The 57671-nt window shown below is 31.8% G+C and carries 40 protein-coding genes (1 of these 40 running past the window's edge); 22 read left to right on the top strand and 18 right to left on the bottom strand.

Annotation, left to right across the window (positions count from 1 at the left end):
• Positions 1-318: 318 nt before the first annotated feature.
• From ACKTTV_RS00565 to ACKTTV_RS00580, 4 genes are all read right to left on the bottom strand, one after another.
• Complete coding sequence (locus ACKTTV_RS00565) at positions 319-825, bottom strand: ferritin (RefSeq protein ID WP_408028853.1); 507 nt, start codon at positions 823-825, stop codon at positions 319-321.
• Between the two features lie 104 nt (positions 826-929).
• A complete protein-coding gene (locus ACKTTV_RS00570; protein ID WP_408028854.1) occupies positions 930-1223 on the bottom strand; it encodes a hypothetical protein in 294 nt (97 codons plus the stop codon).
• 167 nt (positions 1224-1390) lie between these two features.
• Positions 1391-2404 (bottom strand): TlpA family protein disulfide reductase, encoded by a 1014-nt coding sequence (locus tag ACKTTV_RS00575; protein WP_408028855.1) that lies wholly within the window; start codon positions 2402-2404, stop codon positions 1391-1393.
• A gap of 216 nt (positions 2405-2620) precedes the next feature.
• Complete coding sequence (locus ACKTTV_RS00580) at positions 2621-3475, bottom strand: AraC family transcriptional regulator (RefSeq protein ID WP_408028856.1); 855 nt, start codon at positions 3473-3475, stop codon at positions 2621-2623.
• 225 nt (positions 3476-3700) lie between these two features.
• Between ACKTTV_RS00580 and ACKTTV_RS00585 the strand changes: the two genes are divergently transcribed.
• From ACKTTV_RS00585 to ACKTTV_RS00615, 7 genes are all read left to right on the top strand, one after another.
• Positions 3701-4852 (top strand): ABC transporter substrate-binding protein, encoded by a 1152-nt coding sequence (locus tag ACKTTV_RS00585; RefSeq protein WP_408028857.1) that lies wholly within the window; start codon positions 3701-3703, stop codon positions 4850-4852.
• An 81-nt stretch (positions 4853-4933) separates the two neighbouring features.
• Positions 4934-5734 (top strand): carbohydrate ABC transporter permease, encoded by an 801-nt coding sequence (locus tag ACKTTV_RS00590; protein WP_408028858.1) that lies wholly within the window; start codon positions 4934-4936, stop codon positions 5732-5734.
• A gap of 76 nt (positions 5735-5810) precedes the next feature.
• The gene (locus tag ACKTTV_RS00595) at positions 5811-6635 is read left to right on the top strand and encodes a carbohydrate ABC transporter permease (RefSeq protein WP_408028859.1); all 825 of its coding nucleotides are present in this window, start codon (positions 5811-5813) and stop codon (positions 6633-6635) included.
• Between the two features lie 5 nt (positions 6636-6640).
• Positions 6641-7753, top strand: coding sequence for an ABC transporter ATP-binding protein (locus tag ACKTTV_RS00600; protein ID WP_408028860.1), 1113 nt, complete (start codon positions 6641-6643; stop codon positions 7751-7753).
• A 157-nt stretch (positions 7754-7910) separates the two neighbouring features.
• Entirely contained in the window at positions 7911-9950 is a 2040-nt protein-coding gene (locus tag ACKTTV_RS00605) for a glycosyl hydrolase family 95 catalytic domain-containing protein (RefSeq protein WP_408028861.1), read from the top strand.
• Between the two features lie 226 nt (positions 9951-10176).
• The gene (locus ACKTTV_RS00610) at positions 10177-12153 is read left to right on the top strand and encodes a hypothetical protein (RefSeq protein ID WP_408028862.1); all 1977 of its coding nucleotides are present in this window, start codon (positions 10177-10179) and stop codon (positions 12151-12153) included.
• Positions 12154-12158: 5 nt separating this feature from the next.
• Positions 12159-12836, top strand: a complete 678-nt coding sequence (locus ACKTTV_RS00615) for a hypothetical protein (protein WP_408028863.1) — start codon at positions 12159-12161, stop codon at positions 12834-12836.
• Between the two features lie 23 nt (positions 12837-12859).
• On the opposite strand, the gene ACKTTV_RS00620 is transcribed toward ACKTTV_RS00615, so the two are convergent.
• Entirely contained in the window at positions 12860-13267 is a 408-nt protein-coding gene (locus tag ACKTTV_RS00620; protein ID WP_408028864.1) for a VOC family protein, read from the bottom strand.
• A gap of 2 nt (positions 13268-13269) precedes the next feature.
• Positions 13270-14199 (bottom strand): 2-hydroxyacid dehydrogenase, encoded by a 930-nt coding sequence (locus ACKTTV_RS00625; RefSeq protein WP_408028865.1) that lies wholly within the window; start codon positions 14197-14199, stop codon positions 13270-13272.
• Between the two features lie 105 nt (positions 14200-14304).
• On the opposite strand from ACKTTV_RS00625, the gene ACKTTV_RS00630 reads away from it, so the two are divergent.
• Positions 14305-14730, top strand: coding sequence for an Lrp/AsnC family transcriptional regulator (locus ACKTTV_RS00630; RefSeq protein ID WP_408028866.1), 426 nt, complete (start codon positions 14305-14307; stop codon positions 14728-14730).
• 7 nt (positions 14731-14737) lie between these two features.
• Here the strand turns inward: ACKTTV_RS00630 and ACKTTV_RS00635 are convergent, their stop codons facing one another.
• Genes ACKTTV_RS00635 through ACKTTV_RS00650 form a run of 4 tightly spaced genes read right to left on the bottom strand, consistent with a single transcriptional unit; the run spans position 14738 to position 20254 of the window.
• A complete protein-coding gene (locus ACKTTV_RS00635) occupies positions 14738-15916 on the bottom strand; it encodes a PepSY-associated TM helix domain-containing protein (protein WP_408028867.1) in 1179 nt (392 codons plus the stop codon).
• A gap of 3 nt (positions 15917-15919) precedes the next feature.
• The gene (locus ACKTTV_RS00640; protein WP_408028868.1) at positions 15920-16516 is read right to left on the bottom strand and encodes a hypothetical protein; all 597 of its coding nucleotides are present in this window, start codon (positions 16514-16516) and stop codon (positions 15920-15922) included.
• Between the two features lie 58 nt (positions 16517-16574).
• Positions 16575-17867: a DUF4374 domain-containing protein gene (locus ACKTTV_RS00645; RefSeq protein ID WP_408028869.1), complete on the bottom strand. Its 1293-nt coding sequence runs from the start codon at positions 17865-17867 to the stop codon at positions 16575-16577.
• A 14-nt stretch (positions 17868-17881) separates the two neighbouring features.
• The gene (locus tag ACKTTV_RS00650; protein ID WP_408028870.1) at positions 17882-20254 is read right to left on the bottom strand and encodes a TonB-dependent receptor; all 2373 of its coding nucleotides are present in this window, start codon (positions 20252-20254) and stop codon (positions 17882-17884) included.
• A gap of 102 nt (positions 20255-20356) precedes the next feature.
• Here ACKTTV_RS00650 and ACKTTV_RS00655 point away from each other — a divergent pair, with 102 nt between their 5' ends.
• On the top strand, positions 20357-21355 hold the full coding sequence (locus tag ACKTTV_RS00655; RefSeq protein ID WP_408028871.1) for a helix-turn-helix transcriptional regulator: 999 nt from the start codon (positions 20357-20359) through the stop codon (positions 21353-21355).
• A 4-nt stretch (positions 21356-21359) separates the two neighbouring features.
• Here the strand turns inward: ACKTTV_RS00655 and ACKTTV_RS00660 are convergent, their stop codons facing one another.
• Together ACKTTV_RS00660 and ACKTTV_RS00665 are read right to left on the bottom strand one after the other, a co-directional pair.
• The gene (locus ACKTTV_RS00660) at positions 21360-22028 is read right to left on the bottom strand and encodes a LytR/AlgR family response regulator transcription factor (protein ID WP_408028872.1); all 669 of its coding nucleotides are present in this window, start codon (positions 22026-22028) and stop codon (positions 21360-21362) included.
• Positions 22021-23073 carry a sensor histidine kinase gene (locus tag ACKTTV_RS00665; protein ID WP_408028873.1) on the bottom strand — a complete coding sequence of 351 codons (1053 nt, stop codon included), beginning with the start codon at positions 23071-23073 and terminating at the stop codon, positions 22021-22023. Before ACKTTV_RS00665 ends, ACKTTV_RS00660 begins: the two co-directional genes overlap by 8 nt.
• A gap of 194 nt (positions 23074-23267) precedes the next feature.
• On the opposite strand from ACKTTV_RS00665, the gene ACKTTV_RS00670 reads away from it, so the two are divergent.
• The 13 genes from ACKTTV_RS00670 to ACKTTV_RS00730 all read left to right on the top strand — a co-directional run bounded on the left by ACKTTV_RS00670 (position 23268) and on the right by ACKTTV_RS00730 (position 38098).
• The gene (locus tag ACKTTV_RS00670; RefSeq protein WP_408028874.1) at positions 23268-25661 is read left to right on the top strand and encodes a TonB-dependent receptor; all 2394 of its coding nucleotides are present in this window, start codon (positions 23268-23270) and stop codon (positions 25659-25661) included.
• Between the two features lie 33 nt (positions 25662-25694).
• Positions 25695-27023: a hypothetical protein gene (locus ACKTTV_RS00675; RefSeq protein ID WP_408028875.1), complete on the top strand. Its 1329-nt coding sequence runs from the start codon at positions 25695-25697 to the stop codon at positions 27021-27023.
• Between the two features lie 193 nt (positions 27024-27216).
• On the top strand, positions 27217-27597 hold the full coding sequence (locus tag ACKTTV_RS00680) for a hypothetical protein (RefSeq protein ID WP_408028876.1): 381 nt from the start codon (positions 27217-27219) through the stop codon (positions 27595-27597).
• A 196-nt stretch (positions 27598-27793) separates the two neighbouring features.
• On the top strand, positions 27794-28636 hold the full coding sequence (locus ACKTTV_RS00685) for a DJ-1/PfpI family protein (protein ID WP_408028877.1): 843 nt from the start codon (positions 27794-27796) through the stop codon (positions 28634-28636).
• A gap of 172 nt (positions 28637-28808) precedes the next feature.
• Positions 28809-30995, top strand: coding sequence for a tetratricopeptide repeat protein (locus ACKTTV_RS00690; RefSeq protein ID WP_408028878.1), 2187 nt, complete (start codon positions 28809-28811; stop codon positions 30993-30995).
• A 4-nt stretch (positions 30996-30999) separates the two neighbouring features.
• Entirely contained in the window at positions 31000-31734 is a 735-nt protein-coding gene (locus tag ACKTTV_RS00695) for a LytR/AlgR family response regulator transcription factor (protein WP_408028879.1), read from the top strand.
• A 132-nt stretch (positions 31735-31866) separates the two neighbouring features.
• Positions 31867-32436: a hypothetical protein gene (locus tag ACKTTV_RS00700; RefSeq protein ID WP_408028880.1), complete on the top strand. Its 570-nt coding sequence runs from the start codon at positions 31867-31869 to the stop codon at positions 32434-32436.
• A 12-nt stretch (positions 32437-32448) separates the two neighbouring features.
• Positions 32449-33924 carry a T9SS type A sorting domain-containing protein gene (locus ACKTTV_RS00705; RefSeq protein WP_408028881.1) on the top strand — a complete coding sequence of 492 codons (1476 nt, stop codon included), beginning with the start codon at positions 32449-32451 and terminating at the stop codon, positions 33922-33924.
• Between the two features lie 23 nt (positions 33925-33947).
• On the top strand, positions 33948-34334 hold the full coding sequence (locus ACKTTV_RS00710) for a hypothetical protein (protein WP_408028882.1): 387 nt from the start codon (positions 33948-33950) through the stop codon (positions 34332-34334).
• 17 nt (positions 34335-34351) lie between these two features.
• Positions 34352-35293 carry a hypothetical protein gene (locus ACKTTV_RS00715; RefSeq protein WP_408028883.1) on the top strand — a complete coding sequence of 314 codons (942 nt, stop codon included), beginning with the start codon at positions 34352-34354 and terminating at the stop codon, positions 35291-35293.
• Between the two features lie 12 nt (positions 35294-35305).
• Positions 35306-35641 carry a hypothetical protein gene (locus ACKTTV_RS00720; protein WP_408028884.1) on the top strand — a complete coding sequence of 112 codons (336 nt, stop codon included), beginning with the start codon at positions 35306-35308 and terminating at the stop codon, positions 35639-35641.
• Complete coding sequence (locus ACKTTV_RS00725) at positions 35631-36407, top strand: PA3715 family protein (protein WP_408028885.1); 777 nt, start codon at positions 35631-35633, stop codon at positions 36405-36407. The genes ACKTTV_RS00720 and ACKTTV_RS00725 overlap by 11 nt, the downstream gene beginning before the upstream one ends.
• 47 nt (positions 36408-36454) lie before the next feature.
• Positions 36455-38098 carry a PA3715 family protein gene (locus tag ACKTTV_RS00730; RefSeq protein ID WP_408028886.1) on the top strand — a complete coding sequence of 548 codons (1644 nt, stop codon included), beginning with the start codon at positions 36455-36457 and terminating at the stop codon, positions 38096-38098.
• Between the two features lie 267 nt (positions 38099-38365).
• On the opposite strand, the gene ACKTTV_RS00735 is transcribed toward ACKTTV_RS00730, so the two are convergent.
• The 6 genes from ACKTTV_RS00735 to ACKTTV_RS00760 form a co-directional block, all read right to left on the bottom strand.
• Entirely contained in the window at positions 38366-40816 is a 2451-nt protein-coding gene (locus ACKTTV_RS00735) for a hypothetical protein (RefSeq protein ID WP_408028887.1), read from the bottom strand.
• 218 nt (positions 40817-41034) lie between these two features.
• On the bottom strand, positions 41035-41595 hold the full coding sequence (locus tag ACKTTV_RS00740) for a hypothetical protein (protein ID WP_408028888.1): 561 nt from the start codon (positions 41593-41595) through the stop codon (positions 41035-41037).
• 240 nt (positions 41596-41835) lie between these two features.
• Positions 41836-43371 (bottom strand): YifB family Mg chelatase-like AAA ATPase, encoded by a 1536-nt coding sequence (locus tag ACKTTV_RS00745; RefSeq protein WP_408028889.1) that lies wholly within the window; start codon positions 43369-43371, stop codon positions 41836-41838.
• 144 nt (positions 43372-43515) lie between these two features.
• Positions 43516-44406, bottom strand: a complete 891-nt coding sequence (locus tag ACKTTV_RS00750) for a glycosyltransferase family 17 protein (RefSeq protein WP_408028890.1) — start codon at positions 44404-44406, stop codon at positions 43516-43518.
• A gap of 27 nt (positions 44407-44433) precedes the next feature.
• Entirely contained in the window at positions 44434-50676 is a 6243-nt protein-coding gene (locus ACKTTV_RS00755; RefSeq protein ID WP_408028891.1) for an amino acid adenylation domain-containing protein, read from the bottom strand.
• A 47-nt stretch (positions 50677-50723) separates the two neighbouring features.
• Positions 50724-57671, bottom strand: the 3' portion of a protein-coding gene (locus tag ACKTTV_RS00760) for an amino acid adenylation domain-containing protein (protein ID WP_408028892.1). 3699 nt of this gene lie beyond the right edge of the window; only the last 6948 of its 10647 coding nucleotides appear in the window; its start codon lies beyond the right edge, outside the window — the gene reads right to left on this strand; it ends in the stop codon at positions 50724-50726.

Genomic DNA, 57671 nt, shown 5'->3' on the forward strand with positions numbered 1-57671 from the left:
CAATCAAGAAAGACCACACCAAAGTCTGAATGGTGTAGCTCCTAATATTTTTAACCAAAACTGTCAACGAATTAGTTAACCTTTACAACTTCGAGTAAAATTATTGGAAATGAAATGAAGAATAATTTCGTGTCGAGAAGTGTTCTTTATCACTATAAACTGTTCTCGATACATTTCTTACTTCGTTCGAACTTCGTAAAAAACACTCGAACTAACATTAATTTAGGAATCTTGTCGTTTATAAGGGCAAAACAAAAAGCCCCGATACTAAAATCGAGGCTCTTTTTCTGCTAGTTTTTGTTTCTGTATGTAATATTGTTATTCCGTAGGAATTCTTTCGTCAATCATTTTTAAAGGGAAATCTCCCATAAGGTCAATCATATCTAGAATATCTCTCACTTTCTCTTCTTCTTCTGCTTGTTCTGTAACAAACCACTGTAAAAAAACTTCAGAGGTAAAATCTCCAACCTGACGCGCTTTTTTAAATACGTTATGGATAGCTTGAGTAACTTCAATTTCAGCATCTAAAGAAGCCTCGAAAATACCTTTTAAACTATCATATTCATGTGATACTTCAGTAACAGTAGGTGAAAGTGCACTTCCTCCATTATCATTGACAAACTTAAAAATTTTCATCATGTGAGAGCGCTCTTCTTCGGCTTGACTGTAAAAATACTTAGCACTATTTCTTAATTCTCTTTGATCGCACCAAGATGCCATCGCTAAATATTTAGAAGAAGCTCTCTGTTCCATCATAATTTGATGATTTAACAAATCAACAACTTCGACATGTAAAATCATGTCTCTTCTTATTGCGGTTTCCATGTTACTTGTGGTTTTAGATGATTGCACTTCAAAGATACGGATTAAAACGTCCGATATGAGGCGTAGCGCCTAATTTAAAAGTAGTCTTAGTAAAGCCGAAGCCTCTAAACTAAAGGGCTCGGAGCAAATAAGGATTGCACAAGATCACGAAGTTCCAGTAGTTGAGGAACATCCAAAAGTAATAAATGAGCATTATCTGCAACAAAAAGCAAAACAAAGTTATCCTCATTTACCAAAGTTTCCAAAGCTTGAAAAGTTGTATGCTTAAAAATTTTCTTTCTGAAAGCTAATAATTGACAAAAGGTAAGATCAATAGTTTTGTGTTCTAAATGCAACTGATAAGCGTTGCGTTTAGAATACGATAAACGATACTGACGTCTTTGTGTACATACTTCCATGGGTCAAATATATTATTTTTAATTAATCTAAACAAAATAATTAGATGACTTGAAATTCAGATACTCTTAACGCCTTGTTTTTCAAGATGAATGCATAAAAAAAAGCACTTTTTATAAGGTAGAATATACTTATAAAAAGTGCTTTTATAATGTTGTTAAATAGATCTTTAGATGTTTAAAGACTCTAATACTTCAACTAATTTAGCATCCGAAGGTCTTGGAGCTTGCGCATTCACAATATTTCCTTCTGGATCAATTAGAATAAAACGAGGAATTCCGTTGATTTTATAGCTTTTTACAAACTCTGAGTTCCAGTTATTGTCAGCAAATAATTGAGTACCTGCTAATTCTTTATCTGAAACCATGTTCTTCCAAGCATCGTGGTCTTTTGCTTGATCAATTGAAATTCCAACGAACTCAATATTTTTACCATGGAATTTCTCCTCAACTTTCTTTAAGTGAGGAATTTCATTTTTACATGGTTGGCACCAAGTTGCCCAAACATCAATAAATACATACTTACCTTTTAAATCATCTAAAGAAGTAGTTCCTCCTTTGTGGTTTTCATAGTTCACAAATTTAGGTGAAGCTAATCCTTTAGCAAGGTTCTTGTTAATGTATGCAACTTGCTCATAATATCTAGAAATGTAGTTCTTAATTCCTTCAGCACGTTGTTTTTGAGAAGCCACAAAAGTGGTGTCTAAGACTTTTTCAGCAAGTCTTTTTTGGAAAGACTCCTCGTAAGATTTTAACTTAGCGTTGAATTCTTCTTTAGGCAACTTGAAAAGATCATCACTCTTCATAAGCTCTTCTTCAATTAAAGAAGATTTAGCTAAGAAGTTACTTTCATCAGAACCTTTTCCTGTAAATACAACAGTTTCATCAAACTCTTTTGTATCAAGAGTTAAATTAATTTCATTTCCATTTTTAAGAAATGCCATGGTTTGCTCTGTTCCATCGAAAATAACATGAAGACCAGTTTCAACCTTTAGTGTATCACTAAAAGCTCCTGTTTCATCTACTTTTATAACTTTTTTCTTTCCTGTTTTAGGATTGGCAACTACAAGTGAATCTGAATTCTTGTTTGTGATTTTACCTGAAAACGTAACATAGTCTTTAGGCGCTTCTTTACAAGAAACAATAGCTAAACAAGCTACTGCAAAATAAATTAATCGTTTCATTTTGAGTATAATTAACGGTTTTGTGGTGGACTAAAATAATGAATATATATGAATCCTTTCCCTTTTTAACGAATTATCACTTTTGATATTTTACAAAATACTTTTTTAAACATTGTATCATCATATTCATTCGTTTACTCATTTCATTAAAAAAGAATGTTTTATAGCAAGGATGTATCAAGAATGACTATTCAATTAATTTGATTTTGGTATCGATTATCTTACTGTTGAATTTCGATATTCCCTTGGGGTTTTTCCTGTAAAGTTTAAAAATAGCTTATTAAAATGTGCTACACTTTGAAAACCAACATCGAAAGCTATATTGAACACTTTATCTTTTGTGTTAATTAGATTGGCACAGGCAACGCTCATGCGAACATCGTTTAAATAGTTTATAGGGCTTTTTCCGATTTTCTTTTTAAAAAACCTACTAAAAGAAGAGGTGTTCATAGCGGCAATTTCGGCTAAATCTTGTAATTGAATCGCTTGATTGTAATGCTCTTGGATATAGTTGCAAACAAGAGTGATTCTTTGTTCAGTTTTGTTATTAGGTTCCAAGATATAGGTTGAAGAAGCTAAGGTTTCTTTGGAGGTGGCATTTTGCATGGTCTCTAACAATTTTAATAAACTCGTATATTTTTGAAGACCATTTTTCGAACGAAGCTTTTCCAGAAGTTTTAAGAATTGAGGCTCTTTATTAATATCGAAGAAAATTCCTTTTTGAGCTTTTACTAAAAACGAATAAAGTTGTTTGAGCTCTTTTACATTTGATTGGAACAAATTTGTTGGAAACTGAATTACATAAACCTCAATTTTAGTATTACTTTGATTAAATGACTTATCAGTGATCCAACAATGAGGTAGGTTGCTTCCAACTAAAACCAGATCTCCACTTTGAAATCTTTGAATGGAGTCTCCTATAATTCGGTGACCTGTTCCTTGTTTAATAAAACAAATTTCAATTTCTGGATGATAATGCCAATGAACCCCAAATTCATTTTCAATAACCCAAAAATCTTCAATAGAGAATTCAGAAGGAGAGTTTTGTAAGTGCTGGTAATTAAGCCTCATGTTGTAAGAGTAATACATTAATGAAAGTAATGAATCTATGTGATATTGTCAAGTGTTTCGTTTTTAGTGTAATGAAAGGCAAAAAATGAGTTGGTTTTTGCAAAAAAAAGAGAATAAAAGGTAAAATCTATTAATTAGATTTGTTTTATGTCTTTGATTTTTAGGTTTTTAATTTTGTTTGTTTCGGGCGTTATCCTCTTAGGATGCAAACGTAAAGTCGATCGTGTGCGATTTTCCAGTTGGCAATCGAGTCCTACGGAAGAACGCATTGTGAAGGCTTCCTTAGATTCTTTTTCAAAAAAGTATCCAGAAATAGCTTATGATTATCAACCCATTCCTGGAAATTACTCTGAGAAACTACAGTTAATGTTGGGAACAGGCAATGCACCTGATTTGTTTTGGTTGAAAGGAGATACTTCTCCTGCCTACTTTTCATTTAATGTATTACAACCGCTGGACTCTTTTGTAAATCAAACTCCTGAATTTGATACGGATGATTTTTTTCCAGTGTTTAAAGATGCTTTTAAATACAATGGTAAGTACTATGGTTTTGCCAAGGATTTTAATGCCTATGTACTCTTTTATAATAAGGACATGTTTGAAGAAGCAGGAATTATCAGTCCACCGAAAGATTGGAATGAATTGAAAAGCTACGCCAAGAAGTTGACTAAAGACACTAATGGCGACGGTACAATTGATCAATTTGGATTTATAGTTGAAGCTTCGATTGATATAGTCTTACCCTTTATTTTTCAGAATGGAGGAGAGATAATTTCAAAAAAGAATCAAATAAAAATTGATACTCCTGAGTTTATTGAGGCAGTCGATTTTTTTCTCTCTTTTTATAGAGAAGGAATAGCAACGATACCTACGGATGTTGGTGCTGGATGGAATGGTGATGTCTTTGGAAGAAAACAGGTAGCAATGGTTTTTTCAGGTGCTTGGATAATTCCCTATTTGAAAGAGAGCTATCCTGATGTCAATTATGCCGTGGCGGAGTTACCTGTAGGAAAAAATCAAGCAACAGTTGCTTTTACAAACGCCTATGTGATTCCCAAAAATGCAGAATATTTGAATGATTCATGGAAACTGTTACAATATTTAGCCGGAAAAGAAGGAATGAGAATTTGGACAAATTCAAAAATAGCTCTTCCAACTCGAAAAAGTGTAGCTATTGAAAACAACTTTTATAACGATTCTATTTTTAGCGTGTTTTTGAAAAGTGCTGAGTATGCAAAATTATATCAAGTCAATTTAAAAGAACGCTGGTTTGATGATACACAGGCGGCAATGCAAGCATTGTTTTATAAAAAGCAAGAAGTAGAACCAACTTTGAAAAAACTAGCAAAACAATTAGAAAAATATAAACTGAACTAATGCCATTTAAAAAGCCAAAATACAAACAACGCTTTTGGGCGTATACATTTTTAGCATTTCCAATGCTACTTATATCGGTATTTGTTTTTTTTCCCAATACTGTTTGCTTTCGTAGTCAGTTTTTACGATTGGAACTTATTAATTCCTGATAAGCCATTTGTGGGACTGGGAAATTATTTCGAATTGTTTAAAGATGAGGTGTTTGTGAAAGCAGTTAAAAATACCATTTTGTATACGTTGGGAGTTGTCCCAGTTCAAACGTTTTTATCGCTTTTTCTGGCGTTTATTATGAATCAAAAATTAAGAGGACGTGCTTTCTTCAGAACAGCCTTTTATATTCCAGCAATAACATCATCGGTAGTTACTTCAATTATTTTCGTTTGGATTTACTCTAAGCCAGGGTTGTTGAATTATTTGTTAAACGCTATTGGAATTCAATCGAATATTGATTGGTTAACGAATCCATCTACGGTATTACCTGCGATTATGATGTTAAATGTTTGGACGACTTCTGGATATTTTATGGTGTCATTTTTGGCGGGACTGCAGAACATTCCAGCGAGCTTATATGAAGCAGCAAAAATTGATGGCGCAAGTCAGTGGAAACAGTTTTGGAAAATTACAGTTCCTATGGTTCGCCCAGTTACCTATTTTGTGGTTGTAATGAGTTTGATTGGTTGTTTTCAAGTATTCGATCAAATTTTCGTAATGAGTAGTGGTGGTCCTGATAATGCTTCTACAACCATGAGTTATTTCGTATATCAAAACTCTTTTAAATATTTCAGATTTGGATTTGGTGCTGCTTCAGCAGTGGTACTAGCATTATTGATATTTACAGTAACTGCGATTCAGAAAAAGTATTTTCCACCAGAATCGTATTGATGGAAGGCGAAAGACAAAGGTCGGAAGTCTAATAACTCATAATTCGTAATTAATAATTAAAAATAGACTTATTTAAGTGAAAGAACTGAAACTACAAAAAATCATATTTCTAGCTGTATTGGCTATCATGACGCTGATTTATATTGGACCGTTTTTATTCTCCTTAAGTATTTCGTTCAATGGAGATAAAAATGTATTCGATTGGCCGATTCAATTTTTACCTTCAGCACCAACATTAGAAAACTATAAAAATGTTTGGAACGAACTACCTTTTGGAAAATGGTTGTTTAACAGTGTATTGGTAACAACCATCCAAACGTTTTCGAATGTGTTTTTTGCGGCATTGGCAGGCTTCACCTTTGCAAGATTGGAGTTTCCTGGAAGAAAAATCATTTTTACACTATTGCTAAGTAGTTTAATGATTCCTGGAATTATTCTTTTAGTACCAAAATTTATCGTTCTCAATGAACTTTCAATGATTAACAGTTATGGAGGATTAATTCTTCCTGGATTGGTTGGAGTAACCAATATTTTTTTAATGAAGCAGTTTTTTGAAACCATTCCGAAAGATTTGGAACAGGCGGCGTTAATTGATGGTTGTAGTTATTTCAGACTTTTCTGGCAAATATTTATTCCTATTTCCAAACCAGCATTGGCGGCTGTAGCGATATATACTTTTCAAGGTTCATGGAACGAATTTCTTTGGCCTGTAATTGTTTCGTATACAGAAGATATGTACACATTGCCGCTAGGAATGGCAAGTTTACGACATGAATTACTAACCGATTGGCCATTATTAATGGCTGGAACAATATTAATATCACTTCCTACTTTGGCAATTTTTATCATTTTTCAGCGCTACTTTGTGCAGGGTGTTGCCAGCTCAGGACTTAAAGGATAAAACGTATGGCAACAATAGAAATTTCTCATTTAAAAAAGATATATCCCAATGCAAAAGAAGCTACAATAAAGGATGCCAATCTTGCTATTAACGACAAGGAGTTTATTGTTTTGGTAGGTCCTTCAGGTTGTGGGAAATCTACGTTACTTAGGATGATTGCTGGTCTAGAAGATATTACGGATGGCGAATTGAAGATAGATGAACAGCGAATGAATGAGTTTTCTCCTAAGGATAGAGATATTGCAATGGTATTTCAGAATTATGCCTTGTATCCTCATATGACTGTTTTTGAGAATATGGCTTTTGGGTTAAAGCTGAGAAAAGTTCCGAAGAAAGAAATTAAAGAAAAAGTTGAAAAGGTTGCCGAAATTTTAGGGATAACGCATTTATTAGACAGACGCCCAAAAGATATGTCGGGAGGGCAACGCCAGCGTGTTGCTATTGGAAGAGCCATTGTAAGAAATCCGAAAGTTTTCCTATTTGACGAACCTTTATCGAACTTGGATGCTGCCTTAAGAGTGCAAATGCGTTCAGAAATAAAAAAACTGCACAAGCAATTAGAAGCGACAATTGTTTATGTAACGCATGATCAAATTGAAGCTATGACCATGGGTGATAGAATTGTAGTGTTGAAAGATGGAAACGTCATGCAATTTGATACGCCCATGAATCTCTTTAATAATCCAACAAATAAGTTTGTTGCTGGTTTTATTGGAAGTCCTTCTATGAACTTTTTAGAAGGAAAAATTCTTGTTGAAGAAGAAGCTAAATTTATATCGAAAGATTTGGAGTTTAGTATTCCAAAAGATATGCAACCAAGCATGAAGTCTTATGAAGGGAAGTCTGTTTATTTTGGCTTTCGACCTGAATATATTTATGACAAAGCAATTGAAAATCAAAAACGACTTTCTCAAACGATGATGGCACTTGTTGAAAATGTGGAGCCTATAGGTAGTGAGAGTTTTGTGTACTTCCGATTTAAGGGAAATCCGAAGGAGCTTTTTTGTTTTAGAAGTAATTCGGAACACCAATATAAAGTCGATGAAGAAATTGAAATTGGAGTAGATATTGACCGACTGCGCTTTTTTGACAAAGAAACTGAAGAACGGGTATTTTGAGTTTTGAGTATCGGTATCAGTCATTTCGACCTAGGGAAACATCTAAACCAATATCCAACAAAAACAGTAAAAAGATTTCTCAGTCATTACCTTCTTCGAAATGACACAACTGGAATTTTGACTTTCAGCTTTTGACTTTAACCTTAAAAACGAAACAATGAACAGAACTAAATTTTTAATTTTTCTCCTAATATTAAACATATCATATTATATGGATGCACAGAATGACGGTTGGCATATTTCAACGAGCGAAGCCAATAATTATACTGGAATTGTAGTGGCTAACGGACGTATTGGTATTTTACCTTCACATCATATTTTAGAAACTGAACAGATTATTCTTAATAATGTTTACGATAAAGAATCACCTCTTGGTGTAAGCAGAATCCTCAAGGGAATTAATTTTCAGGATTTAGAAATTAAAATCGACGGAGAACTTATTTCTGATCAAAACATCTCAAATTGGAGTCAAACTTTGAATATGAAAGAGGCCTCTTTTACTACTAGATTCAATTTTAAAAACAAAGCCAGTGTTGAATATACGATGTATGCTTTAAGAAATGTGCAATATTCGGGATACTTGGATGTAACCATAATGCCAAAAATGGATGTTTTAATAGAAGTCGCTGCAAGTATAAAAACACCTGAAGAATATAGAAATCCTACGAGTACATTCAGAGTTTTAAAGGATTTAGAAACGACCATGCCTATCTTACAAACTGTAGCAACGAGTAGACAGGGAAGGCATAAAGTGGCTGCATCTGGAACTTTTATTTGGGGTGAAATTAATAGTACTAGTGAGCACCAGCGACCAGAATTAAAACACAAGAAGGTTTCTGAGTACAATCATAGTTTGTCCTTTAGTAAGAACATAAAAGCAACTAATGAATTTAACTTTTCATGGACCGCAGCGCAATGTACAACACAAGATTTCCATGATCCTCAAACGGAATCTGAGCGCTTTGTTATTTTCAATTTATTAACGCCAAAAGAAGCATTATTAAAACAACATAAAGATTTGTGGATAGATCTTTGGGAAGGAGATATTATTGTGGAAGGAGATTTACAATCGCAACAAGACATTCGATTGGCATTGTATCATTTATATGCTTTTGGAAGAGGTGATTCCGATTTAAGTATCGCTCCAATGGGGTTGTCATCTCAAAACTATAATGGTCATATTTTTTGGGATACCGAACTATGGATGTATCCTCCGTTGTTAGTGTTAAACCAAGACATTGCTAGATCATTGGTCAATTATCGTTCTGATCGCTTAGACAAGGCAAAACAAAAGGCAATTAATTTTGGATACAAAGGTGCTATGTTTCCATGGGAGAGCGATGATACAGGAGAAGAGGCAACACCAGCTTGGGCACTTACAGGTACTTTTGAACATCATATTACAGCTGATATTGCAATTGCTTTTTGGAACTATTATTTAGTAACAAAAGATAAGAAATGGTTAAAAGAAAGGGGTTATCCAATGCTCAAGGAAATAGCTGATTATTGGGTGAGTCGCTCTGAGAAGAATTCAGATGGGTCGTATAGCATTTTAAATGTAGTAGGAGCCAATGAATTTGCTCACAATGTTGATGATAACGCTTTTACCAACGGTTCAGCAATTACCTCTTTACGTTATGCAATAGATGCTGCTAAAGTTTTAAAGTTAGAAGGTGATTCAACATGGAAAACAGTTGCGGACGGAATTATTATTCATAAATTTCCAGATGGAACTACCATGGAGCACAGAAAATACAATGGAGAAATTATAAAGCAAGCCGATGTGAATCTGTTGTCCTATCCATTAAACATTGTGAATGATAAAGAAACTATTTTAAAAGACTTAAGTTATTACGAACCTAAGTTAGCCAAAGAAGGACCCGCTATGGGAAAATCGGTTTTTGCAGTTATCTATGCTCGATTAGGAGATGCTGAAAATGCTTTTCGATTGTTTAAGGAAAGTTATGAGCCGAATAAGAGACCTCCTTTCGGAGCACTTTCAGAAACAGCTACAGCAACGCATCCTTATTTTGCAACAGGAGCTGGAGGAATGTTACAAACTGTTCTTTTTGGCTTCGGAGGATTGCAGTTAACAGAAGAAGGTATTATTCAAAAAAATCCAATACTTCCAAAAGAATGGAAATCATTAAAAATAACAGGTGTCGGACCTGATAAGAAAACGTATATAGTAAAATAAGGAGCTACAATTTTATAGAAAGAATACCTATATGTAAGTATGAAATTAAGGATGAATCTGAAGTAATTTGGCTTCAGATTTTTCTGTATAGTTTTTAAAGTCAATTATTTAGTTTAAATTTACTGTAAGAACTAACACGCTATTAGATAATATTTTATCGGGGACTATTCTGAAATTTTCAGAAGCTATTGTATTTAATTATTGTTATTTAATCAAACTTACTACCATGAAGAAAATTGCTTTATTAGTACTTCTTCTGTTTACTTTTCATACAACTTGTTCACAGGTTCAGGTTGTAAAAAGAGGAGTCGAAGGACTCATTAAATTATTTCGAGCTGCGAAACCTAAACCAAGATTCGCTCCAATTTTTAAGGCTCCCAAAATGCCAACGAGCTTACCAGGGAATAGGTATAAATTACATACGGATGATTTCTATAAACCATGGACGGAAAAAAGGAAATACCTTTATAATAGAAATCAAGAATTGTATAAAAGGTACCAATTCAATGTTGAAGACTATATAAAACAAAGAGAGTTAAAGGAAGCTTTTGGAACCAAAAATATTTCACTTAAAGAGGAATCGTTATTTAATGAAAATAAAAAGGCATTATTATTAGTTGAAGAGGAGTTCGGCGAGAATATGGGATTAGTAAAATATGTAAAAGGTTCGGTATACGATGCTATTTGCACATTTCAAAAAAGGAATAATATAAAACCTCATGATTTTGCCATTGGTTTTGGGAATAAATACAAAGTAACCCAGGAGGGGGTTGAGCGATTCATTGCGGAATATGAGGAGTTAACAACAAGGTTTTTTGTGAGTGTCAAATTGGCTAGAAAATTAGGTCTAGTAACGGAATTACCACTTTTAAGTGAACAATTTTTTCATAGATGGTCAGACTTGAAAAGAAGTAGATATTTACCCAAAGAACTTGATTTTTCAGCGAAGTTAAAACCTTTTAAAAAAGAAATAAATGACCTAGATTTTGAAAAAATCCATTCTCTAATTGATGATAATTTAGATATTATAATTAAAGAAACGAATGAACTTGAAACTAAATTAAATACTCTTGGATATATTAAATCGTCAAATGCGGAAGTAACTATTAAAAGTCAAGAGGACTTTTTTAAAGAGTTTGACTTTTTACATAAGAGATTAGAAAAAGTGAAAGCGCAGTTTAAGAAAGACCACTCTTTGAATTCAAAGATGACGCATAAAGAATTCAAAAGTAAGGTTCAAGAGGAATTAGATAGGAAAAAAGAGGAATTAAAAAAAGTTCTTGATACGAATGAAACTGATTTAGAATCGTTGTTGTTAGACTACTTTAAGGTTCACAAAAAATTGGGCAATGGCGAACCTGTTTTGAGTTCTGGTATTCGAAAAAAGTTAAAGGAAGATTTAACGAATCAAAACTACTACGTTAAAACTAATAAGGAATACCAAAAGTTTCATCGAAATAAAATTAAAATTAGAGGAGCATCGGTTAAAGTCGAAGAAAAGGATGCAATTCAATTGTTTGATGATGCCAATGTTTATATGGAGAGGACTGCAAATTTGGGCGAGGATATATCTAAGCTAAAAAAGGATTTGTCAACCGCTATAGATAAACGCAATACAAAAACAATATTCTTTTCAAAGCATGAGTCAAATTCGAAGTTGAAAAAAAACAAGGTTATTGATAGTTTGCGAAAGATGTTTCCAAAAGGAGCTATAAATTTTATAAAAAATAAGAATACCAATTATGTAAAAAGAATTTTAAAACGTGAGTTTAAAGATAATAAAGGAGGAAAACTTTTTTTAGTAGGACATGTTGAAAATGGTGCTTTTAAAGGCATTGGAAATAGTAATTATAAGATCGATTTTGATTACATCAAAGAACTTGGAAAAGAATATAATGTTGATGTTTTTACAGGTGGATGCTCATCATCATATTATAATGTAGCAGCTGGAACCACAGATTTAATTAATGATTTAAACTTTGGATTGGCTATTGCAAATTCGTTTAAGAAGGCGAATACTTATAAAGATTTAATCACATCAATCTCAAATCAAAAAATTAATGGAGGTATTGGTAAAGTAAAACTAATACTAAAGCCTGATTCTTTTAGCAATGTAGGAGATACTAAGGTTGAGGTTTTCTATAAAAAGAATGGAATTTGGCAAAAATTAGTTGACTTTATATTTAATTATTTTAAAATTTAAAAAATATGGGAAATAATAAGAAACAGGATATGGCAAACTCAAAAACAGTTGGTTTGTTACATAAACTAAGTGTGAGTAAGTATCAAGGCTTGAAAGATACTACTGATGCTAATTATGAGTATTTATTCAATATTGGAGATAAACTAGGGAATGCCGCAGTAGCTGGTGAAGGAGAGGAAGATGATATAAACCGTGAGGAAGTTTTTATCAAGGCAAAAACAGCGAAAGAAACATTGGAAACGGTATCTGATCAAGCACATGTGTTTTTTAAAAAAATTAAAAAGAAAATAGACAACTATAAAAAGTTGGAGTTAATTTCTCAAATTATCGCAGCAATAGGAAGTAGTGCTATTTTAATTACTTTGATGAATGAATTTGATGAAGACAAGGATATGAAATTTAAATTACAGCTTGTTTCAGGTGTTATTGCTACTGTTGGAAGTATTCTTTCAATTTTTCTCAATAGAGGCCTAGGGTCTTGGAGTTTTAATCGACGAAACAGGGTTGAAGATTATGATAATTTAGTAGAGTCTAAACTTAGATCTGAGAGACTTCTAAGGGATTTAGTTCCTAAAATTCAAATTTTTGACTCACTTGATAATTTAGAAGATGTTAGTAGAATTATTAATGAAACTGAGGATTTAAGCGAGAAAGTTGGAATTTTAATCGCGGATTACTCGTAACATTAATATCTGAGTGGACAATTCTAAAAAATCTCACTATCATTTTTAAAAGACTTAAATTCAATTGGGTTGTTGCTATAATCTAAAACAAACATTGTTTGTTGTTCACCTTTCATGTTTTCGTAACGAACTTGTGGTTTAACTATGAAGTTGATGTTGTGTTTTTCTAACTGTTGTTTTACAAAATCAAATTTTTCTTTTTGTAAAATACATCCGAAGTGAGGAATAGGAACTTTGACTCCATCTACAAGACCACAGTAGTCAAGCTCAGGTAAGTTTTTAGATACATGAGCCGAGAGTTGATGGCCGAAAAAATTAAAATCTACCCATGTTTCTGTTTGTCTTCCAAGCGAACAGTTCAAAATGTTGCTATAAAATTCAATGGTACTGGCGATATCTTTTACTTTAAATGCGTAGTGAAAACTATTCATAATTAATAACCTTTTTTAAGTGAAACCACGTTTAATAATTCTTGATTGTTTTTAAATCTATTGTAATTTTGAATAACAATATCTATTGCCGAATTTACGTTTGTTAGGGAAGCCACATGAGGAGTAATTGTAATACTAGGGTGTTTCCAAAAGGGATGTGTTTTTGGAAGAGGTTCTTTTCTAAATACATCCAACAATGCTCCTGATAAATGATTAGAATCTAATAATTCGATGAGATCTTCCTCAACTAGATGTTCTCCTCGTCCGACATTGATGATATACGCACCTTTTTTAAGTGAGCTCATAAGTCGTTTTGAGAGTATGTTTTCAGTTTTTAAGGTCAATGGAAGCAAATTAATAAGATAGTTTGCATCAGCTACAGAATGATAAAGCTCCTCTTCTCCTTGAAAGCTTTTTACACCAGAAATGTTCTTAATTGAGTTGGACCATCCTTTTACATTGAAACCTATTTTTAAAAGTTCTTTAGCAACGAAACTTCCTATTTCACCCAAACCTAAAATACTAATAGTAGTTTCTTTAATAGTTTTGTAGTTAGTAGGAAACCAGTTTTGATGTTGTTTTTGATTTGAGTGATAATCAAAGTTCTTCATCTTAAACAAAATCGAAGAAAGTAAAAATTCGAACATGTCTAGTGATAAGTTCTCATCTACAATTCTTGTAACTACAGTTTCATGATTTAGTTTTTGAGTATTGGTTATATGCTCCACGGAAGCACCAACGGATTGTATTACTTTGGTGTTTGGAAACTGAGAAAGTACTCCTTTATCTGGTTTCCAGCATAGAATAAATTCTATTTCTTCTGGAGATTCAACAGTTGGATAAATTTCAACTGTGACACCTTTTAATTTTTGCTCCAGAGCTTCTTTCCAAATTTCAGGGTCCTTATTATTAAAAATGATTGCAATACTCATGATTGAACTAATTTCTTGTAAAACTATTACTTTCAAGAGAATTTTTGAAGTTGATTCAATTGTAAAATAGTATTTTTATAGGTGATTCATTGTATTTAGAAAGATATGGCAAGTGATTTTAATTTAGAAGATATTGATGAAAGTATTCTTCAATGTTTACAAGAAAACTCAAGAGAAACTTTTGCAGAGATTGGAAGGAAAGTGAGTTTATCGCCATCGGCAACAAGAGAACGAATTCTTAAGTTAGAAGAGCAAGGAGTTATTAAAAAGTACAATTTAAAACTCGACTACAAATTACTTGGTTTTGATATAGAAGCTTTTGTTTTAGTGAAAGTATTTCATGGGAATTTAAAGCTATTATTTAATTTCATTAGTTCAAAAACCGAAATTAAAGAAGCCTATAGAATCACTGGAAACCAGAATGTCCATTTAAAAGTTGTGCTAAAAAATCAACTGCATTTACAAAATTTAATTGATGAATTGATGCAATTTGGAGATACTAGTACCTTTTTGATTTTATCGGAGATATAAGAATCTTTTACTTTTTTAGCTTAACCACTTTGTTATACCAAATAATAAATCCAGTTATTGGTAATGAGCAACCTATTAAGCTCATCAAAAAGTATATAATTATCGATGTTATTCCAAAGATTTCTCCAGTATGAAGAGGTTTTACAATAAGCATATATTGTTTATAGAGGTCAAGCTCACTAAATAAATTGATTTTGTTCACTTCACCAAACTGGTTGATTTTGACATGATCATAAACAGCTAAAGAACAAAGCCCTTTCCTATAGAATTTAAAAGAATAATACCCAGAGTTTGCGAATGGATAAATGATTTGGACATGACTATATTCTGGTAATCCATCTTTTGCTATTTCCAGGAGTTCATTAATGGTTTTTATTGGTTGGTCTTTTTCGGTTTCAACCAAATCATCAAAAGCAGCATTAAAAGCATCTGCTATGTCTTTACTCAGACCATTGTTTCCAATATTTGATTGATTGATGGCTATTGATGGTCCACCAAGTGCCTGAATATTTAACTGTTTAAACCAATGAAAAGAAACATACAAACCAGTAATAGCTATTAAAAGCAATGGTAAAAGAGCGTAAAAACCGAGCACTCGATGTAAATCGTAATTAATACGTTTAATTTTTAGTTTGAAGTTAATCGTGAGAACGCTTTTTAGTGCTTTTAATCTTTTGGGAAGCCACATGATGAATCCACTAATGAGCAAATAGGCAAAGAATAAAACACTGATACCTACGATGAGTTTTCCTGGTTCTTCAACCAATAAGTAGCGATGAATTTCAAGTATGATTTCGAAGAAATACGTCAATTTAGAGTTTTGGATACGAACTATTTCTCCTGTATTAGCATTGAAATAAGCGTGTGAACCAAGATTATTTTTAGCATAAGAAGAAATTTCAATACTATTTTCTTTGACCCAAATTGAAGTTGGAGGTTCAAATTCTTTGCTAAAGAGTGTTATCGACTTTTGTAATGGCGTAGTTTTAGCAGAGTTAGTTTCTAATGTGAAATCGTCTGAAAAGGAATCTAATAGTTGGTTTTTGAAAGCATAAATGCTTCCTGTTAAGCAAACAATAAAAATAATGATGCTTGATAATAGACCTAACCATAAATGAAAAAGAGCTATTAAATACTTTAAATAACTCTCATTCTTTCTTTTTTTTCGAATAAATAGTTTCTTCATGAACTAGTGCTCACTTTGACCAATTTTGTATTCACTCTTCAACTTATTATAAGTTTCAAGTTGCTCCTTGTTTAAAATTTTTTCGAATAAATTTTGACGGTTTACATCAATTTCTTTATAGTATTGAAGATAAACATCGGGCTTTCCATGATAATAATCGTGGTTTTCAACTAAGGTAGTGTAAAACGCTTTGTTGGCAGCTTCAAACTTTTTTGTTTGTAAACTATCTAAGCCTAACTGACCTTTTATTAGATCCATATTATGCCTATCTCTACCTTTACGCTCAATGTCAATTTCTGTTTTATAAATACTGTACTTCTCTTTAGAAAGTAATAACTTAATCAAACTATCTTGTTGCGATGACAACTCTTTGGCATGAGCCATTTTTTCTGACTTTGTTTTTCCTGAAGTTTGGAAATTAGTGACTAGCTTTTTAGTGTATTCACCGATAATTTCATCAAATTGTTCAGTTTCTGAAACAGTAAGGTCTAGTTTACTTTTAATAAGTTCGTAGTTAAACGGACCTTTATGCTTTTTAGAAGAACACGAAAACATCAAGAAACAAGCAGCTAATAGATATGTTAGTTTTTTTAAGCTCATAATACCAATTTAAAAGGCCCTCCCTTGATGATCAAGGAAAGACCAAGGTTAAAACAAATTAATAGATTCCTTCAATTAAAAGATTTCCACCATCAAGCGCTAATCCTTTTTTTACTGAAGTGTTTTCAGTATTAAATTCATAGATAAAAGCATCTTGATTTTGAGGAGAAATAGCCATAAAGAACTTATTTCCTTCAATTACACCGTTTTGGTAAGAGAACAATCTCGAAAATGGAACATCTAATAGTTCGGCTGTTTTGTTGTACACGTTAATCCTAGCAACTTTCCAAGAATCTTCTCTAACAATATTCCCTTCGTTTTCAAAATGAATAGGCATAAAACCAACACCATTTCCAACATAGAACCATCCAACGGTTCCAACGTTCGAGTCTAATCCTAAAGCTTCTGAAATATTAAATTCATAAGTTTCGTCATAAGACCCATTCGTTAATTTTTTAATTACAGTTTTATCACCAGCCGATAAGTCGAATTTACTTCCTGTAGTAAACCAGTTTGATTGATATACATCACCTCTTTCATCAACGTGCATCGAAGGAGCTCTATAACCACCTGTATGCCCTGCAGCTGTGTTAGATTCAACTATTTGCCCATTTGTAAATGATGGGTAATCAAATACTAAGGTTTCTAATCCAGTTTGTTTTGGAGTTCTGAAAGGAGGAATTGGTGATGATTGAATATCTAAGTGCATCAACCCGAAATAGATTTTATTCCCTGAAATTACAGGACTATCTACACGCATTGGGTGAAAACCAATTGAACTACCGCCTAATTTTGCATTTTCTGATTGAGGAATAACAAACTCAGTTAAGTTACTAATTGTTAAATCAGGAAGGTTAACTGCAGCAAAACGAAGTGTACAAATATAATCTACGATTTCGTCAGCGTTATTTTTTACTTCCTCGGTAGTTACATTATATAGCATTAAGGTTGTTTCGTTTGCAATTTTGTAACGTGGAGTAGTTGATCCTACAGCTAAACCGGCATCAAGTTCTTTAACAGTTGCATAGGTACCATCTTCTTGTGTTCTTAATTGGGTAAGAATACCAGTTCCATAGCTTAGAGAATATAAAAAGTCTCCTTGCTTTAAAACTTTTGCAGAGATATCTGAATCCAACTGAGTACCGTTGTTTAAAAAACTTAAATTTCCTTGTGTTAAATCATCTGTTTGAGCTAAATAGTAGGTTCTGTCAATATTTGCTAAAACCGAATAATTAGCTGGTTCAACTGGAGTATCGTCTCCAGGATTATCATTGTCACTTGAACATGACATCATAAAAACTGCAGGTAGTATTAAACCTAGCAATTGTGTAAACTTAAATCGAGTTTTCATAATAATTATAGTTGTTATATAGACCAATTAATTTTAGTAAAGAATGCTCTTCCTGGTTTTTGAATGGCAAAGTTGTCAAACAACTGTGCGTCAAAGATGTTGTTACAATCCAACCCAATCGATATTTTTTTATTAGGAAAGGAATAGTTTATACCAATATTGTGGGAGAATTGTTGCGGTATTTCATCTTTATTATCTGCACCAAAAACATTGTCACGTACAAAAAATGAATCCACAAAATTCGAAGCCCACTTCACCGTAAAGGCATCATTTGTTTTAAAAGTATTTTCGAAATTTATTTGAGCATTTAAAGTGCTCTTAAATAATAAGGTGTTCGGTAATTCTGAATTGAATAATAGGTTCTCATTACCAAAACTATCATATCTCGATTTTATGACTGGAAACAGCCTTGAGATCGCGTAGTTAATTTGGAATCTATTTTTCCATTGGTATTTCAATTCGGCATCAAATCCATGAATATCAACATCATCAAAATTGATATAAACAAAAGCGGAGTCGTTTTTTTGCCATAACTTAATGAAATTATCCACGTCTCTTCGAAAAAAAAAGATGTCATAGGTCAACGTAGAGTTTTCATTCAATAATAGTTGATGCTGTACACCAATATTATAGTTAAAACTTTGCTCGGCTTCAAGTTGATCTGTGCTTAATATATTTACACCATCCCCTAAAATCTCTTCTTCTTCAGGAAGCCTGTTAGCTCTTTCAAAAGAGGCTTTTAGAGTAAGGAGCTGATTGATTTTATACGATGATGAAAACCCGAACCCAAAGAAGTTTGCATCTGTATCCGTATTTCTGAACAATTGCCCATCTTCGGTAGTTTTAATTTTAGCATTAAACGAATGATTTTTAACGAAGAATGAAGTTCTTAATTTTCTATTGAGCCATTTTGAGTCAAGAGATAACCCAAAGGTGTTTTTGTTGAAATGTTGAGGAGTCCAATAAGCTTCACTTTTATTTGAAATTGTTGGGTCATTATCGGTTCTGTTGACAAAAGCAATTTGCGATGTAAAGTAGGCTTTATGTTGATTGTTCAATTTATAATCGGCACTCAGTTTTTGTACAAAAGTTTTCTTCTTTAATGTATTTTGTGTTAAAGAGCCATATTGCTCTCCTCCAAGAACTCTTTGACCTATAATTTTGCCATTCCAACTGTAAATATTTTTAGTGGTATCAATATGAACTCTTGTTCGATCGGAATATCCAGCAAATAATTGAAGTCCTAGTTTTTTGTTTAGTAAGTTTTTCTTTGAATAGCGAAGAAATGCAGTTCCATTTTTTTGAGAATAAGTAGCCTCTCCAAAAGGAATTTCCATAGTTGGTCCATGTTGAATCTCTTTATCGAAATCAGTTAGAATAAGCCCTGTTTCAAAATGATCGGTCCAACTTCTGTCTTTGACTCCAAAAGAGGCTTTAATTCCACGAGATTGAAAGGCATCATGAAATCGTTCAACGCGATTATTTCTGGTAACGTTAAATGTTTCTGGATCCGTTACCAATACATTTTTACCCCAAATTTCGTAGTTATTATCTGAATAATTATAAAATCCAAAAGCATTAATATAAGTTCCTTTTTTATCGAGATTTATGTTTGTATAGACAGATGAGGTATGCGTATTGAATGAACCGAAAGAATAAGAGATTTCGGTTACGTTTTGAGAGCTTTTTTTCGTAATTAAATTAATAGCTCCTCCAAGATTATCATTACTCAAGTATATTGGTGTAACACCTTTATAAATTTCAATTTTATCAATAACTGATACAGGTATGGTGTTGATTGAGAATGAACTTCCGTAAAACTCCATAGGAATGCCATCAATGAAAAATCGAATAGATTTTTCCGATAATCCATTAATAGAATAATTAACTCTAGATCCCAAACCACCACTTTGTCGAACATTAATACTTGATTGCTGTTCTAATATTTGATTAAGTGTTTTAGTGTTTTTGAAGTCGTCGGTAACATTCAATATATCTAATTCATAACCAAGCGACTTGAATTCGTTTTTCTTTTTACCCAAAACAACTACTTCTTTTAGTTGTTCGCTTTTTTTTAGAATGAGATGAACGTAATAGTTTTCATTTTTTAACTGAACCTTTTTTGTTAAAGTTTCATAGCCCTTTTTTTCAATAATCAGTGTATAGAAGCCTGAGGGAACATTTTTAAATTCAAAAGTACCAACAGGATTTGTTTGTGTTGTTAGGTTAAGTTCAACTAAATATATGTCGATAGTTTTGAGAATAACTTCATTTTCATCTGAAAGTTTCCCTTTTAATGATAAAAGATTATTTTGAGAATTGGCATTCCAAGCTAATAATGAAAGCGTTAAAAGTAAGTAGGATATGCGTTTGAAATTAGTAAACATTTAACGTTATTCTTATTTAGACTGATTTTTCGGTGCGAAAATAAATCCATATTTTTGCATCAAAACAACGCAAAGGGAAGTTAAAATAACTCATTCGGAAATATGAAATTCCCACCTTATAAATCTACGTATTCACTTACTGGTGCTATTAATAAGAAACAAGTAATTAGATATCCAATAGGATTTTCGGAAAATACTTCATTTGAAAAAACTCAAAACAAAGTTTCTACAGAATATGTCGATGCAACCTTCGATGAATATCGTTTACAAGGGGCTAAAATTGAGATGGGAAGAGTGAACTTGAAAAAAGATCTGAGCATTGATGTAAAGCATAGCTTTCCGTTTTTTAAAATGCACTTTGAGATTGAGGGGTCTTCTACATATTCACCGAAAAATGAGAAAAGCTTGCCTGTTATTATACCACATGGATACCACCAATTATTTTTTTTCCCAAAGGTAGAAGGGGTTTTAAGTTTTCCAGCTAATATTACTAGAAACACGTTAGAAATTACTCTTTCGTTGAGTTTTGTCTATAAAATTTTTAAGGATAATTGGGAGGAATTAGAGCGTTTGGGTGATGCTATTAGAAACAATCGACCTTTTGTTTTTGGAAGAAATAGCCATAAGATTAGCTCGGAAATGCTTTTAGTTATTAAGCAAATAGTAAATTGCAAAATAGCCGATCACTATAGAAAGCATTATTTGGAGTGTAAAATAATAGAATTGCTTATTTTACAATTACAGGATTTTAAAGAGAAAAATAACGAAATAAATATTTCTAGAAATCAAAGTAAAATTTTGGAAGCGGGCTCGTTTATAGAGAATAATTTAAAGGAGGAGCTTACAATTCCATTAATTGCAAAACATGTTGGAATGAACATGCAAGATTTGAAAAAAGAGTTTAAAGTTAATTTTGGACAAACAATTTTCAAGTTTATTTCCGCGAAAAGGATGGAATTAGCAAAAGACTTGTTGAGGTCTTCAGAGATGTCTGTTTATGAAATTGCGGATAAAGTAGGATATCGATATTCACAGCACTTCACTAAGGCTTTTAGAAAACATTATGATGTAACTCCAAGTATTTTTAGAAAATCCCAATAATACGTTACAAGTTTTCAACAAAGTTTTTCTTGAAAGCTCTTCCAATAGGAAGTACATGCTCTCCGAATAAATGTACCTTATTAGCAGATATTTTTTCTAAGTGATTATTGTTAATAATGTATGACTTATGTATTTGACTAAATGTTTCATTCAAAGTGGTTATCCAATATTTTAAAGAATCATTACTCAAATAAACTTTGTTTCTAGTAGTGATTTCCGTATAATCTCCATCGGACTTAATGTAGATAATGTTTTCAGCGTTTATTTTAATTAAATCATAGCCAGATTTTATAAATAAAAAGGTGTTATTATCATTAGATGAATGCACTTTTATTACTTTCTCAACAGATTTAAGAAATCTTTCAAAAGAAAAAGGTTTTAATAAATAGTCCATAACGTTGTGTTCATAGCTTTCAATGGCAAAGTCGGCAAAGGCTGTAGTTAACACGATAAAAGGTTGATTACTTAAAGATCTTAAAAAATCAATACCGGATAATTTAGGTAGGTTGATATCCAAAAAAATCAGATCGACATGGTTTTTTTTTAGGTATTCTTCAGCTCTAATGGCATCGGCAAATGTGTTTTTTAAAACTAAAGATTCAGTATCTCCAATGTACTTTTTAAGTATGCGTTGCGCTGGAGGTTGATCTTCTATAATGATACAATTAAGCATTATGTAGTGATTTAAGTTGTATTGATAAATTTACTTCGTAGGTATTTTCTTTTTCATCTAAGGTCAAGTCATATCGATTTTGATATAATAGTTCTAAGCGCTTTTTTACATTTTCCAATCCAATTCCACTTTGTAGATCACTTTTTTTAGGGAAAGGAACATGATTGTTTTTACATGAAAAATTTAAGAACCCGCTACTAGAAACGTTAACGTCAATACTGATGGTAATATTACCAGATTGGTTAGACATACTATGCTTGAACGCATTTTCTATAAAAACAACAAGAATTAAAGGAGCAATTTCAAATTTTGAGGATTCAATGTTTTCATTATAGCTTATAATTCCCCTTTCCTCTATTTGTAATTTATTTAGCTCTGTAAAGTTTTTTAAATGATCAAGTTCTTTGATGAGAGGAACAAAATTTTCTTTACAATCATACAGAATATACCTTAGAACAGATGATAACTCTAAAATAATAGTTGATGTTTTTGGTGAGTTTTCTAAAGAATATGAATACAGGTTATTTAAATTGTTAAAGAGAAAATGTGGATTTATTTGCAGCTTTAAAAACTGTAATTCACTTTCTTTCACATGTAATTCTAATCTTTTTACTTCATTCTGTTTTTTACGAAAGTCCCAAAATACTTTAAAACTTGACATTAGAATAATTATCGGAGATGTTTCTAATAAACTAAATAATACTCCAGGGAAATAGGTACCACGAGTGTCTGGAAAGTATATTTTTTCAAGGAAGTATTCATCTATTAAAATAATAAAACCGATGATTAAAATGAAAGTAATAATAAACCAAATGTATTTGTTGGTGTTAAGAAACTTTGGAACTAATAAATAGTTTATGACCATTGCACCAAACAAATAGTTTAAGAAAAAAGCTAACTCATGGGATAGTAAATAAGATTGTGACGATTCAATTTCATAGGCTTCTTGACTATAAGCAAAAAAAAGGAAAGCAAAAACGGTAACCAGTGTTTGGTACCCAATTTCAGAAATATGATTTTTAAAAAAGCTAGCTATTTTGTTCATTCGAACTTTTCGTAATATTAAATTATAGTGAAAACACAATGACATTAATGAATTGGCAAATTTAGGGCTTTCAACAGTATTTTTTTAACGATAATTTGCTGTTTAAAGAATAAAAATGTCGTTCATAGATTATTGCTTTTTGGGTTCTAAGGAATAGCTAGTTTTGCTATTTAAAGTAAATCTAAATAAAAGTTTTGAAGAATTTTTTAGTTATTCTCTTGTTTTTTCAAGTATCAATTAACGTTTTAGGACAAGATAATAAGGTGATAAGAGGTGTTGTTGTTGACGAAAATAATCAGCCAATACCAGATGTTAGTATTGTTCTTAAACCTTCAATAAAAGGAGCATTCACAGATATAGACGGAAAGTTTAAAGTAGAAAAACTTAAAGGTATTCCATATGTATTAACCTTTTCTTCGATTTCATTTAAAACACGATCAATTAAAGTTGATTTAACAAATCAAAATGAAGTATATAAGAAAGTAGTGCTCTTTGATGAAGTTGAAAAAATTGACGAAGTAATTGTAAAAGGGAAGAAAAAGGCAACTAAAATCAAAGAAAAAGGGTTTAGTGTTACAGCTATAGAAACCCAAGCAATTAAAGCGCAAAATTTAGAAATTAACTCTGTTTTGGATAAAACTGCTGGAGTTAGAGTGAGAAGAACTGGTGGTTTAGGGTCTGATTTTGAATATGCATTGGATGGTATGTCTGGAAATGCAATACGTTTTTTTGTTGATGGTATTCCTATGGATTTTTATGGAGCTTCTTTTTCTATTAACAATTTACCGATTTCATTAGTAGAACGTATTGATATTTACAAAGGAGTTGTGCCAACTGAACTGGGTTCTGATGCGCTAGGAGGAGCTATTAATTTGGCTACAAAAAAGCAAAAGACAAATTTTGCTGAAGTTTCTTACTCTTATGGGTCGTTCAATACTCATCAAACAGCTGTGCATGGTCAATGGGTGCAGGATAACGGATTAACTACAAGATTATCGGCGTTTTATAATTATTCAGATAATAATTACGAAGTATGGGGTAAAGGTGTACACTACGCTGATGAGTCAACGGGATTTAAAGCAGTAGAATTTACAGAAGATAATCCAGCGGAGCGATTTAATGACGATTTTCAAACAACAACTGCGAAATTTGATATAGGACTTACAGATAAAAAATGGGCGGATCAGGTTTTTGTTTCTCTGCTTGCTTCAGATCTTAAAAAAGGTGTGCAGACTGCCCAAACCATGGCAAGAGTATTTGGTAGAGTTAGAAATAACGAACAAACCATAGCTCCTACACTTACCTATAAAAAGAAAGATCTTTTTACAGAAGGCTTGGATGTAAATGCATTTGCAGGATATTCATATACCGAAGGGGTTTTAATTGATACTACCGTTGTACAATATGATTGGCGAGGAAAAATTATAGGAGAACGATTATCAGGAGGAGAAATGGGTTATGATGGAAAGTCTCAGTTTACTCAAAAAAATCACTACCAATTATACAGAGCAAATGCAACTTATGAACTACCTAATGATTTTAAAATTGGTGTAAACTATCTTCAAACAAATTCAAGACGAAGAGGTGAAGATCCTTTTTCTCCTGTTTATAGAATACCTTACATAGAACCTCAAAGTTTGGGAACTCAGTTTGCTGGTCTATCAGTAGAAACGGAAAAATTTGATGATAAGCTGTTAGCAAATGCTTTCTTAAAGTATTATGGCTATAATGCAACGGTTAATGACTTAGTATATACAGATCAGTATGAAGTAATAGAATACACTAATAGTATATCAAATTTTGGTGGAGGGTTTGCGGTTTCATACAAACTTACTCCAAATGTATTATTAAAGTCATCGCTTGAACAAGCAACTAGATTTCCAACTCCAACGGAGGCTTTGGGTGATGGAGTAACCATCGATAACAACCCTTTTATTAAACCAGAACAGAGTTTTAATTTCAATTTTGGTGCTGTCTTAGGGAACTTCGAAATAGGAAACCATAAAATAAAGACAGAGGTAAATACTTTTTACAGAAATGTTTCTGATCGATTGCTATTCACAGTAATTGATGGTCAGGGTAATGGGCAATTTAGAAACATAAATAAAGTTTCTGGTTTGGGAGCCGAACTTGATATTATGTATGAGTTTGATGAAAAACTTAGACTGTCATTGAATGGAAGCTATTACGATTACAGAAACAATCTCGAGTTTGAGGAAAACGGGAATAGGAATATTGTATATAGAGACAGATTGAGGAATTTACCATATTTATTGGCAAATGCAGGTTTACAGTACAATACTGATGATTTAATTCAAGAAGATTCAAAGTCCTTTTTCTATTTGCAGTCAAGTTATGTGCATGAGTTTTTCCTGAACTGGCCTAGTTTAGCAAGCACAGAAAACAAAAGCGTTATACCTTCTCAGTTAATCTTTGATGCTGGGTTAAGCTATACTTTTCCTTCAAAAAAAGTAATTGTGGCATTTGATATGTCAAACATATTAAATGAGCAGGTATATGATAATTATCTGCTTCAAAAACCTGGAAGAGCCTTTTCAATAAAATTAAACTACCAACTATCACAATAAAAACAAATTAATATTTCGGATAAACACTAAATTATGAAAACAAATAAACTCTTAAAATTAACTATATTTTGCTTTGTTCTAGCAATTGGTGCTACATTCACTTCATGTGGAGATGAAGACTGTAATGGTGCTGTTTGGTATGCAGATACCGATAACGATGGTTTAGGTGACCCAAATGTGTCAAAAACCTCATGCGATCAACCAGATGGTTATGTTGCAAATAATGACGATGATAGCGATTTTCTAGGACCAATAAACTCTAAGTTCTTAATTGGAGCAGAGGTTGGAGAAGAAGGGTATTTTTTAACAACAGATAATCTTACTTCTGGAGCTATTTCTATCGTTGGAAACGGAAATGAAGGTTATGCAAATTTATCGGCTAGTGTTGATGGATTTTTCTATTACTTAAATAGTAATGAAGGAACTCTTGATAAAATGGAATTTACAACGGAAGGGCTTGTGAAAAGAGATGCTATATCTACAACGGCATTACTTCCTGGAAGTTTTTATAGATATATTCAAGATACGGGAAATGGCGATTTATTCTTGTCTAACTTCCCTAATGAAAATGGTGATGCTCCTTTTGCAATTATTGACCTTGCTACATTTACGGTAGAAAAGCATGGTTTCTTCAATATGCCAGATGTTGATGGAAAAAAAGCATTGTGGGCTAACGGATTGGTAAAAGACGATAAAATATACTTTGGTTCTTACTACGGGAACCTTGATAGAACTGGATTAGCTCAATCTTTAATAACTATAAAGTTTGATTACCCATCAATAACCAATCCAGTTGTTTTAAAGAATGATGCATCTGCTGGAAATAACGCTGGGTATAGAACAAATGGTGCATTTAAAACAGAAAACGGTGATATTTATCAATATAACTTAAATAGTGTTCATTGGTATGGACATGATGAGTTAGCAGCAAAACCAACGGTATTCGTAAGAATTAAAGATGGTGATTATGATGATTATGTATTTGATATTTCATCAAAATTCACTGACCCCATTGCTATTTGGAACGCATGGTATGTAGGAAACAATATTGTATATGCAAATGTTGTAAGAGAAGCAGACATTACGCAATGGAGAGATCTTTCAGGAAACAATGGTACTCTAGTTGAAATTAACTTAGAAACTAAAACCGTTGTAGAGTTAAATATTCCAAAAGCTACTTATGTTAATATTTTCTCTTTAAACTGTGTGGAAAATGGTAGCTTTTATATTCCAGTAAATGTAACTGGAGGAGATGCTAATATTTATAAAATTACTATAGGAGGTGGAGCAAATGCATTTGAAAAAGGAGCTGCATTAGATGGTAATAATGTATTTGTAAACTCATTGCATAGAAATTTCTAAACTATCATTATAAATTTAATCGAATACGCTAATAGCTACTACTACATTTTTTCAGATTATAATCTGATTGGATAGAATGCGTGCCTTTTTATGGCACGCATTTTTTTTGATATGAAAATTACTTATTCTACAGTTTTTTTGCTTGAAATAGAGTGAGCTATTGTAAATTTGTTTAGAACTCGAACTTTAAGTTTTGCAGAAATTCATAGCCATATTTCTACTCCTAACATTGCATGGTCACCCCATTGCAAACGGTGTGGTTATTATTGATTTTTTGCTGAATCAAGAGTATATCAAAGAGTTTTTATGCATTAATAAAGAAAAGCCAGAACTTACTTGTAATGGTAAATGTTATTTAACAAAGCAATTAGAGGAAACTCAAAATAAAAGAGAGCAAGAATTCCCGGAGCTAGTTCATGTTAAATATGAATTTGTTTTGACATTTCATTTGAATAAAGATATTCAAGGAATTGCTTTTTACGAAAAAAGACGTTGCATTCTTGGTTACGATAATAATTATACTTTTCAATTAATAAACGATATTTTTCACCCACCTTCTTATTTAAATAGATAATAGACTAAAAATTAAGAGATGAAGCAATCATTCTTTTAGTCTATTGACTTTATTTAAAAAATAAATCATAATAATCATATTCACCAATAAGAAACATATTCTCATGTAATGAATTTTTACATGGTGTTTTCTGTAGTGCTTATATATTAAGTACTTGTTGGTTGTTTATGTAACTCATCAAACTTAAAATAAACAAATGAAAAATAGCTTTATAATAATAGCCTTATTCTTAATTTTTACGGGCTGCTCAGAACAAAAAACAAGAAAATCTAAAGACAACAAAGAAATAGAGGAAAAGCAATTGTCTCATGATGAATTAATGGCAAGCGTAATGCCTAAAACTCATAATATTAAAACAATTGGTGTTTTGGTGTATAATGGTGTCAATAGTCTAGATGTTTTCGGGCCTAGATATATTCTAAGTCAGATCATGGGAACTAAAACAAAACTAATTGCTTTAGAACCTGGTAATGTTACCTCAGTTACAGGAATTGAATTTGTACCTGATACAACTATTGATCAGGTGAATGAATTGGATGTTTTGGTAATTCCTGGGGGTTTTAAAGGAACCATTGAAGCTGCATACGATACTAAAGTACAGGGGTGGATTCGAAAAATTGATAAAACAACAACTTACACGACAAGTGTTTGTACAGGAGCGTGGATTTTAGGTAGTACGGGATTATTGAAAGGTAAAAAAGCAACAACTAATTGGTTCAGAGCAAAAGAAATGTTAGCAAAGTATGGGGCTAAGTTTACAGGTAAACGTTTTACCAAGGATGGAAAGTATTGGACATCTGCCGGAGTAACTGCAGGTATGGATATGTCTTTAGCATTACTAGAGGAAATTGTTGGTAGAAATTATGCAGAAGGTGTGATGTTAGATATGGAGTATGATCCATTCCCTCCATTTGAAGGAGGAAGCCCTGAGAAAACAAATCCTGAAGTGTTACAATTCATGACTGCGATGTATGCCGCTGGTGTTGATCCAATTATTATGAAACTGGAAAAGCAGAAACCTGAAGTAAATTCGAAATAAATAACTAATGCAAAAAAGAAGCTAATAAAAAGCCCATAAGAATTTTCTTTTGGGCTTTTATTGATATTGGATTTTGGGGATTATTGAGAATTAGCTTCCAAAATAATCGCAGAAATAAACAAATTTAAAAATTGCCTATCTTGTGATAGTATAAATTCTTCAAAAGAAAACTATGAATTACATTGCTCGTAAATGCACTCTTTTCTTAATATGCCTTTTTCTTTTTGGAGTAAGTTCAAGTGCCCAAAATAAGAAGATAGATAGTTTAAAGAACGAGCTTTCAAAGCATGTCCGTCTAGATACTACAAGAGTAAATTTATTAAACCAATTGGCTTTTTCGCATTTTGTTAAGGACTTAGTTAAAACTCGTGAGTATTTAAATGAATCAGATTCGATAGCCGAATTAATACATTATAAAAAAGGTAAAGCTCGCAGTATTTACATAAGAGGAATAACAGAGGCAATACAATCTAATTTCGACCAAGCACTTGTTTATTATAATGAAGCTTTAGATATCTATAAAAATATTGATTTTAAAAAAGGGGTGGCAAATTGTTACAATGCAATGGGGATAACTTATAGAAATAGAGGTGAGCTAAGAAAATCAATATCTTACTATAAAAAAGCAATTAACATAGAAGAAAAAATATTAAGCAAAAATTTATCTGCTAGTTTAATAAATTTAGGCACTTCATATGAAGAAATAGGGGAGTTTTCTGAGTCTATTTCATATTTAAAACAAGCACTTTTTATTGCTAAGAAAGATCAAAATATGCAGCGAGTTGCATATAGCTTAAATAATTTGGGAATAGTTTATGAACAACAAGGGAATTATCCACTTGCTCTTAAACACTATAAAGAGTCATTAAATTTCAATCAGAAGTTAGGAGATAGTATAAGTATTGCTCATAACCTTTCAAACATAGGTTCTATATACAAAATTCAGAAAAAGAATGAAAAGGCAATGATAACTTATAAAGAATCTTTGAAGTTTTATAGAAATATGAACAATAAACAAAAGGTTTCTTCGGTGTTAAATGGAATAGGAACAATACATGAGGATAATGGAGATTGGAAGAGTGCTCTTAGTTATTATATGGATGCTCTTAGAATTAGTCGAGAAGTTGACTCAAAACTTGAGGTTCCTTATATACTTAATAATATTGGTGAGATTTATTTAAGATTAAAAGACTATAAAGTTGCCTATAAATATTTCAAAGGCGGTGAAGAAATAAGTTTAGAAATGGAAAAGAAAGAGACCTTATGCAGGTCTTATGTTGGGTTATCGAAAGTTTATTTTGATCAAAAAAAATATAAAGAGGCATTAAATAGCGCTTTAAAAGCAAAAGATATTTCTGAAAAATCGGGATTGTTAAGTGATCAAAAAGATGCTCTTGAAATACTTTCTGCTATTTATAAAAACCGAGGTGATTATAAAAAAGCTTTAGAAAGCCATAAAGAGTTCAAAATATTAAACGATAGCCTATTTAATAAAGAAAATACGGAAAAAATAGCCCGTTTGGAAGCAGAACATAAGTTTAAACAAGCCATAGATTCTGCAAGCATAAGGGAATTACAACTAACAAGAACGGTATCAATAACATCGGAGAATCTGAAAAAATCACAGCGCAACCTATTTCTTGGAGTTATTGGGTTTTTACTAATTTCTTTGGTATTAGGAAGTGTTATTTTCTTTTTAAAATTACGTAATGAAAAATCGAAAACACAGAATGCTATGATAGAGCAGAAATTATTACGTTCTCAGATGACACCACATTTTATTTTTAACTCTCTATCAGTCTTACAAGGAATGATATTAAATAAAGAAGAAAAAAAATCAGTTTCTTATGTTTCAAAATTCTCAAGACTACTTCGTATTATTTTAGAAAATTCGCGCGATAAAATGGTATTGTTGTCTCAGGAGTTAAATGCTATTGAAAATTATTTGGCACTCCAAAACTTAGAAAATGAAAATTATAATTATTCAGTTACAGCAATGGATACCATAGATGCTTCAGAATTTAAAATACCACCTATGTTAATTCAACCCTTTGTTGAAAACGCTATTGAACATGCTTTTGTCAATCAAAAAGAAAACAGAGTGATTAATGTACGTATATCCTATGAAGAAAATGATTTAATATGCACAGTAATTGATAATGGTATTGGGGTTGATAGTACGACAAAAAATAAAAAAGAACATAAAAAATCGCTTTCTACAATCATTACCTCAGAACGGTTACAGATGCTGTCAAAAGATTTTAAAATGAAAAGCTCCGTAACTATAGAAGACAGAAAAGTATTCAATGAAGAAGGAACCATAGTAACGTTAACACTCCCATACAAAAAAGTATCATAAAACAATGAAAGCATTATTAGTTGAAGATAAAGAATACATTAGAAAAGGATTGTTGAATTTACTTAAGTTAATAGACTCTGAAGTTGAGGTTATTGGTGAATGCGAGTCGGTAAAGGAGGCTGTGGTAGTTGCAGGTGCATGCAAACCAGAACTTGTATTTTTAGATATAAATCTTACTGACGGAACGGGATTTGAGTTCCTAGAACAAACAAAGAACTTGTCTTTCAAAGTTATTTTTATTACTGCTTATGAAGAACATGCTTTGCAAGCTTTAAAAATTGGTGCGGTAGATTATCTTTTGAAACCGGTTGATTTGGAGGAGTTGGAAATAGCCATTCAAAAGGTAGCAAACTTGACACTGGCAGAACAGAAACAGCAAATAGAAGTAACAAAAGATATATGGAATAATGAAAACTCGAAACTAATTCTATCTCTTCATAATAGTTTTCAGGTCATTGATTTGAACGAATTGTTATTTTGTGAATCGGATAAAGGATATACTACCTTTTATTGTGACGACAATAAAAAATATATGATTTCTAAAACCATAAAAGAATTTGAAGAACGACTTCTTAAGCAAAATTTCACAAGACCTCACCAATCATACATGGTAAATTTAAAGTTTATTGATAAGTATGATAAATCTGGAGTTATTCATTTAAAAAATGGTAAAAAAATACCAGTATCTTCTCGTAAAAAAGAACAGTTTTTAGACGCTTTTTTAAAGTACAATAATTAGTTAAGTTACTTATCTCACGGATTTTCCCTGAAACATCACGCTTTTTTATTCAAAGATGCCGGAAATAGATTCTCTATTCCTTGACCTGCTTTTAGTAAATACCTTTATGGAATTAACTAAAAATAAATTAATATGAAAGTGTCAAAATATGTATTCATGTTGATGCTGTTTGCTCTCACATTTTCTTGTGGAAAGTCTATGAGTAAACAATCGGCTGATAAAGAAGGTTTCACTGCTATAGAGAAAGAGCTTAAGGCTAAGTTTGGAAATAATGCTCATTATACTGATTTAAATATTTCTTATGATAAGTCTGTAGGAAATATGATTGGTCTTACAGTTACAGATGCTCCAGAAACTTTAAAAATGGGTTCCTATGTTTTTAGTGAGCATACTTCTTGGAAGCAGAATTCTGAAGTTACTATAGAGATTCCAAAAGGAACTAAAGCAAAGGATTACATGTTTCAGTTGGATGATAAGATAAATCTAACCAAGTTAGGTGAGTTAGTAGAAAAATCAAAAGAACAACTTACAACAGATAAGGATTTAAAGAATCCTTCTTTTAAGATGGGGTTTATAAAGTATCCTAAAAATGGAGACATTTCAAAAGCAGAGTATATTATTAAACTAGAACCTCAAAATGGAGGAACTTCCTTTAGTTTTTATTACAAACTAAACGGAGATCTAATCAAAATGGATTATTAAAAATTGAATTTTATGAAAAAAATAATACAAATATTAGGATTGACTTTGTTAGTCAATCAAATGATTTTAGCGCAAGATTGTTTATTCAATCCAACAGATAATGTAAATGGTTATGTGGTGTCGGGAAACTTCTCTCAAAAAAATTCGAATGATAAAATTATTAACGATGTTGTAATGCTAAAATCCAATAATATAAATGGAACCTTTAGTTTGAACACCTTTTCTAGCGATTTAAATGGTAATAAAACTTTGAATGTTAGTAACCCAATAATTAACTATAACTTGGCAAATGTTAAAGGAAGAATGGTTCGAGGAGATTTTGATAACGATGGTCATATAGATGATTTTATCTTAATTTACAAGACTGGGGTTTCTAGTATGCGTTTTGATCTCTTTATGAGTAACGGAGCGTCTCAGCCTACATTTATTCAAAGTAGCGTATATTCTCTAAGCGGATACGATCCTGATAAAATTACAGGAAGAGTGGTTTCTGGTGATTTTGACAACGATGGTTATTGGGATGATATTGCTGCTTTTTATGATTATGGAAACGGAGAAACTAGAATTCATACGTTTCGCTCAACGGGTAGTACGTTTGTTTATTCAAGTAGCGTTGGATGGTGGAAGAGTAATGGATATACAGCAACGCGAGTTACGGGTCGTGTAGTTTCTGGCGATTTTGATCATGATGGTCATGTCGACGATATTGCTGCTTTTTATGATTATGGAAACGGAGAAACACGAGTTCATGTATGGTTGTCGGGAGGAACAAATTTTAACTATCAAAGTTCTATGGGATGGTGTGTGATATCTGATTTTGATGCTTCAACAATAACAAATCGTGTGGTATCATTAAATATAGATCGTGATGGGAATAATTACGATGATATAGTTGTCTTTACGAATAAAATTGAAGGGATGTCAATTATGAAAGCTTTTGAATCAAATGGCTCATCATTTGATTATAATCCAACAAGTAGATGGGCAGGTTCTGAAATACAATTATCTACTATACCATCACCAGTTCCGGATAATGCAAATTTCATGAATGGAAAAATTGTAGAATATGATTCTAGAAAAAAACCTTTTCAAGGAAAGCCTTCCGATATAATAGGGTTTCACAAGTTTGTTACTCCCAGATATCGATTCTGGAAATCAAGAAATATTTTAGGTGGAAATTTTATTTACTATTCAGAACCGTATTACTGTGAATCTAAAAACATAAATGATGATACTGTTGTTGGGGAAGCCCCCATCAGTGCGTATCCTAATCCAACAAAATCAGTTATAACGATAAATATAGATGAATCTTTGGTTGAGGATGTTGTAGAAATACAAGTGGAAAATTTGCTGGGAGAATCGGTTTTTTCAACTCGAAAAATATCACAAAAAACCAATTTAGATTTATCTCGTGAAAAACTGGGTGTTTATTTGGTTAAAATAATCTCGACAAGAGATACTCGTGTTTTAAAAATTATTAAAGAATAATAAATTATTAAGGTTTTAGGTTAATGGAGAAAATAATTGTTCTTAAAAACGAATATAGCTCATTGGATGGTTTACTTGAATTTATAAAGGAGAGATCAACTTTTGAATGTTACAAAGAATATGATAGATGGGAAAATAGAACGGATGCTAACGGGCAAATGTCAAAATGCATTGTGTTGAAAAAAAATGCGATGCATGCTGTAAAAATTCATTTTATAAATGAAAAGAATATAAAACTCGCATATATCATTCCAAACCCTGTGATGAATGCCTTTTTTGGTAAAAGCCAAAAAGCAAGAAAGGATATTATTGAAGTGGTTACAGGAAAAATAAAGGAGTTATTACTGGCTCCTGCTCAGAAAAAAGCATTTCAAGAGTTGGAGAACTCTTTAGATAAGGTGATGATATAAATTTAAATAATTTTAAAATGATTGAATTTTTTAAGGAGTACTCAATTGTAAAATGGGTTTTGGTAGGATTTGGAGTGCTGTACTTTTTAGATAAATATGGAATATTTAGCCCTATTGATAATCTGATTAATAGAATAGGGAAATATAAGTTTAAAATGTACAGCCATTTAAATAATCCTAAATTAAAAGAGCTTATTAATTACTTTAACAAAATGCAGTTTAGTAATGTAGAGCAAAGCTTAAAAGGAATGAATTCAAGTTATCGTGCATTTGCTTTTAAAAGTTTAGGACAATATGGAAAAATGGAAATAAGTGATCAGTGGCTTCATAAAGATCCTTCTAATAATTTACCTAAAATTGTAAAAGCGTATCAACTAATTAATAAAGCGTGGGAAATTAGAGGTAGAGGAACAATTGATACAGTTTCGAATCAAAATCAAGTAGCTTTTAAAAATAACTTAAAAAAGGCAGAGACTTTATTACTAGAGGTAGAAAGCTCAAGCCCATTTGATTCTAATTGTGTGGCTTCATTATTAAAAATATACAAGGCAACAGATATGAACAGAGAATATGTCCATAAATTGTTTAATGATGCCATAAAAAAATATCCTGATGATGAAGAATTACACTTTAATTATTTCGCATTCATATCACCAAAATGGGGAGCTTCGGAAGAAGAACTACAAGCCTATTTAAAAAACTTAACGGCTCAATCGCCATTTATTCAATATTTAATATTGGCACAGTATTACTTCGATATTGTTCATTTATACGATTATAAAGATGATAACAAAGAAATTAAGCGTTTTATTGAAGGAATGAAAACGAAAATTTTTGAAGAAGATCAATTGTATAAATATGAACTTTATTTATTACTTTATTGGCTTTCTAACAATTTGGAATTAAAAGGTTTGGAAAAGCATTATAAAAAAATATTAACGCCTTATTGGGAAGATTAGCAATGATGATTCATGAAAGCCTTAAAACGAATTGAACCGTACTTTTTTTGGATAGCCATGTCATTACTATTAGGTATTGGGTATATGCGAATTGTTTTAGGGCCTAATGAAGTTTCAGATAAAGGTTTAGGGTATATATATCATGTTTTTTATGATTTAGGGCTGTTGTATGTAGGATCAATAATTGGAGCCGTTATAGCAATATTGTTTATAATAGTAGACGTATTTTATTTAAAGAAGAAGGCAAATACAAAATTGAAGATAAAAAGGTTCGTAGCAATTTTTCTTATAGCCATGTTCGTGGCAATAATTCATTATATTTTGGAAAAGAAAATTGATGTTATTTAAGGGCGTTTATTTAAGATTAAACTATGTTTTTTTAATAGTATTGTTTGTTTCTTGCAAATCATCAAAAGTAGGAGATAAAGCTATGACTTCTGTTGATAGAGAATCTCTTGTGCGTATGGTTTATAACGAATTGGAATTAGATGAATCGGAAGTGCAGTTATATGATATAAAAAGATCTCTTAACAATTCTAATGAAGTAATAATTGTTTTAGCAGAGAGTGAAAATGAAGAAGAGGAAGAAGAACGGTATACAAGCCATATTGTAATAGTGGATGGAATATCGGGTAAAATCAGAAGTCATTTTACCGAAGATTCAAATTTAAATGGTTGGATTTCAAACGCTGTGTTTATTGATAATATTCATGTTGATTCCACAAATTATCTATTAACTAAAACAAAAGAAGGATTTGGAGTTCGAATTAAATTTAGAAATATGTCACAACCCAATCCATATAGCGAAGAACGCATTTCCTTATTTGTTAAGGACAATAACCAGTTAAAGAAAGTATTGGATGCTTATACCATCCATGAAAGTATAGGAGAGGTTAATGTAAATACCAATGTTTGCTTTGGGGTATTCAAAATATTTGAAAACAAAATAGCTTTTCAGAATTCTAGTACCAATGGATATTATGATATTTTGGTGAACAAAATAGAAACTCAAAGAAACTTTCAAAAAGATGAAAGCAACGAGTGTAATCCTTTAGATAAAGTTGTTAGTAAGAAGAAAATCATATTAAAGTTTGATGGTAAGGCATATCATTAAATCAATGAACAAACTAATCAAATGCTTTATCAAGTAAAAAGAATGAAATGAGAAATATTTATTGTTTGTTGTGGTTAATCTTTCTTTTTTCCTGTAATCAGAAGAAAAAGGGAAAAGAGATTGAAGAACAAAATGTTATTGAAATTGTAACTGAAGACGAAAAAAAGTCTTCAGATAGTATAATACCAAAAGAGGAAGCAATCGTAAAAGATGAAGATTTAAAACCTGCATTTAAAGAAATAGTAACTTCAATAAAAACCAAAACTCTTCCGCAGATAGAAAATACCAGCTTTGACTCATTTATAGAGGAAGAAGATTATGAGGATGTCAATACAGTACTGTTTCAACTAGAAAATATATATCCAAATTTTAATAAAGACGGGTATAACTATAGAGGTATTGCTAAATACAAGTTAGCGCTGTCAGATAGGTTTCATTCTATTGTCATAACAGTAAAAAAGGGAGATAATGAAATGGAATCAGTGTTGATTAATTATACCGATGAAGGTGAAATAATTGATCATGAGGTGGTTTCTTATGATGAAATAGCAGAAGGAATGTCTCAGATTAGATCAAGAATAAGTGAAAATATGTTAACTGTAAATCATGTTTTCTGGAGTGATCTTATTAGCATTGAGCAAATAACCCATAGTATTGATCAAAATGGAGAAATAAAAAAAGTAAAAGCTAAAAAGTTGAACCAATCTATTAAAGATTTTTCTCTAGTAAATAGTGTTTTAATGGATCTTAAATTAGATTGGGTACAAACAAAAACCAGTTTAATCAGAAGTCAAGAAAACCCTTTAAACCGAGAAGAGAGTATCGTGGTAATACCACGAATTGTAGATGAAGGCGAACACTATTTTGAGTTGAGTAGTTATATTGTTTTATTAAATTCTAAAACAGGTGAAATCACTCATAAATACCATGAAGTTAAAGCAGAAGGTTGGGGGTCAGATGCTGTAATTTTAGATGATGCAAAAATTGATATCGAAGCCTATTCAATTTCCGAAACCCGTAATGCTCTGGGTATTAGATTGCATTATACTGGTTCATCTCAAGTTAATCCTTATGAAAATGAAAATTTATCCCTTTTTATAAAATCAGGGAGTACCTTGAAAAAGGTGTTACACAATTTTGATGTGGTTAATTTTGGTGGTGAATGGGTAAACGAATGTGCAGGTGAAACCGTTAGAGAAGAGAAAACCATCATAATTAATGAAGAAAAAAGCAATGATTATTTTGATTTAGTGATAAAAAATAAGATTTCGATAGAGACATCAAGTTTTAAAATTAAAAATGGAGAAGAGAATGGTGATTGTGATACCATAGTAACAAACTCTGTTGAAACATCTAAGTTAAAATTTAATGGAACTTTATATAAACAGGAAGATACCGATGTCGGTGTTTCTGTGTTACAATTAATGCTTCTTACAAAAGATCAAGCGATCAAACATTATGGTAATCCAAAATTAAGAGAGCGATTTAAGTTGAATGATGCTCATGGAGAGTTTAGAAATGGTGTGTCATCTAAGTTTTCTCAAGAGGAACGACAGAATGAATCTATTCTTATTGATGAACTCACATGGGAAAAGGATCCTAATACATGGGTTACTACTTGGTATCTTACGAACAAAGGGGATGAAAGACCTTTAGAAGTTTTAGAATGGGAAAAGGGAACAGAATTTTAGAGTGTCACTTGAAATATCACTTTTTACCTCGTTAATTCATCTAAAAAATCTTTTATCATGAGTTAAAGAGGTTCCACTAGATTTAGTATGTTGAATTCCACAAGCAATCACTACCTAAAGATAAAAAAATAGGAAAAAACCCTAAAGTGTAATTAATAGGACACAAATAATAATATTCTATAAAAAATAACAATGAAGTCTTAGTTTAATCTATTTCATAGTTAGTATTTGACTTTATTAAATTGGTTATTCATTGATAGCACGGAATTAATTCAAAAAAATATACTTCAATTCATTTTGGTATAATGGTTTTTCCTTTTTAAGGTTTTTAAAATATTCAATTTCTATTATCTTTTCTATCACTTTTTCACGATATGAACGTAATTTAGGAATCTCTTGAGGATAAATAAATCTTCCATTTTCTATGTTCTTAACATGTAATATTGGAATATCTAAGCTGTTTAAAACTCCATTTATATCTTTATAAATTAACCTTAAAATCAAATTTGATTTATTAAGCCATAACTGGTATTGAGGGTTGTAAATTACGTCTTCAATTTTTATTTCATTATTGGTGTTATCTAAACCCTTTCTTGCTTCATTTATTTTTTTTTGGAAATCTTGCCATCTAGAAATACTATTGAAAGTGGTATTATTATTTTTATCCGTGTAAGAGATTATTTTTCCTATATTTAATTCTCTGTATAAAATGAAGGTAGCATAATTTTGTGAGATGATTTGATTTTGTTTTAAGAGATCTAATGCTAGCTCCTTTTCGTCATTGGATTTACCCGATGTATATATTGATGATTGTATATTTTCTAAGAAAGATGTTCCCGAAATTAAGTTTTGTTGGACAATTGAGTTGTTTAAAACGGTTACTAATGTTTTTAATGATTTTTCAATGCCCTCTAAATTATCAGGGGCTCCTCCTTCTTTGATAAATTCTTCTTTATTGAAGAGATTGAAATTTGCATCGACTAGCTCATAATATGGCATTAATTTAAGGTAATATTCTGCAATTTGTATAAGCGCAAATTTGTTTAAATATTTTGGATCTAATTTCACCAGTGTACCGTTTAACTTCAGTTTCTTTTGAAATAGAGAATCTTCAAGGCGAAGAACTGATTGGTAATTTTTTCCATAGTCATTAACGAAATTTGTCTCTTGAATTAGAGAAATCAATGATTTATCGATATAATCATTAGGAGTCTGTTGAAGAAAATATGTTAAAGAAGGTTTATAAATTTTGTCAATTTGATTTTTTTTATCCCTATCAGAATAATGTAGATACAGTGATTCACTATAATCGTTTTTGTTAAAAAAATCTCTTAAGAGTGTGCTACTCAACCCCTCAATACATTTTTTATATGGCACTGGATAGCCCTTATATTTATTTGGAAAAGTCAGAAATCTAACATTTGACAAATCAATATTTGAGCAATAGTCTAAATCTTTATTTAATATATCTAATGCAATCCTTATGTTATCATACCCTTGTCGTTCTAATAGGTCAAGTTTTTTATGAACTGAACTGAATTCTCGCATCATATCGTTATGAAGATTAGTCACCATTTCTCCAAGCTTGTCGATTTTTTCTTCAATTTGATTAAGTTGAGATTGAATTTCTTCTAATTTGCCAAGCACTTGTTTGAGCAATTGTTCTTCGGCACTTGGTCCATTAGAGTCGAATAGACCTAATGCCTGCATCGCAGCACCATAATAATTTCCACTAGCAATGCTACCCGAAATATTAGCGGCTGTGGTTATTGCCGCAATTCCTTTTTGTAGATCTTCTGCTCCTTCACCTTTTGCAAATAAGCTAACTAATTTGTTTGCAACTTCACCACCTTGAGAAATGTGATTACATACATTAATGAAATCCTGAGTTCTCTTAACTGATTTTAGTTTATCTAGGAGTTCACTTTTTTTCTTAACAGATAAGAATTTATCTAACTTACCTTCTTCAAGAGAATTTATTTGGTTTTCAATGGAGGCCCTGTCAAAACTACTAAATGCCTCAATAGACGCAATTTTAAATTGGTTAAGTGCAATCAAACTGTCCTGCTTGAAATTTTTTTGTATTTGATTTTGAATAGCCCGATTATTGAGTTTTATTTGTTGTCCATAAGAATTGACAACTGCTATGGTTTTTTCATGACCATCTATTATTTCTTTTTTAAACTTTAAAATGTCTTTTTTTAAGCCCTTATGAAATTCTTTTATAAAACTTTCTCTTTCTCTTTTGTAACTTTCAAAATCATCTAAGTTAACAGTAGATTGATCTAAGTTCTTTATTTTTTTTAAAACTTCTTCAATAACTACTTGGTTTGCTTTTGGAAAATCCTTGCGGGTTAACCCTAATTTCGTATATATTTTTCTAAGATTGTCATAGTCTTGAATTGTATTTGGAGCTATATTTAGTTCGTTCGCTTTTTGGGCAACATATTTGATTTCTTTTTCAATTAAATTGTCTAAACGTGTTCGGTTTTTTTCTTTATTCACTTCAATGGTAAAATCAATAATTGAATTAGTGGCTCTTGCAGCCCCTTTAATAATTATTTTTGATAAAGGACTTACGGAGTAATTGGTTGAGAAATCACTTACCATATCTACACCAAATTTAGTTAACTCGCCTGTGGTTTTTCTTATTGTATTATCTAATGTAACTTCTGCCCTTAATTTCATCAGTCGCTTTTTAGAATATTGATATATCATTGCACTTTCTTTCTGAGAATAAATTTTCGAGTTTGCTTCGAACTCTTTTAAGAACTGTTGCTTTTTTTTTGATTTAAAATGATTTAAACACATTCTATTTATAACGAAGGACTTATTTTCTAAGTCAAATTCATTAATGTTTAATTCTGATTGAGCTCTTAAGTATGTATGAAAAAAACATAGATAGAAAAGAAAATAAATTGAATTTTTCATAGTATTTAATTGACTTTGATATATGTGAATAATGAAATGTTATTTGGTCTTGTTTCTGTACCTTTTTTTTGAATTTGTATCCCGTCTTTTCTGCCTCCGTTTTGGCCTTTTCCAGTAGAAATATGGCCGCTCCATTCTCCATTATTTGGAATAGTAATAGTTCCATGTTTCGCGCTCTGCCATGTGTAGCGAAAATTATTGATGTTATTTGATTGACCTTTTTGAGGCTCACCAACACTTCTGGAACTTTCAGGGTCAGAGTAAATGTCATCTCTGCCCAAATTCATTGAGCGTATAAACATGCCCCTGGCGTCAGGTAATTTATTGATTCCGAACTTGGTGGCTAGAGTTGTTTTATTGAGATTAATACCTTTAAGAGAGGCATATACGCCACCATCAAGTGGGAGCCAGTTTTCACCTTCTGGAAGGCTCCTAAATTGGTCGGGAGATAAAATTGAATGTTGAACATCACCTACTCGAAAAGTTTCTGTAGTTGAGCTTGAATCGGTAAAACCGAAAGCCATTAAGGCGAAGAGAATTGCAATAAGAATAGAAAATGTTTTCATGTTAAAATTTTGAGTTAGTGTTAGTAAAAATTATGAATAAAAAAGATAACTAATTTACTTGTTTTATTGTTTATAATCAATGGTTTATTTTTTGGGGATGAGGTTAGAACTTGGTTTGTTAATTGAACTACTTTTTCAGAAACCTCATGATATTCATAGAGTTTTGGTAGCTCCTACTGACTCGATTCTAAAATGGTAAAAGAGGAAGTTTTACTAAATTTACTAATTTTTTATACTTATTTACCCCAACCATCCATCTCTATCTAAACTTCTATATTGAATGGCTTCTGAAATATGATTGGGTAAAATATTAGGTTCATTTGCTAAATCAGCAATAGTTCTTGATACCTTTAAAATTCTATCATAAGCCCTGGCAGATAGATTTAATTTTTCCATAGCAGTTTTTAACAAGCTTTTACTTGGAGGAGATAATTTGCAAAAGGCTCGAATATGTTTTACATTCATTTGAGCATTGTAATGGAGGTTTTCAAAAGATTCAAACCGTTCAGACTGTAGTTCTCTAGCCTTGATAACTCTTATTCTAATGTCAGTACTACTTTCTCCTTTTCTTTCATCAGAAAGTTTATCAAAAGGAACGGGTGTTACTTCAATATGAATATCAATTCTATCCAAAAGAGGGCCAGATATTTTACTCATGTAACGTTGTATTTCCGCAGGTGAGGAAGTAGCAGGCGAACTAGCATCATGGAAAAATCCAGAAGGACTAGGGTTCATACTTGCAACTAGCATGAAACTACTTGGGTAGTTTACCGTAAATTTTGCTCTCGAAATTGTTACTTCACGGTCTTCAAGAGGTTGTCGCATTACTTCTAAAACGCTTCTTTTAAACTCAGGTAGTTCATCTAAAAAAAGAACTCCATTATGTGCTAAAGAGATCTCACCAGGTTGAGGATATTGTCCTCCACCAACTAGCGCCACATCCGATATTGTATGGTGTGGTGAACGGAAAGGTCTTTCGAACATAAGTCCTGAATTCTTTACTTTTCCAACAACAGAATGTATCTTCGTTGTTTCAAGGGCTTCATGTAAAGTCATGGGTGGCAAAATAGAAGGTAGTCGTTTGGCTAACATTGTTTTTCCTGCACCAGGTGGACCAATTAAAATAATATTATGACCTCCAGCGGCGGCTATTTCCATACATCTTTTAATGCTTTCTTGCCCTTTTACATCAGCAAAATCAAATTCAGGGAATTCTAAATTTTTATAGAACTCGGTTCTAGTATCAATTTTTGTAGGTTCAATTAATTGTGTTCCATTGAAATGATGAATAACATCTGTAATATTCTCAATTCCTAAAACATCTAAATCATCTACAATTGCCGCCTCTTTGGCATTTTCTTTTGGAAGAATAAAATGTTTGAAGCCTTCTTCGCGAGCTTTGATTGCAATTGGCAAAGCTCCTTTAATGGGTTGCACACTTCCGTCCAAAGATAATTCTCCCATGATAATGTATTGCTCAATATTTTCTGAGGTAATTTGATTCGATGCAGCAAGAATTCCAATGGCTAAAGTAACATCATAAGAGGCGCCTTCTTTACGAATGTCAGCGGGAGCCATATTGATGGTGATTTTCTTGCCTGGGAGTTTATAACCGATATTATTAAGAGCTGCCGAAATGCGATAAGAACTTTCTCTAACAGCGTTGTCAGGTAATCCCACTAGATGGTATCCAATTCCTTTTCCAATATTAACTTCAACCGTAATGGTAGTGGCTTCAATGCCGAATACGGCACTTCCATATATTTTCTTTAGCATAACTTTTTTTATAAAAGTAAGGAATATTGCATAAAAATAAAACCAGACTTAGACTTTTGTTTAAAACAAAGCTAAATCTGGTTGTTTTCACTAATTCAGAGAATTAGATTTTAATTTATGGGAATCTCAATTAGAAATACAAGACTAAGCTTCTTGTTCCGTTAGCCAAAGGTTATTGGTGTTTACTTCTTTTAAAGAAGCAAGAAAATCTTTATTATCATCCATATACAAATTGGCATCTAAATAGTGTAATCGTTTATCTTGAATACACTTGTGTAGATATTCTTCTGTGATAATAGTTTTGTCTTTTACATTCGCGTCAAATGCTTTTAATTTTGGTAATCCGTTATTTAAATGATCTACCCAAGAGTGGTGAAAACCAGCAAAGAAATCTAAACATGGTAACACATCATACATAGCTTCTGCAATACCTTTCTTTCTTAGGAAATCTGAAGTAAATGGCATTGATTTAAAATAACGACCTGTCATTACAAAAAGACGGTAGCTACAGTTTGGAGCTCCATGATTTGATTCAAGGAATAAATTAAGATAGAATGAGGTATAATGTAACTTAACAGTAAGAGCTTGATGCTTTTTAGTTTCTTCAATAATTCTATCGGCAAATCGACTATCAATAATCTCGTCTAAATCCGATAAAATAATAATATCGTCGTCACTAATAGTTTCTTTTAAGATAGTACACATATTCCGTTGAACAGACTCATTAAAGAATGCATAGTTATTGCTTAAAAGATTCCAATACCAGTGATCAAAATTTTTAGCTTGACAAGTTTCAGGATTGTAGTAATCTTTATTTTCTTCAATCTCTCGAAACTTTCCAGTTACATCAAATTTTTCGTAATGTACCTTGCTGGTAAGTAGCGAGGTGTCAAAATTGAATGGTTTATCTTTACCTGTAAATGTTTTGTTGGCTTCCAAAATACATAAGGAATCAACCCAGTGAGCATCTTCTTTTATTTTAATTTCTGCGACTTTGTTTTCATTAAAAAATGGACAAAATTCAAATACTTTCATAATTTAAATAGTTAATAAGTTTATTGGTTATTTATTATAGTTCCAATTCAATAAATGGTACATTTTCTTTTTAAATCCATTCATTAAATCTGTAATTGTAGTTTCTCTAAAATGTAGAGTCGAATAATAACATCGAATACTTAGTTGTTGAGCACTATGTTTTATGGTTAGGTTTAATAAGTAATTAGACTCATTGTCTTTTGAGTTGGTAAAACCAAAAGGAATATCTAGCTGCTCGTACGTAGCCGTTTCAGGGAAAATATGTTCAGTTTTTAAATAATGAAACAAGCAGGCAGGACGTCGTTCTGGTAATATAAGTTCTTCCTTGCTGTTTTCCGGCTTTGAATATTTAAGGATAAAGTAATCCAATCCGTTTTTAGGAACCTCCAAAACAGTTTGATTTATTTGTTGTATTAAGCTTTCGTTACTAAGGTTTTCATCCAAAGAGAGTCTAACGGGATAAGCGCCTGCAAAAAAGCCAGTTGTGTTTTGGATATTTACTTCTTGGAAGAAAGATTCTCGTTGCTGACTCATAATGTCAATTAATAAATCAGTAGTTCCAAAATACTCATTACTCGCTTTATAAAACACAGAAAGTAACAGGTTAGAAGGCATTAGCTTCATCTTATTAACCGTAGTTGAGAACTTATTCATAAGTTGATCGTCTTCAATAAGAACAAACTCTAAAGCTTTCATTTCTCTGTGCGTAGCTCTTTTTTGAGGATTGAAATCCGTAGGAACATTCCCCCCAGATTTTAATACATCGTTCCAATATGCATATTCAGCTGCAAAGCTTTTATTTGCTATATAGTTTTGGATGGTTAATACCCAATCTTTATAAGAACAAGAATTTATTAAATTATTATCTATATGTTGTTCATCGTTACTTTTAGATGTCAATAATTTGAAAAACTGATTAATGAAAATCTGCAAAGACACTCCGTCAAAAACTATATGATGGAAAAGAAAGAACACTACTTTTGAATCTTGATTCATGTAGTTGTCAAAAACTAGAATTCTAAACAGTTTTCCCTCCAATAAATCAAATTGAGACTGTACTTCTTCACACTTTTTACTTATGTATAAATCTTGATTTTTGGGTTTAATTAAAGCAATATCAAAATAGTTACAAAGATTATCTTTTGAATAATTATCGTAGTATTGTTTGAAATTACCATCTTCTTTGACAAATCGTAGTTGCAAAGATTTATGTTTTTCAACGAGCGTTTTAACAACTTCATTAATAGCATTGATACTAGTTTTAAACTTGATTTTAGCTAAGAAAGGAACATTAAAACGGTTACGATCAATGAGTTTTCTTTTGATAAAACGTTGTTGAAGAGGTGAAAGAGGGAATAAGTTTTCGTAATTTTTAATTGTATTTGAAATACTTTTTGTCTCTGTATTTACTTGATTGCACTTGAATGATAACAAGTTTTCAATGGTTCTGTATTGATAAATGTCATTTACAGAAATTAACTCTCCTTTTTGTTTTAATTCATTAGATATTTCTAAGGCATTTAGTGAATGACCTCCGAGATAGAAAAAGTCATCACTTAAGGTAATTCCTTCTTGATCCAATACCTTTTCCCAAAGAGCTAAATAAACTAAACTTCGCTGTTCGTCTTTTGCAGTTCGATTGGAATTATTTTCTTGTGCTTGGATTGACTGTTTAGAGATATTGTTACTCAGATTGTCTAACTCTGAAGTTTCTATATCTAAAATTACCGATGTTGTTTCAATTTGATTCGTTAGCGCTGTGGAATTATCAATAGTAAACACCAATATTTCCTTTAATGTCTTTAACATTTTGTGAATCATGTTTTCCTCAAAACAATCGGTATCATATATTACTTTAACTTGTAAGCAATCGTTTTCTTCTGAGCCTAAAACGGTTATTGGATAATTGGTTTTTTCAATTTCTTCCACATTTTCAATAAGGATGTTTCCTGAACTATTTTGATAGGTTCCTACTTTTTTGTGGTTTTCGAAAACCAAGATATGATTGAACAGGTGAGGCGTTTTCAGCTTAGTCATTTTTACCAACTCATTTAAGTCAATATGACTGTATTCATTTATTTGTTGAAATGTTTTATGAATTAACTGAACTTGTTCCTTAATTGTACGTTGGTTCGACCATTGTGTGACAACAGGTAAGGTGTTAATTAATGGTCCAACTATTTGATTGATACCATGAAAATCATGATTTCTACCACTAACAGTAACACCAAACGTGATAACATCATTTTTGGTAAGTAGTTGAAGCATCTTAGCCCAAGAAAACTGAAATAGAGAGTTCAGTGTAACTTGATACTGTTTTGCTAGGTTTTTAATGCTACTTGTTATATCTCGAGAAAAACTTAGGTGAAGTTCTTTTTGATTTTCAATTGGTTTATCCGGGCTAGGTTGGTCTTTGGTTTTTGTAAAAGGAAAAGGAGTACTATTTTGAACAGGAGCTAATTGCTCTTTCCAAAAAGCCAAAGCATTATCTTGATTTTGAGTATTCAACCAGCGATTTAAATGATGGAATTGAAGTGATTTTTCTTGATGAAAACCTTTGATAGTTTTGTCATTTTCAAAAGATGCGACTAGGTCGTTGATAATATGGTAAATACTCCAACCATCGATAAGGATATGATGAAGCGTCCACACTAATGTGTGTAATCCATCGTTTTGTTTTATCAGTAAAAATCGAACAGGTGGTGTTTCATTTAAACAAAACTCTTTTTTTCTATCAATATCAAGAATGTGATCAATTTCTTGGTCTATTTCTTCTGGATCCTTTTCTGTCAATGAAATCTCATTCCAAGCAATAGCGTCTAACTCTTCATGATATTCATAAGCACATTGTAACGGTTCTTTTAGGTTTTCCCAAATAAAAATAGATCTAAATATTTCATTCTCTTTAACTAATTCTTGTAGCTTATTTTTTAAGTAAATATTATCCAAAGCTCCAGAAATAGTAATTTTTACCTGAACATAATATTGATCTGATTCCTTATTTTGTAGATAATGGAATAGCATTCCTCGTTGTAAACCTGTAATTGGCATTAAGGTTTTTATGTTACCTCGTTTATTTAGTTTTTGATAAAGTGTATCGAAGGTATTTTGGGTTAAATGCCCTAATTCAAAGTCAGAAGGTGTATAACGAATTTCTGTTTTTGATTTACAATGTTCAATGACTTCGATTAGATTGGTCTTAAAATCTTTTGCAAATTTGTATGCTGTTTCCTTTCTGAATAGATTTTCATCAAAAGTGATTTTAAAGAGAAATTGCTTTTCTACGATTGAGCAGTTCAATTCAAACGGACTCCAATGCTTATTTTTTGGACCAACTACATCATGACCACTTCCTTCGTCAAATAAACTCCATCCTTCTGGCAATTCATGTTGATTTTCATCAAACTGTCCCAAATAATTAAACCAAGCTTCAGGACAAGCGTCATTGATGCTGTTTTTAACATCAGAATTACTATGTAAATATTTTAAAGCTCCATATGAAAGCCCGTTATCTGGAATGCTTTTCAACTGTTCTTTAATAGCAATGATATAGTTTGAGATATCATTGTTATCCGGTAAATTAATAACAACTGGATATGCGGAAGTAAACCAACCAATAGTTCTGGAAACATCTACTTCTTCAACGCATTTTTCTCTTCCATGACTTTCCAACATAAACACAACTTTATTTTGCCCAATCCATTTGGCCAAACTTTTTATGTATGCTGTAATTAATAAGGTTTCAATATTTGTGTTATATACTTTAAAACACTCTTTGGATAGTAGGTTTGTTCTTTCTAAAGAAAGATTGTCTGTTACCGCACCGTATGTGTTATTGGGGTAAAGAATAAATTGATCTTTTATTAAATTAAATTCTTGTATTTCCTCGGTAGTTGATTTCCAAAAAGGAAGAGCTTCTAAGGTTTTTTTATTTTGTGAATAATCGATCAATTGTTGATACCATTGCGCTTTGGTATCAGTTTTTAAAACTGTTTTTTCTTGATAAAGCTGGACTAAATCTTCTAATAAGATTCTCCAAGAAACACCATCAACAATTAAATGATGAAGAATAATAAGTACATAAGAATTAGTTGTCCCTTCGATTACAGCAACCTTATACAATTCGTTGTTCGTTAGACTTATTTGTTTTTCTAAATCTATTTCTATTTTGTGAACAGCACTTTGTTCGTCCTTTTCGTTTTTGATGTTATGAATACTAAAAAAGGAATTATCGACAATATTATTAAAGTTTTGGACGTAGCAATTACTCTTTTTATAAAATTGAACTTTAAAAGCAGGATGATGATTTACCAATTGAAGAAAAGCATTTTTCAACTTGGCAATATCTACTGATTTTATAGTAATGGTTTGTGACTGCAAAAAATAACTTGGGTCAGAAAAACCTAAATTAAAATACCATTGTTGAATAGGAGTTAGACCTATTTCTTTCACAGGTTCTTTTGATTTTCTAGCTAAGGTTTCTTTAGTAATTAAAGCAAGCTCGTTTATCGTAGGGTAATTGTAAATGTCTGAAGCAGAAAAATAGAGGTTGAGTTTTTTAGCTTCCGTTATAAAATGCAATGCCGAAATAGAATCTAAACCTAAAGAAAAGAAGTTATCATCAAAATGAATATTTTGCTTCCCTAAAACTTCTTTTAGTGCGTACAGAAGTTTTTCTTCTTTACTTCCGTTTGGATTGGGTTTAGGAAATGCAGAGTTTTCAAGTTCCTTAGGATCTGGGAGTTTGTTCTTGTCTAATTTTCCATTAGAGGTTAAAGGAATATCATCAATAAAAACAATATGCCTTGGCAACATATAATCAGATACTTTACTTGATAAATATCTTTTGAGTTCTTCTTTGTCAATTTTCTCAGTGGCAAGTACCCATGTTGCTATAGAACCCAAACCTCGATGGTCTTTTTTGATTTTTGCAACAGCAAAGTTAATTTTCGGATGTTGCATGATGTGATATTCTATTTCACCTAACTCAATTCGATATCCTCTTAATTTTACCTGATTATCATTTCTTCCGATAAATTCAAAAAGACCATCGCTGTTTACTCTTCCTAAATCTCCTGTCTTATAGAGAGTCTCATTATTTCCAAGAATTCCTTTTTTAAAAGCCTTTTCTGTTAGTTCAGGTCTTTTGTAATAACCTTTCGCTACACTCAAGCTTTGAACCCAAAGTTCTCCAGACTCTCCTGGTTTTACAGGTTTTAGTTCTTTGTCTAAAATGTGAACAGAATTATCGCCTACAGGTATTCCAATGGGAATACTCTTTTGTTCAGGAGAAATCTCGTTGATAGAATAACAGGTTGTGAATATGGTACATTCGGTAGGTCCATATCCGTTTATTAATCGATTCGGACCTAGAACAGCTAGTGCTTTTTTTACATGAGAGTAGGAGGCTGCTTCTCCTCCAAAAAGAACCTTATTTATCGATTTCAATAAATTTATATGCTGATCGACTATTGCATTAAAAAAGGATGTTGTAAAAAAAGCTATAGTTACTCCACATTTTTCAATATAACTTGTCAAGGCTTCAAAATCAAACAGCAGTTTTCTATTTACTAAAATTAAGCTAGCGCCATTAAGTAAGGCTCCGAAAATTTCAAAAGTAGAGGCATCAAAAGCGTAATTGGCCAATTGTAAAAAACAATCGTCAGCTGTAATGGTAACAAAACTCGGGTTGATTAATCGGTTGCTCAGGTTTTGATGAGTAAGCATTACACCTTTAGGAGAGCCTGTTGAACCTGATGTATAGATTAGTTGAGCTAATGCATCTTGCTCAATTTCTACATCAGGAGAATAGGTAGCAAATGCTTGAAGGTTTTCATCTTCTATTGGCAAAGTAAAACAAGGATACTTTTTAGTATTAGTTGGATCCGTGAGTAAAAGGAATGCTGCTTCACTATCTTTGAGTAAATATTGAATTTTCTCTTCGGGATCGTCAGGACTAATTGCAATGTAAGCGGCTCCTGTTTTTAAGATTCCTAATATACTAGCAATGGTATTGATTTCTTTCTTTCCTAAAACAGCAATAACGGTGCCCTTAGGTACTTTTTGTTTATATTCTCTTAAGAAATTGTACTGAATAAAATGAGCAATTTGATTTGCTTTATTATTAAGTTCAGCATAGGAAATTTTATGATCGTTTAAACGGATAGCTACTTTCGTAGGGTTTTTATACACCTGTTCTTCAAATAACTCCGATAAAATTTTATGTTTAATTTCTTTCGCTGTAACCAGTTTGTCAGCAATAGTTTCCATAGTAAGTGGGTAGTTGGTTTGGTTAAATTATTAAGTGTATAATTTTATCAAAACTGATTATGTAGTTCAGTGGCGGTTGAAAATTCTTCTACATTTTTTGATAAATACTCTCCAATAAATTGTGCTTGGAAAGGGAGTATGTGTCTGTGATGAGAATGCGTTGGAATTATTGTTATTTTTTCAACATCAATCACACGTTCAAGATTGTTATACTTTAAATCTTCAATAAGAATCAATTCGTCATTATTGTTTGATCCTGCCTCGTGATTATCCTGATACAACGCTTGAAAAAGAGTTATGTTTGTTTTAAATAATTTACCACTGATTGGAGTTTTTCCTAAAACATGTTCTTGTTCGGCGGCATCAACCAGTCTTTCAACATAATCGTCATACTCTTTAGGGAACATGCTTGAAATAAACTCGTGAGTTTCTTCTTTTTTGAAACGAGCACGTCTTGAGAACATTTTTGGAACATGAACATAAGTATCTAATAAAATCACATTAATGTTCGAGTATCCTTTGCGTTCTAAGATTAAAGCCATTTCTAGGGCAATACAGCCTCCTAAAGACCATCCTAATAATGTGATAGGGTCTTTAAGCGAATATTTTTCAGTGTATTCCTTTAAATAGAAATTCGCTAGTTTATTTAAATTATTAATCTTAGGAGTTCCATAAATATTATGATTGTCAATTCCAATACAATTATACTTTCCATTTAGTAACTCGGCTAAACAGTGATAAGCATCTGATCCACCTAAAGCAGAATGTATGAAAATCATATCAGGTAAATTGTCGTCATATTTTTCTTGGAAAGGCATAACGAGTGAAACATGATTTTCATAGGCTTGGAGTTTTGAATAAATGGCGGCCAATATTCCAATAGATTTATATCGAAGAATATCGGTAATTTGAATTTTCAAACCTAAAACTTTACTCATTTCACTCGATACTTTAATTGCTTGAATAGAGTTACCTCCTATACTAAAGAAATCATCTTTTATTCCTACTTTTTCAATACCTAAAATATCTTGCCATACTTTACATAAATCTTCTTCCAATTGAGTAGTGGGAGCCACGTAATTTTCATTTAAACCAAACGCTGGTTTAGGTAAGTTCTTTTTATCTAATTTACCATTAGAGGTTAATGGAATTTCATCTAGTTGTACCCATATTCTTGGAATCATGTAATCGGGTAGACTTTCCGTAAGTTCTGACTGAATAGCTTCTTTGTCAAAAGTTTCTGAGACTACATAGGCAATCAGGCGTTTACCTCTATTTCCACCATCTTCTGCTATGATACAATTGTTTTGAATTCCTTTTATTCTTGACAAAACATTTTCTATTTCGGTCAGTTCGATTCGATAGCCACTAATTTTTACCTGGTCATCCTTTCTTCCAATAAATTCAATACTTCCATTTGGCAGCCATCTTACTAGGTCTCCTGTTTTATAAATTCGATCACCTTCTTTGAACGGATTGCTGATAAAGCGTTTATTTGTTAGCTCTTCTCTATTTAAATAACCTTTAGAAACTCCTTTTCCAGAAATGCATAATTCACCAATAACTCCAATGGGAGCAAGTTCCTCGTATTCATTTAAAACATAGAAATTGGTGTTGCTTAAAGGTTTTCCTATAGGAATAGTTAAAGCTTCCGCTGAAACTTCTGAAACTACTTCGCAAGAAGCATATGTGGTTGTTTCTGTTGGTCCATAAACATGTAGTATTTTATTTTTACCCAGTGCAGACAACATTCTTTCTACAGGCGCTACGGATACCTTTTCTCCTCCGAATAGTAATAATCGTAAGCTAGATAATAAGGATAAATCAAATTCTGATAAAGCATTAAACAAAGCAGTGGTTATAAAGGCAATGGTTAATTTTTCTTTATTAATTACTTCCAATAATGCCATTGGGTTAGAAGCTGCTGGTGTAGGTATTAAATAAAGAGTAGCTCCATTTAAAAGACTCCCAAAAATTTCATAAGTACAACCGTCAAAAGCATAATTTGACCACTGTAATACACGATCCGATCTTGTTATTGCTATTTTATCTGAAGGGTTATTGACAAGTGCAATAATATTTTCATCACTAATGCTAATGCCTTTTGGAGTTCCTGTTGTTCCAGAAGTGTACATTACATACGCTTCTTCATCCTTTCTTCTTTCAAAATCTTCTTTAGAAACCTTATGGTTAAGAGATCTTTCAATATTCAATACTTGTATATCCTTTGAAGTTGTTATTTTATCCAGCAGCAAATCTTCTTCATAAATAATATATTCTATATCGGCATCCTCTAGTATATAAGACAATCGATTATTTGGCAAAGAAGGGTCTAAAGGAATGTAAGCACATCCTAATTTCAGAACTCCTAACATGCTAATTACCATGTCAAAACTTCTGTCAAACAGAATCCCCACACGAGTATGTTTTTCTACTTTTTTGGAAATTAGATAATGAGCTAATTGACTAGAACGATTATCTAGTTCTTTATAAGTTAAATACTCTCCATTAAAAGATAAAGCCCGAGCATTAGGTGTTTTGGAAACCTGTTCTTTAAATAGAGAAATTATTGAATCACTTTCTGGATAATCAAATGCTGTATTATTGAAGTCATTTAATAACTCTTTTTCCTCTTTATCGGTTAACATTGACAATTTGTGTAAAGGCAATGTTCCATCTGATTTCAAACTTGCCACAACCTTGTGTAATGTTTCTGTAAAATAGTTCAGTACTCTTTCAGGGTTAACACCTCCTGCAATTTGAGCTGTTACCCCAAAATCAAGACCATAATCATCTACACTAAAAGTAAAAGGGTAGTTGGTGCGTTCTTTACTACTAACGATGTCAACTCCAAAATCAACAGTATTTTCTTCTTCCTTTTCTTCAGTCGAATCGAAAGAATGTCGGTAATTTAATAAAGCACTAAACAGAGGTATTTCATTAGAAACACCGCTCCAATTTTGAATATTTGATAATGAGGTTTGTTCAAAAGGTAGTAGTTCTTCCAATCTTTCTTTAACTTGAAGAACATACTCTAATACATTTCCATTTAATTCAGTAAAAAACGGTAAGGTATTAATAAATAATCCTAATGAATCGGCAGCTCCTAAAGATCCTTGTAATCGACCAGAGAATAAGGATCCAAAAATAGCATAATCTTTATTACTACATTTTCCTACTAAAATTCCATAAACAGCATAGAATATAATGGCGGGACTTGTTCCTAATTCTGTGCTAAGTTTACGAATTTCTTTACTCGTTTCTTCTGGTAGTAAAGCATTGGATTCTTCAATAGTACTTGCATTATCCATTGTGTTTGAAAACTCAAATGGATAAGCAGGCTCATCAATATTACCTAACAATTCTTTAAAGTATGATTCACTATTATTAGTAGATTGTTGATATAAAGTATGACCTATGAAATTCCTATACAAGTAAGGAGTTGGCAAATTTGAGGCTTGTCCGTCTAGGTATAGTGTAATTTCAGAAACCAATGTTTCCATGCCCACATGGTCCATTATCAAATGATGTTCTAATAAAATGATATAGTATTCACCGTTTGACGGATCATCTATTGTTTTTAATTTTAGCAATGGTGCTTCGGAAACATCTACTTTTTGTTCTCCTGGAATTGTTAACAACTCTAACTCCGACAAGATATCTTTAGAGTTGATTTTTAAATGCTCTACAGATAGTTGGGCTTCTCTAAGTACTACTTGCACCGCTTTAGGTAATCCATCACTGAAAAAGCAAGTGCGTAAAACATCATGTCTATTTACTACAAATTGTAAGGCTTCGATAAATTTAGAACGATCTTCCTTTTCTGAGAAAGACAATAGATGAGGTAGCACATAAGGATCTCCTTGCTGTTCAGTACTCATTAAGTAATGATAGTACATTCCTTCTTGCAAAGGTGATAAGGGGTAAATATCTTGAATTTTGGAAACTCCTCCTGTAATATTTTTAACAACCTTATCAATATCTTCTTGTTCAAAGTCTAATAAAGGAACCATTGAAGGAGTAATTTGTTCCGTATTAGTTGTTATTCCATTTGGAGGTACTTGGTAAATTGATGATAAAGATGATAGCTTTTTACTGATAGCGGCGATACTGGGGTTTACAAATATATCTCTTACAGTAATGTGAAAGTCAATCTTTTGTAATTGACTTATTAGTTTTACTACCAGTAAACTATGACCTCCTAATTCAAAAAAGTTATCGTATACACCTATTTTTTCTACCCCTAATAATTCTTGCCAAATAAGGACAAGTTGTTTTTCTGTTTCGTTTCTTGGAGGGACGTATTCTCTTGTTGATAATTGTGAGAAATTTGGATCTGGTAAAGATTTTCGATCTAACTTACCATTTGCCGTTAAAGGCATTTCATCTAATTGAACCCATAAGTTTGGAATCATATAGTCAGGTAAACTCATTTGTAACTCTTCATGTAAAAGTTCCTTATTTAGCTCACCTTCTGTTACTACATATCCTACCAAACATTTATTGCCATTGATGTCATCTTTTGATAAAACACAGCAATTTGTAACAGACTTATGTTTAAAAAGCGCGTTTTCAATTTCTCCTAACTCAATTCGATAACCACGAATTTTAATTTGGTTATCAGCTCTGCCTATAAACTCTATGTTTCCGTCTGGGAGTCTTCTTGCTAGGTCGCCAGTTTTATATAAACGACTCCCTTCTTGGAATGGATTTGGAACAAATTTCTTTTGGGTTAATGACGGATTGTTCAGGTATTCTTTTGCTAACCCTGAACCTCCAATATAAAGCTCTCCCACAGTGCCTTGAGGAACTAGGTTTTTGGAGTTGTCTAGGATATAAAATTGTGTGTTGTACAGAGGTTTCCCTATAGGGATGTTAGATAAAGATAATAATTCAGAGCTATCTTTAACTTCATAATAAGAACTATCAATTGTAGCTTCTGTAAGACCGTAACTGTTGGTTATTCTAATATCTTCCCCAAACCTTTCATATAGTCGTTTAAAGTCATGCAAGTTAAAAACATCTGAGCCTAAAATGACTTGTTTTAGCGATGAATAGTTTAACTTGTTTTCGTAGATAAAGTCCATTAATGGAACCCCTAAAGCTGGTGTGGTTTCAAAAAGAGTAATTTGATGATGTTCTATAAGTTTGTATAGTCCTGCTAAATCAAAACGTACATCATCAGGGCAAATAATCATCTTTCCTCCAAACAATAACGTTTTACACAGATCTCCTATAAAAACATCAAAAGCAGCGCTAGCTAATTGAAGTAAGTTGGTTTGTTGGTTAACTTCGAATAAGTTTTTCCAATTTAAAGCAATGTTTGTAATACCTGAGTGATTTACTACAACTCCTTTTGGTTTTCCTGTGGTACCTGAAGTATAAATTATGTAAGCCTCATCATCTGATCTTGTAATTCTATTAAGTTTAAAAGTAGTTTGTTCTGTGATTGCTTTATCGTTATCTAATAGAATTCGTTGAAAGTTGGCATTTGATAATAGTAAGTCATTAGCAATACTATTTGTAATAATAAGGCTTAAACCTGAGTCTTTTATGATATGATCAATGCGATCAATAGGATGTTTAACATCTAAAGGAATATAAACTTTTCCTGATTTCATGATCCCTAATAGGCTAACAATTAAATCGATATTTCGTTCTAGAAATACACCAACGAAGTTGTTCTCATTAGTATGATTGTTAGTTATATAATGAGCTAATTGATTGGATCTTTTGTCCAGTTCTTCATATGTTATGGACTCATCATTACAAACGACTGCTATTGTTTCGGGTGTTTGTGAAACCTGTTGTTCAAATAAATCGATAATTGTTTTATCAACAGGGAACACCATACGGTTGTTATGGGCAGTATTTAATAACCGTTCTTCCTCTTTTTTAGGTAAAATAGATATACTGTTGACAGGCGCTTTTTCGCCTAGCTTTAATCTTTCTAGTAGTTGAACAAGAGCTTCTTGCATAAGAGCAATTACTCTATCCGAATCAATACTTCCGTCCACTTGAATTTTTAATCCGAAATCAACCCCATAATCATCTACATCAATAGAAAATGGATAATTAGAACGTTCATGACCGCCTACAAAACTAATTCCTAAGTCTTCGTTGTCAGTATCCTCAATCTCTTTCTCTTCTTCTTCTTCCAATGGAGCAGGAGAATGGCGAAAGTTAAGAATAGCACTAAAAAATGGTATGTCATTAGAAATATCACTCCAGCCTTGAACTGATGATAATGATGTTTGTTCATAGGACAATAGTTCTCCTAATTTCTTCCTAACTTCATTAACATATTCAGTTGCATTTCCTTTTAATTCAACAAAAAATGGTAATGTATTAATGAATAATCCTAATGAATCAGTAGCTCCTAAAGATCCTTGTAATCGTCCAGAAAACAATGAGCCAAACAACGCGTAATCACTATTACTACATTTACCAACAAGTAGCCCAAAAGCTGCGTGGAATAAAACTGCAGGGCTCATTCCTAACTCAATACAGACCCTTCGGATTTCTTTATTTATACTACTAGGTAAAACAATCTCAGATTCTTTCAAAGAACCACCATTACCACGAATATCTGACAAACCAAATGGATATGTAGGTTCTTCAATACCTGTCAGTAACTCTTTGAAGTAGAGTTCGCTATTGTTTGTTTTTTGTAAATGTAAAGTGTGCCCTATAAAATCCCTATATAAAACAGGCTCAGATAGAGATGCCGCATTTCCAGATAAATACTCTTCAACTTCTATAGTAATCTTCTCCATACCAACATGATCTAATATCAAATGATGTTGGTTAATTATTAAGTAGTAATTGTTACTTTTAGTGTCATCTGCTAGTTTCAACTTTAATAAGGGAGCTTTCGATATATCCATCCATTGATTTCCTGGACTTGTTAATACTTCCAGTTCAGATAAAATATCTCCAGATTGATCTAAGATTAACTGTTCCTCTGACAATGTAACCTCTCTTGACACTACCTG

The sequence above is a fragment of the Tenacibaculum xiamenense genome (assembly GCF_964513065.1).
GTDB lineage: Bacteria > Bacteroidota > Bacteroidia > Flavobacteriales > Flavobacteriaceae > Polaribacter > Polaribacter xiamenense.

Bases quoted from the DNA above. Each gene is read 5' to 3' on its own strand.
- ACKTTV_RS00565 (WP_408028853.1), bottom strand. From the start codon at position 825: ATGGAAACCGCAATAAGAAGAGACATGATTTTACATGTCGAAGTTGTT.
- ACKTTV_RS00570 (WP_408028854.1), bottom strand. From the start codon at position 1,223: ATGGAAGTATGTACACAAAGACGTCAGTATCGTTTATCGTATTCTAAA.
- ACKTTV_RS00575 (WP_408028855.1), bottom strand. From the start codon at position 2,404: ATGAAACGATTAATTTATTTTGCAGTAGCTTGTTTAGCTATTGTTTCT.
- ACKTTV_RS00580 (WP_408028856.1), bottom strand. From the start codon at position 3,475: ATGAGGCTTAATTACCAGCACTTACAAAACTCTCCTTCTGAATTCTCT.
- ACKTTV_RS00600 (WP_408028860.1), top strand. From the start codon at position 6,641: ATGGCAACAATAGAAATTTCTCATTTAAAAAAGATATATCCCAATGCA.
- ACKTTV_RS00605 (WP_408028861.1), top strand. From the start codon at position 7,911: ATGAACAGAACTAAATTTTTAATTTTTCTCCTAATATTAAACATATCA.
- ACKTTV_RS00610 (WP_408028862.1), top strand. From the start codon at position 10,177: ATGAAGAAAATTGCTTTATTAGTACTTCTTCTGTTTACTTTTCATACA.
- ACKTTV_RS00615 (WP_408028863.1), top strand. From the start codon at position 12,159: ATGGGAAATAATAAGAAACAGGATATGGCAAACTCAAAAACAGTTGGT.
- ACKTTV_RS00620 (WP_408028864.1), bottom strand. From the start codon at position 13,267: ATGAATAGTTTTCACTACGCATTTAAAGTAAAAGATATCGCCAGTACC.
- ACKTTV_RS00625 (WP_408028865.1), bottom strand. From the start codon at position 14,199: ATGAGTATTGCAATCATTTTTAATAATAAGGACCCTGAAATTTGGAAA.
- ACKTTV_RS00630 (WP_408028866.1), top strand. From the start codon at position 14,305: ATGGCAAGTGATTTTAATTTAGAAGATATTGATGAAAGTATTCTTCAA.
- ACKTTV_RS00635 (WP_408028867.1), bottom strand. From the start codon at position 15,916: ATGAAGAAACTATTTATTCGAAAAAAAAGAAAGAATGAGAGTTATTTA.
- ACKTTV_RS00640 (WP_408028868.1), bottom strand. From the start codon at position 16,516: ATGAGCTTAAAAAAACTAACATATCTATTAGCTGCTTGTTTCTTGATG.
- ACKTTV_RS00645 (WP_408028869.1), bottom strand. From the start codon at position 17,867: ATGAAAACTCGATTTAAGTTTACACAATTGCTAGGTTTAATACTACCT.
- ACKTTV_RS00650 (WP_408028870.1), bottom strand. From the start codon at position 20,254: ATGTTTACTAATTTCAAACGCATATCCTACTTACTTTTAACGCTTTCA.
- ACKTTV_RS00655 (WP_408028871.1), top strand. From the start codon at position 20,357: ATGAAATTCCCACCTTATAAATCTACGTATTCACTTACTGGTGCTATT.
- ACKTTV_RS00660 (WP_408028872.1), bottom strand. From the start codon at position 22,028: ATGCTTAATTGTATCATTATAGAAGATCAACCTCCAGCGCAACGCATA.
- ACKTTV_RS00665 (WP_408028873.1), bottom strand. From the start codon at position 23,073: ATGAACAAAATAGCTAGCTTTTTTAAAAATCATATTTCTGAAATTGGG.
- ACKTTV_RS00675 (WP_408028875.1), top strand. From the start codon at position 25,695: ATGAAAACAAATAAACTCTTAAAATTAACTATATTTTGCTTTGTTCTA.
- ACKTTV_RS00685 (WP_408028877.1), top strand. From the start codon at position 27,794: ATGAAAAATAGCTTTATAATAATAGCCTTATTCTTAATTTTTACGGGC.
- ACKTTV_RS00690 (WP_408028878.1), top strand. From the start codon at position 28,809: ATGAATTACATTGCTCGTAAATGCACTCTTTTCTTAATATGCCTTTTT.
- ACKTTV_RS00695 (WP_408028879.1), top strand. From the start codon at position 31,000: ATGAAAGCATTATTAGTTGAAGATAAAGAATACATTAGAAAAGGATTG.
- ACKTTV_RS00700 (WP_408028880.1), top strand. From the start codon at position 31,867: ATGAAAGTGTCAAAATATGTATTCATGTTGATGCTGTTTGCTCTCACA.
- ACKTTV_RS00705 (WP_408028881.1), top strand. From the start codon at position 32,449: ATGAAAAAAATAATACAAATATTAGGATTGACTTTGTTAGTCAATCAA.
- ACKTTV_RS00710 (WP_408028882.1), top strand. From the start codon at position 33,948: ATGGAGAAAATAATTGTTCTTAAAAACGAATATAGCTCATTGGATGGT.
- ACKTTV_RS00715 (WP_408028883.1), top strand. From the start codon at position 34,352: ATGATTGAATTTTTTAAGGAGTACTCAATTGTAAAATGGGTTTTGGTA.
- ACKTTV_RS00720 (WP_408028884.1), top strand. From the start codon at position 35,306: ATGAAAGCCTTAAAACGAATTGAACCGTACTTTTTTTGGATAGCCATG.
- ACKTTV_RS00725 (WP_408028885.1), top strand. From the start codon at position 35,631: ATGTTATTTAAGGGCGTTTATTTAAGATTAAACTATGTTTTTTTAATA.
- ACKTTV_RS00730 (WP_408028886.1), top strand. From the start codon at position 36,455: ATGAGAAATATTTATTGTTTGTTGTGGTTAATCTTTCTTTTTTCCTGT.
- ACKTTV_RS00735 (WP_408028887.1), bottom strand. From the start codon at position 40,816: ATGATATATCAATATTCTAAAAAGCGACTGATGAAATTAAGGGCAGAA.
- ACKTTV_RS00740 (WP_408028888.1), bottom strand. From the start codon at position 41,595: ATGAAAACATTTTCTATTCTTATTGCAATTCTCTTCGCCTTAATGGCT.
- ACKTTV_RS00745 (WP_408028889.1), bottom strand. From the start codon at position 43,371: ATGCTAAAGAAAATATATGGAAGTGCCGTATTCGGCATTGAAGCCACT.
- ACKTTV_RS00750 (WP_408028890.1), bottom strand. From the start codon at position 44,406: ATGAAAGTATTTGAATTTTGTCCATTTTTTAATGAAAACAAAGTCGCA.
- ACKTTV_RS00755 (WP_408028891.1), bottom strand. From the start codon at position 50,676: ATGGAAACTATTGCTGACAAACTGGTTACAGCGAAAGAAATTAAACAT.